Consider the following 57417-nt stretch of genomic DNA (forward strand, 5'->3'; position numbering starts at 1 on the left):
CCGGCTCCATGACGCGCGAGCGGATGATGGCCGCCCCGGCGTCGGCGACCGCGCTCATCCGGCGGGGCGCGCGCCCGCGGCGCCCGTGCCGACGCCGGCACCCGCGGCGCCGGCGTCGCCCGCGGACGGCGCCCCCGCGTGCCGGTCGCGCGGCGGCACGGTCTCGATGAGGATCTGCGACAGCACGCTCGTGGCGGTGACCCCGTCGAACTCGGCCTCGGGATCCAGCAGCAGGCGGTGCGCGAGCACGGGCTCGGCGAGCGCCTTCACGTCGTCGGGCACCACGTAGTGCCGGCCGTCCGCGGCGGCCCAGGTGCGCGCGGCGCGCAGGAGGGCGAGGGCGCCGCGCACGCTCGCGCCGAGCCGCACCTCGGGCGCCTGGCGGGTGGCGTCGACGAGGCGCACCACGTAGTCGGCGATCGCGGGATCCACGTGCACGGTGCCCGCGCGCTCCTGCAGCGCCCGCACCGAGGCGGCCGTGGCGACGGGCGCGAGCGTCACGTCGTGCGCGCTGACGGACGCGCCCTGCAGGATCCTGAGCATCGACTCGTGGTCCGGGTACCCGATGGAGGTGCGCAGCAGGAACCGGTCGAGCTGCGCCTCGGGCAGCGCGTAGGTGCCCGCCTGCTCGATCGGGTTCTGCGTCGCGATCACCAGGAACGGGTCGCCCACGTCGTGGGGCGCGCCGTCGACCGTGACACGGCCCTCCTCCATCACCTCGAGGAGCGCGGACTGGGTCTTCGGGCTCGCGCGGTTGATCTCGTCGGCCAGCACGATGCTCGCGAACACGGGCCCGCGGTGGAACTCGAACCCGCCCGTGCGCTGGTCGTAGACGCTGACGCCCGTGATGTCGCCAGGGAGCAGGTCGGGCGTGAACTGCACGCGGCTGTGCGTGCCGTCGACCGTCTGCGCCATGGCGCGCGCGAGCGAGGTCTTGCCGGTGCCGGGCACGTCCTCGAGCAGGAGGTGCCCTCCCGTCACCATCGCGGTGAACGCGAGCCGCACCACGTGCGACTTCCCGAGCAGCACCTGCTCCACGTTGCGCACGAGCGCGGCGAACTCGTCCTGGAAGGCGCGGGCCTCGTCGGCGGTCATCGTCATGGGGGCGTGCCTCTCGGGTGCGGACGCGGGTGCGGGTGCGGGTCCGGGTGCGGGTGCGGGTGCGGGTGCGGGTGCGGGTGCGGGTGCGGGTGCGGGAGCGTGGGCGTGTCCGGGTCCGGGTCCGGGTCCGGCGGCCGCGGGGTCGGCCGTCATCCGCGGTGGGCGTACGTGTACAGGGTGCCCGAGTCCGCGGCGACGCGCACCTCCAGGATCCGCTCGGCGCCCGCCGGCAGGGCGCAGGATCCGGCCGCTCCGGAGGAGCCGTCCGTCCACGCGCCCTCGCCGCCGCAGCGCCACTCGCTCCGGGCGTAGCCGCCGCCGACCGCGGGCGGGGTGGAGGTCCAGGAGACGATCGTGCCGCCGGCTGCGTCCGCCTCGAACCGCACGTCGCCGGCGCGCGCGTCGACCGCCGTGCCGGCGTCGACCGCGACCGACCAGCCGCTCGAGCGCGGACGTCCGTCGGTCCCCCGGTCGCCGCGCGGCAGCGAGACCGTGACGGCGGGCGCGGAGGGCGCCGCGCGCGGGGTGAGCTGACCGGCCTCGACGACCGTGCAGCCCTGGCTGTTGGCGGCGAGCACCGTGAACGCGACGGGCTGGTCGGCGGCGAGGCCCGCGAACACGTGACTCGTGGCGCCGCCCACGTCGACCGCGGGACCGTGCTCGGCCGACCACGGCGTCACGCCCTCCGTGGCGACCGAGCAGCCGGGCGCGGATCCGGGCGCGTGCGCGGCCACGAGGTAGCGGATCCCGTCGACGCCCGACCCCTGGAACGCCGGCCAGGAGACCGTGACGCGCGTCTCGTCCGCCGGGTCGGCGACGGCGGTGGGCGTGCCGGTCGCGGTCGGGGCGCCGCGTGGCGTGCCCGTGATGGAGGCGGTGAGCCACGCGGATCCGTCCTGCACCTGCGCGCTGTTGCGGGCGGCGACGCTCACGGCGACGGGCACCTCGGCGACGAGCGACGGATCCCGCACCTCGACGCTGGTGGCGTCCGCGGCCACCTGGCGGGTGACGCCGCCGACCGTCACGACGTACTGCGAGACCGGGCTCGACGACGAGGGCACCGCCGACGGCTGCCACGACACGCGCAGCCCGTCCGCGAGCGGCTCGGTGACGAGGCCGGCGGGCGCGGCCGGCAGCACGTCCGACCACAGGCCCGAGATCGAGACGGGCTCCGAGGCGCCCACGCCGTTGACGGCCCGCACCTCGACCTGCACCGCGGACGACGGGCCGTTGCCGGGCGTCGGCACGGTGCACGTGGTGGACGGGCAGGTGGTCGTGGCGGTGACGACACCGCCGCGGAGCACGCGGACCTGGTAGCCCGTGATCGGCGACCCGTTGACGACGCCCGGCTCGAACGCGACCGTGAGCGCGCGGTCGGCGAAGCCCGTGGCGCGGAGGGCCGTGACCGGTCCCGGGCGGTCCTGCACGTGGATCACGACGGTGCCGAACGCGGCCCGGCCCGCGTCGCCCGTGGCGTCGCGCACCTCGTACTGCACGCGCACGTCGCCCGGCACGGCGTCGGCGGACGCGGCGACGGCGAGCGTCGCGCGGTCGGCCGACGGCGTCACCGTCACGCCCGCCGGGAGGCTCGCGCCGTCGGCCCCGCGGATGGACGCGACCGTGAGCGGCGCGCCCGGGAAGGGGTTCCCCGCCTGGTCGTTGGCGAGCACGTCGATCGTGGTGGCGGATCCGCGCGTCACGGTGCCCTCGTCGGTCGCCGGCTGGGCGAGCGGCCGCGTCGACGGCACGACCCGGAGGTCCACCCGTCCGGCGCGTCCGGCCTGCGTGGCATCGCGCACGCTCACGGCGAAGGACGTCGCGACGCCCGTCTCCACGCCCGCGTCGGCCGAGAGGCGCAGCGTGCCGCCCTCGACGGAGGCGCGGAAGCCCTCGCCCACAGCGCCCTCGATCGCGTACGCGAGCTGCCCGCGGTCGTCCTGGTACGGGTAGGCGGTGAGGCGGTCGAGGTCGATGTCCTTGGGCTGGCCGGGCTCCAGGTCGATGACCGCGCCCGTGAACACGGGCGGCTGGTTCTCGGTGGGCGTGACCGTGATGGGGAGCACGAGCGCGGCCGTGCGCCCACCGTCGTCGCCCGCGGAGTCGGTGACCGTGAAGGAGAGCGCGGCGGGGCCGAAGTAGCCGGGCTCGCTGCGGTACGCGACGGTGTCGTCGTCGACGAGCTCCACGGGTCCGTCGGCGTGCGTGGCGGAGAGGGAGTTGGGGTCGGCGATGCGCACGGCCCGGCCGCCCGCGGCCACCACGTGGTCGTCGAGATCGACGACGAGCCGCTCGCCGCTCGCGACGGACGGCCGCGGCTGTCCCACGCGCAGCTGCGGCAGCGTGTCCTCGAAGCCGGGCACCCAGACGAAGGCGGTCGCGGTGACGCCCTGGTCGTCCGGCTGCGCCACCGTGAACGGCACGATGCGGCGCGCGTCGCCGACCTCCACGCGGATGCGGCCGTCGGGCGTCACGCGCGCCACGTCGTCGTAGCCCGCGCCGACGGAGAGCACGAGCGCCGACGCGTCGCCCTCCGCGGAGAACACGTTGCGCATCACGTCGACGTCGACGCTCGTGCGGTCGAGCACGTCGGAGAGCTGGAGCACGGTGTCGCGCGCGATCGGGCGCGTGGGCGGCGCGGCCGGATCCACGACGACCGTGAGGAACGCCTCGTCCGTGCCGCCGCGCGCGTTCCGCACGCCGTAGACGAAGCCGTAGCGCCCGGCCTCCTCGGGCGCGACGACGCGCACGGTGTCGCCGTCGAGCCCCGCGACGGGTCCCGCGGACTGCGGCTGCACCGAGACCAGCGAGAGCGCGCCGCCGTCCGGGTCCGTGTCGTTCGCGAGCACCTGCACGCGGAGCACCCGGCCGGGCCGCACGGTGACGACGTCGGCCGTCGCGACCGGGTTCCTGGCGCCCTCGACCCGCGGGCTGATGCCCACGCGGATCGTGCCGGTCGCGCGCGCCCCGAGCCCGTCGACCACGGCGTACGCGAACGCGTCGGTGCCGGTGGAGTAGTCGCCGGCCCGGTAGTCGATCCAGTCGGGCCCGACCTCCGCGACCTGGCCCTTCTCGGGCCCGGCGTCCTGGCCGAGGAGCCGCACGGAGTCGCCGTCGGGGTCGATGCCCGTGAGCGGCACGGGGATCCGCACGGTCTCCCCCGCGAGCACGCGCGCCGTGAGCGGCCGCGGCACGGGCGCCGTGTTGGTCGCGGCGTCGGCCTCGCGCACCGACACCGTGAGGGTCGCGGTCGCCCACTGGCCGTCGGGCGCGACGGTGCGGTAGACGGCCGTGTGGTCGCCCGTGCGGTCGGGCGCGAGGTAGCGCAGGCGGTCGCCGCTCGCGAAGAGGAGGCCGGCGCCCTCGGGCAGCGGATCCACGAGCACCGGGTCGAGGCGCAGCGCGTCGCCGTCGGGCTGCTCGTCGTTGGCGAGCACGGGGATGTCGACGGCGTCGCCCACGCGCACGGCCACGCGGTCGTCGACGGCGACGGGCGGCTGCCGCACGGCGGGCTCGGGCACCTCGATCACGGTGATGACGCCCGTCGCGTCCGCGACGCCGTTGCTCACGCGGTAGCCCACGTCCACGGGTCCGTCGAGCGGCCGGGTGAGCGTGATCCGCACGAGCCGCTGCCCCACGACCTCCGCGCGCACGCCGGCGGCGTCGCCGGGCGACACCGCGTCGGTGACCACGAGCACGCCGCCCGCGGGATCGAAGTCAGCGGCGAGCACGTCCACGTCCTGCGCCTCGAGCGCCCGCACGAACACGGTGTGCGGCACGGTCACGGGCCGGCCGTCGGACTCGGGGGCGCCGCGCACCTCGACGCGCACGACGCCCGTGGCCGTGGTCCGCCCGTCGGTCACCGTGTACTCGAGCAGGTGCGTGCCGGTCCGGGTGCCCTGCAGGCGGACGGTGCCGGCCTCGAGGTCGGGCGTGACCTGCACGCCGGGTCGCGCGGGCGCCGACGCCAGCCGGATCGCCCCGCTCCCGCCGCGCGCGTGCAGGAGCGCATCGACCGTGATCTCGCGCCCGACCGACGCCTGCACCACGAAGCCCTCGGCCACGAGCGGCACGTCGCCGGCGCGGCGGACGGTCACGACGAGCGCGCCGGATCCCTCCTCGCGCCCGTCGGACACCTGGAGCGCCACCGTGCGCGTGTCGCCGCCGGCCCCCGCGTCCGTGTAGACGACGCGGCCCTCGGGCTTCCAGCTCACGGCGTCGGGCGCCGGGACGCTCGCGCGCGTGAGGTAGGTCGGATCCCCGTCGGGGTCGTACCAGCCGCCCAGCACCTCGGTCTGCAGGCGGGCGCCCTCGGCGACCGTGCCCGTGGCGGGCCGCGACTGCACGGGCGGGGCGTTCTCGTCCGCGTCGCGCACGGCGACGCGCACATCGGCGGTCGCCGTGCCGCCGCGACCGTCGCTCACGACGTAGGAGAGGCGCACGGTGCCCGCCGCCGTGGGCGCGAGCGCGAGCTGGAGGCCCTGGCCCTCGTCGACGATGTCGACCGCGCCGACCTGCGCGTCCACGGGGGTGACGGAGTCGATCACGAGCACGTCGCCGTTCGGGTCGTGGTCGTTGAGGAGCACGGGCAGCGGGCTCGTGCGGCCGGGCCGGGCGCCGAGGTCGTCGGCGACGGCGACGGGCGGCTGCTGCACGCGGTCGGTCTCGGGCGGGATGTCGGCGGTGCTCTGCTCGACGACCGTGTCGGACCGCTCGCGGTCGATGAGGTCCGACCAGTTGTCGATGACCCCCGCCCCGCGCTGCACGGCCCAGGCCGCGCCGCCGCGCACGTCGTTGAGCACGACGCGCGGGCCGTCGACGAGGAACCGGAGCGCGGACTGCGCGGACACCCCGGCGATGTCGGTGAGGGCGCCGGCCGGGGTGCGCCGGGCGTCGCCGGCCTCCGCGCCGCCGACCGCGGCGGAGTCGACCGGTGCGACCGGCGCGGTCGGCGCGGTCGGTGCGGTCAGCGCGGTCAGCGAGGTCGGGGCGGCGTCGAGGCAGCGCTGCCAGGAGGATCCGCCGGTCCAGCCGGCGAACTCGCAGCCGTCCACGCGCACGGGCCGGGCGGGCGCGCCGGACGCGCGGTCGGCGACGACGACCGGGGCGCCGCCCGCGACGGGCACCTGCAGCAGGCCGCCGGTGTGGGCCACGAGCACGGCGTCGCCCGCGGAGGAGGCGCGCTGGAGGGCGACCTGCGCGTCGGCCGCGACGGATCCGCCGAGGTCGACCGCACGCCCGTCCACCCGCAGGGCGCGGGCGTCGGCGTCGTACAGCGCCCAGTGTCCGTCGACGCCCGTGAGCGCGAGGCGGCGGGCGGCCGGGCGGCCCGCCACCCCGGCCTCCACGGTCTCGCCGGGCACGGCGGCGGCGGGATCCGCGCCGGGGTCGACGGCCGCCCCCTCCGCCGGCGCGCCGACGGGCCCCACGTCCACCGTCCCCTCGACGGTGTCGTCCGTGGCGGCGCGGATGCGCGAGAGCGTGCCGGAGGCGGCCGAGTAGACGAGGAGCGTGCCGTCGTCGGCCATGGACGCGACCGCGTCGGCGCCGAGCGACAGGGTCGGTGCGCTCACCGCGTCGAAGGCGGCGAGGCCCGCGACGGGCACGAGCCAGAGCTGGCCGGTGGCGGGCACGAGGATCGCGACGCGCGACCCGGCGAGCATCACCTCCGCGCCCGCGGGCAGCGGCGCCGTGTCGACGACCGCGCTCGTGGCGTCGTCGACCACGTCGAGGCGCGAGGCGCCGCGGTCGGCGAGGAGCACGGTGGATCCGGACTGCAGCACGTCGATGTCCTCGCTGCGGGAGTCGACCACGCTGTCGAGCTCGAGCACCTGGGTGTTGGCGCGGCCGATGGCCTGCTGCGCGGCGTTGACGACCCACACGGATCCGTCGTCGAGGTCGATGCGCTGGGCGTCGTAGCCGTCCGAGACGAGCGCGAAGCCCGTGAGGAGCGCGAGCACGACGGCGCCTCCCGTCACGGTGGTCGCGGCCTGGCGGTGGCGGCGGATCCAGTCGCGGATCATCGCGGGAGCTCGGCGCACTTCTCGGTCGACGCCCGGCCGGCGACGCCGTCGCGCGTGACGGTCACGGTGACGCAGGCCCGGTCGCCCGAGCCCGCCGCGCCCGCGGTCCCCGGGCCACCCGAGGTGACCCGGAACGACGTGTCGCGCTGGGTGCTCGGCAGGCCGCCGTCGCGCACCACCTGGTACGCGTCGTCGGCGCCGAGGCCGGGGTCGTCCCAGGAGAAGAGGATGCCGTCGTCCGTCGCGGAGGCCTCGATGGCGCCGACGACCGGGATGTCGCGCGCCCCGGTGCCGCCGCCGGATCCGCCGAGGAGCACGCCGACCAGCACGCTCGCGACGACCGCGCCGGACGCCGCCGCCACCAGCGCGATGCGGTTCCGCACCAGGAACGGGCGCGGTCCCGGCGCGGGCGGTCGGCCGGAGCCGGAGGCGCCCACGGGCCCGGATCCGGAGCGGCCCAGGGAGGTGGACGCGGGATCCGCGCGCCCCGGCTCCGACGCGGACGGGGTGCCCGTGCCGCGCGCGGACGCGCGCCGGGCGGGATCCGCAGCCGACGGTCGCGCGCCCGCCGCCGCCCCGCCACCCGCCGCCGCGGCACCCGCCACCGCGCGCGCCCGGGGAGCGCCGGCTGTCACCGTCGCCTTCCGCCGCACCCGGCGGACGACGGCACGCGGGCCGGCCGCGCCCGGATCCACCTGCACGATCCCGCGCACGCGCGTCGGGTCGTCGTCCTCCTCGACCCCGGCCGCCACGGCGGACGCCCACTCCTCGCTCGCCACCTCGAGCGGCGTCTGCGCGAGCTGGAGCTCCGCCTCCACCGCCTGCAGCTCGCGCACGAACGCGAGCGCCGAACCCGGCCGCGCCTCCGGCTGCCGCGACATCGACCGGCGCAGCACCAGCTCGAGCCGCTCGGGCACGTCCGCGCGGCCGGTCGGCAGGGGCCTGGCCTTCTGGATGCGGGCGACGAGGTCCGCGGGAGCGTTCCGCCCGCCCGGCACCTCGAAGGGGCTCCGTCCGGCGAGCAGCGAGTGCACGGTGGCCGCGAGCGACCACACCTCGCTCCGCACGGTGCCCGGGCTCTCGCCGGCGAGCACCTCGGGCGCCGACCACGGGATCGACAAGCCCACCGCGTCGGTCGCCGCCGCGTCCTCGAGCGTGGACGCGATGCCGAAGTCGCTGAGGACGGGGTGCCCGAACGCGGTCGTGAGGATGTTCGCCGGCTTGATGTCGCGGTGCAGCACGCCCGCGCGGTGGGCGGTCTCCACGGCGCTCGCGATGCGGATCCCCACGCGCAGCACCTCGGCGACGCCGAGCGGCTCGCGCCGGTACCGGTCGCTGAGGCTCGACGAGCACAGCTCCATCACGAGATAGGGCCGCCCGTCGGCCGCGACGCTCGCCTGGTGCACCGTGAGCACGGACGGGTGCGCGCTCAGCTGCGCCATGAGGTCGGCCTCGGCGCGGAACATGGCGCGCAGCCGGTCGGTCACGATCTCGGCGAGCATGACCTTGACCGCCACCTGCCGCCTGGGCATGTCCTGCTCGTAGAGGAACACGTCGGCGAAGCCGCCGGATCCGAGGACCGTCACGTAGGTGAACCCCGGCAGCACCGGCGGGGACGACGGCAGGCGTCTGGCCATGGCCCCCTCATCGGGTTCGGACCGACGGCAGGGACTGGTGCGGGCGGTGGCGGGTGATCGGCTCCCGTCGAGTCTAGGCTCCGGATCCGCGCGGGCACAGGGATCCGGCGCCCGCGGACGCCCCCTGTTCGGGAGCGTCCGCCGAGCGCTCGAGGCGGGCCGCGGGGTGGGTCGCGCGGTCGGTCGCGGTCAGTCGCGCGGGGGCAGGTCGCGCGCCGGCTGACCCACGTAGAGCTGCTGCGGACGGCCGATCTTGGTGGCCTGGTCCTCGTTCATCTCGCGCCAGTGCGCGATCCAGCCGGGCAGGCGCCCGATGGTGAACAGCGCCGTGAACATGCGCGTGGGGAAGCCCATGGCCTTGTAGATGACGCCCGTGTAGAAGTCGACGTTCGGGTACAGCTTCCGCTCGATGAAGTAGTCGTCCGCGAGCGCGACGGCCTCGAGCTCCTTGGCGATGTCGAGCAGCGGGTCTTGGATGCCGAGGGCCGCGAGCACCTCGTCGGCGCTCTCCTTCACCAGGCGGGCGCGCGGGTCGAAGTTCTTGTAGACGCGGTGCCCGAAGCCCATGAGGCGGACGCCGTCCTCCTTGTTCTTCACGCGCTCCACGTAGCGGTCGACGCCCTCGCCGGAGTCGCGGATGCGACCGAGCATCGCGAGCACGGCCTCGTTCGCGCCGCCGTGCAGCGGGCCGAAGAGCGCGCCGATGCCGGCCGAGACGGAGGAGAACATGTTCGCCTCGGTGGATCCGACGAGCCGCACGGTCGACGTCGACGCGTTCTGCTCGTGGTCCTCGTGCAGGATGAGTAGGCGCTCGAGCGCCCGGCTGACCACCGGGTCGACCTCGTAGGGCTCGGCGTTGTTGCCGAAGTTGAGGCGGAGGAAGTTGTCCACGAACGACAGCGAGTTGTCCGGGTAGAGGAACGCCTGGCCGAGGCTCTTCTTGTGCGCGTACGCCGCGATGACCGGCAGCTTCGCCAGCAGGCGCAGCGTGGAGATCTCGACCTGCTCGGGATCGTGGACGCTCAGCGAGTCCTCGTAGTAAGTGGAGAGGGCCGACACCGCGCTCGACAGCACCGACATGGGGTGCGCGTTCGTGGGGAGGGCGCGGAAGAGGCCCTTGAAGTCCTCGTGCAGGAGCGTGTGGCGGCGGATGTCCTCCTCGAACCCGCCGAGCTGGTCGGCCGTGGGCAGCTCGCCGTGGATGAGGAGCCAGGCCACCTCGAGGTAGCTCGACTGGCGCGCGAGCTGCTCGATGGGGTAGCCGCGGTAGCGGAGGATGCCCTGCTCGCCGTCGATGTACGTGATGGCCGAGCGGGTCGACGCCGTGTTGACGAAGCCGTTGTCGAGCGTCGTGAGGCCCGTCTTCTTCGTGAGCGCCGAGATGTCGATGCTGGACGCGCCGTCGACCGCGGGGAGGATGGGGAACTCCACCCGTCCGCCCGGGTACGTCAGCGTCGCCGTGGGCTTCTCCTGCGCCTGGGGCTCGTCCGCCTTCGGCCGGTCGTCCGCCTGCTGCCCGCCATCGGTCACGGCGCCTCCTCGAGTCTGGGTGGGTGGCCCGGGGGATGCGCGCCGCCGGGCGCTCGTGGCGCCCTCGCGGCGCCGGGGATCCGAGCCGACTACAGCCTAAAGGGCCGACCGGGACGCTGTCGCCTCCGCCAGCATCCGGGCGGATCCGTCGGAGGTCGTGCTACGTGGAGGAGGCGGCGCGGAGCCGCGCCGCCGCCGCCTGGACGCGCTCGTCCGTCGCCGTGAGCGAGAGGCGCACGTGCTCGGGCGACGCGTCGCCGTAGAAGGGGCCGGGGCCCGCGAGGATCCCCAGGTCGGCCAGCTCCGCGATGCCCTCCCAGGCGTCGCGCCCGCGCGTCGCCCAGAGGTAGAGCCCGGCCTCGCTCGCGTCGATGCGCCAGCCGGCGGCCTCGAGCGCGGGCCGGAGCACGTCGCGGCGCATTCGGTAGAGCTCGCGCTGGGCGCGCACGTGGTCGTCGTCGCCGAGCGCCACCGCCATGGCGTGCTGGAGCGGCGCGGGCGGGAGGAGCCCCGCGTGCTTGCGGACCCGGATCAGCCGCGCGATCACGTCCCGGTCGCCTGCCACGAGCGCGGCGCGGTACCCCGCGAGGTTGGACTGCTTGCTCAGCGAGTAGAGCGCGAGGACTCCCGTGTGGTCGTCGCCCACGACGCGCGCGTCGAGGATCGAGGGCGTCGGCCCGTCGGCCCACTCCCCCTCCCAGCCGAGCTCGGCGTAGCACTCGTCGCTCGCGATCACGGCGCCGAGCTCCCGAGCGCGCGCGACGGCGGCCCGGAGCTCCTCGACGTCGAGCACGCGGCCGTCGGGGTTGCCGGGCGAGTTCAGCCAGACGAGGCGCGTGGACGCGGGCCACGCGGCCGGGTCGTCGGCCGGCACGCTCTCCGCGCCCGCGAGCGCCGCCCCGATCGCGTACGTCGGGTACGAGACGCGCGGGTGCACGACCGCGTCGCCCTCGCCGAGGCCCAGCATGAACGGCAGCCAGGCCACCATCTCCTTGGAGCCGATGGTCGGCAGCACCTGCTCGACGTCGAGGTCGGCATTCCGGCGCCGGGCGTGCCAGTCGACCATCGCCCGCCGGAGCTCCGGGGTGCCGACCGTGGTCGGGTACGCGTGCGCGTCGGTCGCCCAGGCGAGCGCGTCGCGGATGAGCGTCGGCGTCGGGTCGACGGGCGATCCGATGCTCAGGTCGACGATGCCGTCCGCATGCCGCCCCGCCCGCTCCGCGTACGGGGCCATGAGGTCCCAGGGGTAGTCGGGCAGCTCGCCGAGGGCCACTCGCGTCAGCCGTTCTGGGGCGGGAGCGCGGCGATGACGGGGTGGTCGGAGTGCGTCACGCCGACCTTGGTGGCGCCGCCGGGCGAGCCCATCTCCGCGAAGAACTCGACGTTCGCGGTGTAGTAGTCGCTCCAGCGCTCGGGCAGGTCGTCCTCGTAGTAGATGGCCTCGACGGGGCACACGGGCTCGCAGGCGCCGCAGTCCACGCACTCGTCGGGGTGGATGTAGAGCGACCGCTCGCCCTCGTAGATGCAGTCCACCGGGCACTCGTCGATGCAGGCGCGGTCCTTCACGTCGACACAGGGCAGGGCGATGACGTAGGTCACTTCGGGCGGGTCCTTCCGGGAGCGGTGCGGCCCGAGAGAGTCTACGCGGCGCCGTGAGCGGCACCCGCCGGGGCGCCGTCCGCGGACGACCCCGGGGCGCCGTCCGGCCGGGCAGCGTCACGCGGCGCGAACCGCGGCCACACGACGACCACGGCCACGAGGATCGCGGGCGCGACCGCCCACACCTGGCTCACCCAGTCGCGCGGGAAGAGGACGGATCCGCCGGGCCCGCTCATCCCGAGCACCGCCACGGCCACGACCGCGCCGAGGCCGAGGCACAGGGCGTGCAGCCGGTCGACCAGCAGCAGCCGGAACGCGACGAGGAGGCAGGCGAGCGTCACGAGCGCGAGCACGAGCCCGACGGGGACGCCGACCCCGCCGACCGCGAGCGGCGCGCGGTGAGCGACCGTGCCGATGGCGCCCACGAGGAGGCCGAGCACGAGGGACGCGGCGGCGGTGCCGATGCGCTGCAGGCCGCGCGGCGCGAGGTCGGCGTCGCCCGCCGCGCCGTCGGCGCCGGCCGGCCGGTGCGACCGGAACAGCTCGACGGCCCCGATGGGCTCGCCGACGCCGTGCGACAGCGCGAACTGGTCGCCGTCCACGACGACCTGCGTGCGGTGCGCGGCGATGGCCCGGGTCTTCGCGTCGAGCACCTCGGTGACGTCGACCGCGAGGTCCACGGCGTCGTCGGGCAGCACGAGCATGCCGGCCGGGCGCGCGTCGGGCGCGGGGAACCGGCCGCGCGCGGCCACGCGCTCGTGCGCCTCCCGCGCCGACGACTCGGTCGTGGTGATGAGGTACGCCGGCACCCCCGCCTCCTCGGCGGCCCAGGTGGCGATGACGTGCACGCGCTTGTGGTCGGGGTGGCCGTAGCCGCCGTGGTCGTCGTAGGTGATGACGGTGGTCGCGTCGACGTCGGCGATGACCGCCAGCACGTCGCGCGCCTCGTCGGCCTCGTCGCCGGCCGACAGCGAGTCGGGGTCGAGCGGCTGGAGGGCCACGGGCACCCCGTCGTCGCCCCACTCCATGCCGGAGTCGACGTAGCGGCGGGGCACGAGCCCCCGCCAGCGCGCGCCGACGTCGCCGAGGAAGCGGTGGTCGACGACCCCGAGCGCGGCCATGGCGTCGGCCAGCTCCGTCTCCCGGTGGTCGGCGAGCGCCTTGAGGTCGCCCTCGAGGTGGCGGAGCTCCTCCGGGATGACGTCGCCCCGCTCGCCGCGCGTGCAGGTGAGCACCGTGACGGGGACGCCGTCGCGCACGAGCTTCGCGATGGTGCCGCCCGTGACGATGCTCTCGTCGTCGGGGTGGGCGTGCACGAAGAGGACGTGCTCGCGCGCGGGACGGGAGGTCGAGCCGGGGATCATCGGGCGATCCTATCCGCGCGCGCGATGCCGCTCGCTGGGCGCGGGGGCCGCGCACCCACGCACTCCGCCGTCCGCGGGGGACGACGGACTGGACGCGTCCCGGCCCCCGCGCTACTGTGCACGAGGTAAGGCAAGCCTCACCTACATTTCCCCACATCAGCAATAGGGCGCGCCCGACGCGCCCGCCGCCCGGAGAGGCGCACGCGTGTTCGCGAACTACCTGATCGGCCTGCGCGAGGGCCTCGAGGCCGCGCTGGTCGTCACCATCCTCATCGCCTACGTGGTGAGGATCGGCCGGCGCGACGTGCTCGGCCGGCTGTGGCTCGGCGTCGGGTTGGCGGTGCTCCTCGCGCTCTCGGTCGGCGCGATCCTCACCTACGGCGCCTACGGGCTCACGTTCGCGGCGCAGGAGGCCATCGGCGGCTCCCTCTCCATCGTCGCCACGGGCCTCGTCACCTGGATGGTGTTCTGGATGCTGCGCACCGCGAAGGACATGCGCTCCGAGCTCCAGGGCGCCGTCGACCGCGCCATCCAGGGCGCCGCCTGGGGCCTCGTCGCCGTCGCGTTCCTCGCGGTCGGCCGCGAGGGCATCGAGACGGCGCTGTTCCTCTGGTCGGCCGTGCAGGCCACCGGCGCCACGACCCTCCCGCTCCTCGGCGCCGGCCTCGGCATCGTCACCGCCGTCGCGCTCGGCTGGCTCGTGTACCGCGGGGTGCTGCGGATCGACCTCGCCCGCTTCTTCACCTGGACGGGCGCGCTCCTCATCGTGGTGGCCGGCGGCGTGCTCGCGTACGGCGTGCACGACCTCCAGGAGGCGGGCATCCTGCCGGGGCTGGACGCGCTCGCGTTCGACGTCTCCGGCGCTGTGCCGCCCGGATCCTGGTACGGCACGCTCCTCAAGGGCACCGTCAACTTCTCCCCCGCCACCACGTGGCTCGAGGCGATCACCTGGGTGCTGTACGTCGTGCCGACGCTCGCCGCCTACCTGACGCTCGCGCGGCGGGGTCGCCGCCCGCGGGCCGAGGCGGGCGCATCCGGCACCGCGTCCGCCGCCGGCGCGTCCGACGCCCGCGCCGCCTCCCCCGTCGCCGCCTCCCCCGGGGCCGCCTCCCCCGTCGCCGCGGACGCGACCACCACCCGCTGACCCCACGCACCCGCGCCTCCCCACACCCCACCATCCCGTCCCATCCCGCCGGCACGCCGGCCCGCTCCCCCCGAGGACCCATGAAGCGCTCCACCCTCCCCGCCGCCGCCCTGCTCGCCGGCGCCGCCCTCGCCCTCTCGGGCTGCGTCGCGAACGCCCCCTCCGGATCCGCGGGGGACGGCGCCGCCGCGGCCTCCGGCATCACGCAGCTGACCGTCGACAGCTCGGCCGACGCCTGCACGGTCTCCGCCGCGACCGCGCCGAGCGGCACGGTCTCGTTCCACGTCACGAACTCCACCGACCAGGTGACGGAGTTCTACCTCCTCGCCGAGGACGGCCTCCGCATCGTCGGCGAGGTCGAGAACGTGAGCCCCGGCATCGAGCGCGACCTCGTGCTCACGGCGCAGCCCGGCAGCTACTACACCGTCTGCAAGCCCGGCATGGTGGGCGACGGCGTGGGCCGCGCGCCCTTCACGGTCACCGGCGACCAGGTCGCCCTCGCCGGCGACGCCGCGCAGCAGGGCCAGGACGCCGCCGCGAACTACCTCGCGTACGTCAAGGACCAGGTGAGCCGGCTCCTCCCCGCCACGCAGGAGTTCGCCGACGCCTACCTCGCGGGCGACGACGAGAGGGCGCGCTCGCTCTACCCCACGGCCCGGTCGTACTACGAGCGCGTGGAGCCGGTCGCGGAGTCCTTCGGCGACCTCGACCCGGCGATCGACTTCCGCGAGGCCGACGTCGATCCCGGCACCGAGTGGACCGGCTGGCACCGCATCGAGAAGGACCTCTGGCGGCCCGCGCCCGACGCGAACGGCGGAGACGTGTACGTGCCGCTCAGCGCCGGGGACCGCGCGCACTTCGCCCAGCAGCTGACCGCCGACACGCAGCGCCTCTCCGACGCCGTGCACGCCGACGGCTTCTCGGTCGACATCTCCACGGTCTCGAACGGCGCCGTCGGGCTGATGGACGAGGTCGCGACCGGCAAGATCACGGGCGAGGAGGAGATCTGGTCGCACACCGACCTCTGGGACTTCCAGGCGAACCTCGAGGGTGCCCGCGTCGCCTACGAGGGCGTCCGCGACATCGTCGCCGCCAAGGACCCGCAGCTCGTCGCCACCCTCGACGCGCAGTTCGCGAAGCTCGAGACCGACCTCGCCGCCTACGGGTCGCTCGAGAAGGGATTCACCGCCTACGACGCGCTGACGACGGACCAGGTCAAGGGCCTCGCGGACGGCGTGAACGCGCTGGCCGAGCCGCTGTCGAAGCTCACCGGGACGCTCGTCGGATGACCGACGGACACGAGGCGGCGGTCGCACCCCACACGGACGACGCATCGGCCGCCGCGGACGCCCCGCGCGGCGTCTCCCGCCGCGGCGTCCTCGGGCTGCTGGGGGCCGGCGCGCTCGGCGGCGGGCTCGTGGGATCCGCCGCCGGCGTCATGGCCGACCGCGCCTTCGCCGGCGCGCGCCAGGCCGCGGGCGGCGCCACCTACGCGTTCCACGGAGCGCACCAGGCCGGCATCACCACGCCCGCGCAGGACCGCCTGCACTTCGCCGCGTTCGACGTGGCGGACATCGACCGCGACGGCCTCGTCTCCCTCCTGCGGGACTGGAGCGCCGCCGCGGCCCGGATGACGGCGGGCGGATCCGCGGGCCCGCTCGGCGCGGTCGACGGCCCCTACGACTCCCCGCCGGACGACACGGGCGAGGCCCTCGACCTCCCGCCGGCCGGCCTCACCATCACCTTCGGCCTCGGTCCGTCGCTGTTCACCACGGCCGACGGCATCGACCGGTTCGGCATCGCCGACCGCCGTCCCGCCGCGCTCGTCGACCTGCCGCGCTTCCCCGGTGAGGCGCTCGTGCCCCAGGCGACGGGCGGCGACCTCTGCATCCAGGCGTGCAGCGATGACCCGCAGGTCGCCGTGCACGCGATCCGCAACCTGTCGCGCATCGCCTTCGGCCGGGCGTCCATCCGCTGGTCGCAGCTCGGCTTCGGCCGCACGTCGTCCACGAGCCGCGCCCAGGTCACGCCGCGCAACCTCTTCGGCTTCAAGGACGGCACGGCGAACGTGAAGTCCGAGGACACCCGCGTGGTCGACGACCACGTCTGGGCCGACTCCGGCTCCGCGCCCGGCGAGGCCTGGATGCGGGGCGGTTCCTACCTCGTCGCGCGCCGCATCCGCATGACCATCGAGACGTGGGACCGCTCGACGCTCCGCGAGCAGGAGCGCGTCGTGGGCCGCACGAAGGACTCGGGGGCGCCGCTCAGCGGCGGCGAGGAGCACACGGCGCCCGACTTCGCCGCGACCGGTCGCGCCGGCGCTCCGCTCATCGACCGGGCGTCGCACGTGCGCCTCGCGCATCCGGACACGAACGGCGGCGCGGTGCTCCTCCGCCGCGGCTACAACTTCGTCGACGGCAACGACGACCTCGGCCGGCTGAACGCGGGGCTGTTCTTCCTGGCGTTCCAGCGGGATCCGCGGGAGCAGTTCATCCCCATCCAGCGCAGCCTCGCGCGCGACGCCATGAACGAGTACCTGCGCCATGTCGGCAGCGGGATCTGGGCGGTGCCGCCGGGCGCGACCCGCGACGGCTACGTGGGCGAGACGCTCTTCGGGTAGCCGGCCCCGCCCTCGCGCACCGCGTCGCGCACGGCGTCGCCGGCGGCGCTGCACCCCGTGAGCGCGAGCCCCGGAACGAGGACGAGCCCGGCCGCCCCCCTCCTGCGGAGGGAACGGGCGGACGGGCTCGTCGCGGTCCTGCTGTCTTACGCGTTCTGCTTCTTCAGCCGCGAGGTCTTGCGCTGCCGCGCGTTGGCGTCCAGCTCGACCTTCCGGATCCGGACGAACTCGGGCGTGACCTCCACGCACTCGTCCTCGCGGGCGAACTCGAGGCACTCCTCGAGCGTCAGCTTCCGCGAGGGCGTCATGCGCTCGAAGGAGTCGGAGGTGGACTGACGCATGTTGGTCAGCTGCTTCTCCTTGGTGATGTTCACGTCCATGTCGTCCGCGCGCGAGTTCTCGCCGACGACCATGCCCTCGTAGACCTCCTGGGTCGGCTCCACGAAGAACGACATGCGCTCCTGCAGGGCCACCATGGCGAACGGCGTGGCGACGCCCGCGCGGTCGGCGACGATCGAGCCGTTGACGCGGGTCGTGATCTCGCCCGCCCACTGCTCGTAGCCGTGCGACACGGCGTTGGCGATGCCCGCGCCGCGCGTGATGGTGAGGAACTCCGTGCGGAAGCCGATGAGGCCGCGCGACGGGACGACGAACTCCATGCGGACCCAGCCGGTGCCGTGGTTGGCCATGCCCTCCATGCGGCCCTTGCGGGCGGCGAGGAGCTGCGTGATCGCGCCGAGGTACTCCTCGGGCGAGTCGATGGTGAGGTGCTCGTACGGCTCGTGGACCTTGCCGTCGACCTGCTTCACGACCACCTGCGGCTTGCCGACGGTGAGCTCGAACCCCTCGCGGCGCATCTGCTCCACGAGGATCGCCAGCGCGAGCTCGCCGCGGCCCTGGATCTCCCACGCGTCCGGGCGGCCGATGTCGACCAGCTTGATGGAGACGTTTCCGATGAGCTCGCGGTCGAGGCGGTCCTTGACCATGCGCGCGGTGAGCTTGTGGCCCTTGACCTTGCCGATGAGCGGGCTCGTGTTGGTGCCGATGGTCATCGAGATGGCCGGGTCGTCGACCGTGATGGTGGGGAGCGGGCGGACGTCGTCCGGGTCGGCGAGCGTCTCGCCGATGGTGATGTCCTCGATGCCGGCGACGGCGACGATGTCGCCGGGGCCCGCGGACTCGGTCGGGAAGCGGTCGAGCGCCTTCGTGATGAGGAGCTCGGTGATCTTCACGTTCTTGACGGTGCCGTCGTGCTTGACCCAGGCGACCTGCTGGCCCTTCTTGATCGTGCCGTTGAAGACGCGGAGGAGGGCGAGGCGGCCGAGGAACGGCGACGCGTCGAGGTTGGTGACGTGCGCCTGCAGGGGGTGCTCGTCGTCGTAGGTGGGCGCCGGGACGTGGTCGAGGATCGCCTTGAAGAGGGGCTCGAGGTCGTCGTTGTCGGGCAGCTCGCCGTTCGCGGGCTTGGTGTCGCTCGCGGCGCCATTGCGGCCGGAGGCGTAGACGACGGGCACGTCGAGGATCGCGTCGAGGTCGAGGTCCGGGTGCTCGTCCGACATGTCGGAGGCGAGGCCGAGGAGGAGGTCCTGGCTCTCGGCGACGACCTCGTCGATGCGCGCATCGGGGCGGTCGGTCTTGTTGACCAGGAGGATGACGGGCAGCTTCGCCTCGAGCGCCTTGCGGAGCACGAAGCGCGTCTGGGGCAGCGGGCCCTCGGACGCGTCCACCAGGAGCACGACGCCGTCGACCATGGACAGGCCGCGCTCGACCTCGCCGCCGAAGTCGGCGTGGCCCGGGGTGTCGATCACGTTGATGACGATCGGCGTGCCGTCGGCGTGCTTCCCGTTGTAGAGCACCGCGGTGTTCTTCGCGAGGATCGTGATGCCCTTCTCGCGCTCGAGGTCGTTCGAGTCCATCATCCGGTCCTCGCCCTCGAAGTGGGCGTCGAACGAGTTCGTCTGCTTGAGCATGGCGTCCACCAGGGTGGTCTTGCCGTGGTCCACGTGGGCCACGATGGCCACATTGCGGAGGTCGTTGCGCGCGACTAGCGCCATAGTGCTGTCCTTCAGTGGAGAGGGTGCCGGCCTTGTCATCAAGGGAGGAGGGCGAAGAGCCGCCGTCTGCTATTCCCAGCGACCCCCAGCCTACCGTGCCGATGCAAGCCGGGCTCAGGGAGCGTCGGAGCGGAGCGTCCAGCGCCAGGCGTCGTCGAGGACGCCGGCCTGGTGCGCCGAGACCTGGACCCCGTCGACGCGGGCGGAGGTGGCGGCGAGCGCCGGGTGCTGGAAGAGCGGGAGGCCGGCGCGGTCGCCGTACATGCGGCGGTCGAGGCGGAGCAGGAGCTCGCCGCGGGCGTCGGCGTCCTCTGTGCGGCTGAGCGAGGTGAAGAGCGCGGCCACGTCGGGGTCGGCGGTGGCCTGGCCGTCGCGCGCGTCGGCGCGGTCGTCGTGCAGCGCGCGGATCCCGGCCACGGACGGGTAGGCGTCCTCGGGGCCCACGAGCGCCGCGTCGTAGGCACCGGGCTGGCCGAGCACGTCCTGCCACTGCGGCGTGAAGCAGTCGGTCACGACGAAGCCCGCCTGCGCGGCCGAGTCGCGGATCGCCTCGTACTCGGCGGCGCGGCGCGCGTCCGCGGGGTCGTACAGCACGCACACCTCCGGCGCCGGCTGCCCGACCGACGCGAGCAGCTGCCGCGCCTCGTCGAGGTCGACGTCGTCGAAGCGGCTGGATCCGTTGGCCCGCACCTGGTCGTCGTAGCCGGCGGCGCCGGGCGCCAGCACGAAGGAGTCGCGCGTGGATCCGCCTCCCCCCGGCCCGCCGAGCTCGCGGGCGATGGCCTCGCGCGGCACGGTGGAGAGGAAGGCGGTGCGCACCGTGGCGTCGGCCATGGCGCTGTTGCGGGCGCCGAGCGTCTGCAGGTCGAGGCGCTCCCAGGAGGCCGACGATCCCATGACGGTGCGGGCGCCGTCGACGTCGTCGAGGGCGCCGAGCACGTCGGCGTCCGCGTCGGGCGCGATCACGTCGACGTCGCCGGCCGCGAGCGCCGCGACGGCGGCCTGCGGGTCCTCGATGGTCGACACGACGATGCGCTCCACCGACGGCCGGTGGGTCCCCGTGTAGAAGCGGTTGGCGTGCAGGGTGATGGAGGTGCCCGGGTCGATGGACTCGATGGCGTAGGGCCCGGATCCGACCGCGCGCTCCGGGTGCGCGGCGACGGCGGCGACGCCGAACCCCCGGTTCCAGGCGTCGGAGATGGGCGACAGGAGCTCGGGCGCGCGGTCCTGCACGGCGTCCACCAGGGTCTGCTTGGCTCGGCCCGGGCTCGACATGTCGAGGGCGAGCTGCGCGACGGCGTGCGCCGGGAGGCCGATCTCGAACGCGAGGCGCCAGTCGGGCCTGTACTGGTCGAACACCATCGTGATGGAGCGCCCGCCGTCGCCGATCACGGGCGTGCGGGTGACCTGGGACAGCGTCTCGTCCTCGGCCGCGTCGAAGTAGACCGCGTCGGCGGGCAGGGCGCCCGTGTAGCCCCCGGTCGACTCGTCGACGTAGCCGGCGGCGTCGAAGCCCGGCGTGTCGAGCGCGCGGGATCCCGCGGCCCAGGAGAGCAGGAGGTCGGCGGCGTCCACGGGCTCGCCGTCGGACCAGCGGACGCCCTCGGCGACCGTGTACTCGACCGTGAACGGGTCGCGCGAGACGATGCGCGCGGATCCGTAGCCCGGGTCGGACGCGACCGTGCCGTCGGCGGCGACCTCCGCGAAGCGCGAGTTCGTGGCGTGCACGATCTCGCGGTTGCCGTCGGTCGCGCCCGTTCGGGACTGCGCGTTGTAGGAGGTGAACGTGCTGGGCAGCGCCGCGCGGATGGCGGAGTCGGCCACCAGGCCGGTGGTCGGCGAGCAGGCGGCGAGGCCGGCGACGAGGGCCAGGGCGACCATCGCGGAGGCGCCGCGGACGACCCGCCGCAGCCCCCGCGGGCGCCGGGCCGGTGCGGCCCCGGGGCCTCGCGTGTCGCTGTCCATCGCCGACGATCCTACGCGAGCGGCACGACGAGGCCCGCCGGCCGCGCGCCCCCGGGAGGGGGTGCGACGGACGGCGGGCCGGGTCGTGCGGGCCGCGGGTCAGGCCGCGGGCGGCTCGTCGCGCAGCGCCTCGCGGAGCTGGCGGCGCTCCTGCTGCTGGTCGGGGTCGGGCAGCGGCACCGCGGCGATGAGCTTCTGCGTGTACGGGTGCTGCGGGTTCCGGAGGATCGACTCGGTCGGGCCCTGCTCCACGATCTTTCCGTGGTTCATCACCACGATGCGGTCGGCCAGGAGGTCGACCACCGCGAGGTCGTGGCTGACGAACAGGCACGCGAACTGGAGCTCCTTCTGGATCTCCTGCAGCAGCTGGAGCACGCGGGCCTGCACCGACACGTCGAGCGCCGAGGTCGGCTCGTCGGCCACGAGCACCTTGGGCCGGAGCGCGAGCGCCCGGGCGATGCCCACGCGCTGGCGCTGGCCGCCGGAGAGCTCGTTCGGGTAGCGGTTGCGGAAGCTGCGCGGCAGCTCCACCTGCTCGAGGAGCTCCTCGACCCGGTCGCTCTGCTGCTTCTTCGAGAACTGCCCCGAGAGCTCGAGCGGCTCGCCGATGCTCTGGCCGATAGGCCAGCGCGGGTTGAGCGACGAGCCCGGGTCCTGGAACACGATGCCGATCTCGCGGCGGACGGCCCGGAGGTCCTTCGCCGAGATGCCGGTCATGCGCCGACCGGCGACCGTGAGCTCGCCGCCCGCGACGGGCAGGAGGCCCACCGCGGCGCGCGCGATGGTGGTCTTGCCGGATCCCGACTCGCCCACGACGCCGACGACCTCGCCGGGGTGGATGTCGAAGGACGCGCCCGTGACCGCCCGGAACGCCGGCACGCGGCCGAGCTTCGGGTAGTCGATGTCCACCTCCCTGAGGGAGATGGCGGGCTCGGTGGTGCGCTCGGCGATCTCGACCTGCGAGGCCTCGCCCGTGCCGAGGTGCGGCACCGACGCGAGCAGCTGCTTCGTGTACGGGTCCTTCGGCGACTGGAAGATCTCGCGCACCGAGCCGCGCTCGACGATGCGGCCGCTCTTCATCACGATGACGTTGGTCGCGAGGTCGGCGACCACGCCCATGTCGTGCGTGATGATGACGATGGCGCTGTTGAGGCGCTGGTGGAGCTTCCGGAGCAGGTCGAGGATCTCGGCCTGGATGGTCACGTCGAGCGCCGTGGTGGGCTCGTCGGCGATGAGCATGTCCGGGTCGCACGACAGCGACTGGGCGATCATGGCGCGCTGGCGCTGCCCGCCCGAGAGCTGGTGCGGGTACGAGTCGAAGGCCTTCTCGGGATCCGGCATCTCGACGAGCTTGAGCAGCTCGAGCGCGCGCACCTTGGCGGCCGACGGGATGATCGAGTTGTGGACGCGCAGGGCCTCCACGATCTGGAAGCCCACCGTGTACACGGGGTTGAGCGCCGTCATCGGCTCCTGGAAGATCACGGCGATGTCGTTGCCGCGGGCCTTGCGCAGGGTGGCCTGGTCGGCGCCGACCATCTCGACGCCCTTGAGCTTGGCGCTCCCCCGGACCCGGCCGTTCTTGGGGAGGAGGCCGAGCAGCGACATGGAGCTGACGCTCTTGCCGGAGCCGGACTCGCCGACGATGGCGAGGACCTCGCCCGGGTTGACCCTGTAGTCGAGGTCGATGGCCGCGGGGATCCACTCGTCGCCGACCCAGAAGTCGACTCCGAGGCCGGAGACCTCGAGGATGGGGACGATCGCGTCCGACCCGTTCGCGTGAGCGCTCATGCTGCGTACTCCTGGCTGCTGGAAGTGGGGGTGTCGAGGGGCGTCGAGGCGGGCCGTGGGACGATGTGGCCATGGATCAGCCCGTCGTCATCCGCCCGTCGTTCGGACGCCTCTTGACCGTGATCGTCGCGGCGATCGTGGTCTTCGTGCTCGCGAGCACCGTGGTGGGAGGTCGTGCCGACCTGCTCCTCACGGCCGTATGGGGCCCGCTGCTGCTGGCCTACGCCGCGTGGCTCGTCTTCTGGGCGCCGCGCGTGCGCATCGCGACCGAGGGCGTCGAGATCCGCAACGTCTTCCGCACGCACGAGATGTCGTGGCCCGCGATCCGCGAGGTCGACACCAAGTGGGCCCTGAACGTCACGACCGCGCACGAGCGCGTCACGGCCTGGGCCGCTCCGGCGCCCGGACGCCACTCGAACGCCTACATCACCACGGAGGAGGAGAAGATCCAGCCCTACCTCAGCGCCATGATGCAGGACGCGCGTCGCGGCGACCTGCCCCGCACCGACTCGGGTGACGCCGCCACGGTGATCCGCACGCGCCTCGCCGACCTCGCCGAGGCGGGCCACCTGGGCGGCCCGATCGAGGAGGAGGGTCGGCGCGTCCGCACGCACTGGGCGGAGATCGCCGTGCTGGCCGCGCTGGTCGTCGCGACGATCGTGACCGCCCTGGTCTGACACCGGGGCGCCCAGCACGACCGACGCGCCGAGGAGGGCCGACCGGGTGAGGGCCGGCCCGTCCGTCGTCGCGACGGTCATCGACCGTCCGCGCTGTCCGACGGGCTGCCGTCGGCCGCCGCGTCCGGTCGGGCCGAGCCGACGGGCGGCGGGACGCGGACGCCCTCGGCGCCGGAGCCGGTCGTCGGGCCCTGCTCGCGGCGGCTGCGGCCGGTGAGCATGGCGAACATCTGCTTGTAGGGCCCCTGTCCGCCCGGCATGCGCCGCTGGCGCGGGTCGAACGCGTCGCGCAGGCCGTCGCCGATGAAGTTGATCGACAGCGCGATGATGATGATGAACAGGCCCGGGAACCAGAACAGCCACGGCCGGGTGGCGAAGGCGCCCTGGTACTCGTTGATGATCTGCCCGAGCGAGACGTCGGGCTTCACGATGCCGAAGCCGAGGAACGACAGCGCCGCCTCGAGCAGGATCGCCGCGCTCATGAGCAGCGTGGTCGACACGATCACGACGCCGATGGCGTTCGGCAGGATGTGCCGGAACACGATGCGGCTGTTGGACGCACCGGCGACCCGGGCCGCGTCCACGAACTCGCGCTCGCGCAGGCTCAGGAACTCCCCGCGCACGAGGCGGGCGAGCGACGGCCAGCCGATGAGACCGAGGACGATGCCGAGCACCACCGCGCCGAGACCGCCGAAGGTGCGGCCGAGGACGGCCGCGATGACGATCACGGGGATCACGATGATGAGGTCGGTGAAGCGCATCAGGAGCGAGTCGATGCGCCCGCGGAAGAAGCCGGACACGGCGCCGATCACGATGCCGATGAAGGCGGCGATGATGCCGTACAGCACCATCACGACGATGGACTGCTGCGTGCCGCGCATGACGCGGGCGAAGATGTCGCGCCCGATCTCGTCCTGGCCGAAGGGGTGCACGCCGAACTGGAACGGCAGGGTCCACGTGGGGTTGCCGCCGTTGACGATGGGCGCGACGTCCTCGTAGTTCCACATCCACCAGCCGGGGATGCGGAAGCCGAAGAACTGGATGCCGACCGACGAGTACACGAGGATCGCCATCAGCAGGAGCACCACGAGCGCGGTCATCGCGCCCTTGTGGCGCAGGAACCGGCGGCGGACGACGGTGCCCTGGCTGAGGCCCTCGACCTCCCGCTGCTCGATCGTCAGCTCGGAGTTGGCGCCCTCGGGGAGGGTCGGGTCGTTGTGGGGGTCGTTGGGGTTCCCCATCAGTGCGTTGGACATGTGTCAGCTCACCCGGATTCGAGGATCGAGGACCGAGTACAGGATGTCGGCCAGCATGTTGAAGATGACGGTCAGGATGCTGGTGATCAGGATGAATCCCATCAGCGGATTGAGGTCGGTGGTGCGGAGCGCGTCCTGGAACACGGATCCCATGCCCTTCCAGGCGAAGATCGTCTCCGTGATCACGGCGCCGCCGATGAGCCCGCCCACGTCGAAGGCGATGACGGTGGCGACGGGGATCATCGCGTTGCGGAACGCGTGGCGCATGATCACGGTGCGCTCGGTGAGGCCCTTGGCCCGCGCGGTGCGCACGTAGTCCTGGTTCATCACCTCGAGGAGGCTCGCCCGCGAGTAGCGCGAGTAGCTCGCCACGGAGATGAGGAGGATGGCGATGGTCGGCAGCAGGAGGTGCGTGTAGCTGTCGAGCATGCCCTGCCAGACCGAGCCGTTGAGGCCCGGGGTGACGGCGCCGACGGTGGCGATGGGGCGGCCGCGCGTGTTGGTCACGTAGTCCGGCCACACCTGCATGACCCGGTCGACGATGATCAGCAGCGCGACGAGGCCGCCGGTGATGCCGGCGCCGCGGGCGACGATGGGCTTGTCGTTCTGACCGACGACGTAGCCGACCACCACGCCGACCACCACGAACGCGACGATGAGCACGATCGTGATCCACCAGGGGGCGGAGACCGTCAGCACGTACTGCAGCGGGTACCAGAGCACGGCGCCGAGGACGGCCATGGCGAGCGCCGAGTAGAACGCGCGCCGGTTGCGGAGCCCCGTGGACAGCGACGTGATGAGCACGGCGATCAGGGCCCCGAGGGCGCCGATGAGCACGATGCCGAGACCCGGTCGCGCGAACCAGTCGGTGACGAGCAGGTAGACGAGCACGGCCGCGGTGATGACCGTCGCGGAGCCGAACACGATGAGGCGCGGCTTCGGGTCGCCGCCGATGATGCTCATCCAGACGAAGCCCGACACGAGCGACAGCACCACGATGAGGACCGGCGGTATCGACGGGTTCACGAGGAAGTCGTTGAAGCCGATGGCGACGTACTGCTTGAGCAGCACGGCGACGAAGAAGATCGGCAGGGAGAAGAAGAGGAACGACGCGAAGGTGACGGTGTAGTCGTAGCCGCTGTACTGGCGGAGCGCGGTCGTCATGCCGATGGAGACGCCGATGAGCACCGCGATGATCGTGGCGATCGTCACTAGCTGGATGGTCTGGCCGGCGGCGTTGGCGATGAGGTCGTTGACCTCGCGGCCGTCGATTGCCCGGCCGAGGTCGACCTGGCCGATGAAGACCTTGAACACGCCCCCCAGCCAGAGGAAGTAGCGCAGCGGCGCCGGCACGTCCAGGTCGAGGAGGTCGACGCGGGCGGCGATGAGAGCGTCGCGGTTGGGCGACGGGTTCTCCCGCAGATCCTGGAGGGGATCACCCGAGTTGGCCGCCAGGTTGTAGATGATGAAGCTGGCGCCCAGGAGGACGAAGAACGACGCGACGAGGCGCCTCAAGACGAAGGTAAGCACAGGGCGACGACGTCCCTTTCTGTGATCGGCCAGGGCTCGTGACCCGACCCGACGAGAGCATACGCGGCCGGATCCGGAGATCACGAATCGGCAACGGACATGGAGAGGGTGCCGAGGCCAGGCGGCCTCGGCACCCTCGCACCCTCCCGTTCAGGGGACGGCGCTCACTGCTTCCGTGCTACTTGGCTGCGGCCTGCGCCGGAGCCCACTCCCAGTAGTTCCAGAAGTAGGTCGGCGAGAGGAACGCCGGCTTGACGCCCGTGACCGACGAGCTCCAGGCGGTGAGGCCCGGGAACTGGAAGATCGGCGTCGTCCAACCCTGCTGCTGGATCAGGGTCTCGGCCTGGATGAGCAGATCGCGCTGCTTGTCCTTGTCGGTCTCCGTGTCCAGCTGCTTGAACAGCGAGTCGATCTCGGGGTTCGACCAGCCGAAGTAGTTGTTGATGCCGCCGGTCTGGTAGTTCGGGCCGGACTCGCCGACCGCGAGGCTCGTCGACTGCCATCCGAAGAGGGCGATGTCGTACGAGGTGGTCTTGCTGGAGAGGTCGGCACCCCACGTGGCGCTGTTCACGTCGATGAGGTTGAAGCCGGCCAGCGCTGCCGACTGGCGCATGAGCTCGAACTCCTGCTGGCGACGCGTGTTGCCCTGTCCATAGATGACGCGGGCGTCGATCGTGCCCGTGACGCCGGCCTTGGCGAGGTCCGCCTTGGCGCCCTCGATGTCGACCGCCTGGTCCTTGTAGCCGTTCTTCTCGACCGAGGCCTCGTAGTTCGGCGTGCCGGGGACGAAGACGTTCGAGTTGCGGAGCTCGGCGTCGGTCTGCAGGGGCTTGATCAGCTTGTCGAGGATCTCCTCGCGCGGCAGCGTCTTGAAGAACGCCTGGCGGACGAGCTTGGCCTTCTCGGCGTCGCCGCCGAACTTCGAGGGGTCGAACGGGCCGCCGTTGGTGACCTGGAGGTCGACGTGCTCGTACGTGCCCTCGGCCTGGCCCTTGTACTCGATGCCACTGAGCCCCTGGACCTGCTGGAGGAGGTCGGCGGTGGGCTGACCGGACGCGATCTGGACCTCGCCGTTGGAGAGGGCCTGGATCTGCGCCTGCGGGTCCTTGATGAAGCGGACCGTGATCTTCTCGTACTTCGGCTTCTTGTCGCCGGTGTACTCCTTGTTGGCCGTCAGGGTGATGTACTGGTCGGCCTTGAGGTCGGTGATCGTGTACGCGCCGTCGCTCAGGGTCTTCTGGGCCTCCGTCGGCATGTCCGAGTAGCGGTAGCCGTCGTTCCAGACCTTGGAGACCGGGGCGAGGACGCTGGCGTCCTTGTCCTGGATCGCCGTGATGAGCTTCTTCTTCGCGTCCTCCGGCGAGAGGTTCTCGTCGGGGAAGGCGAGCTGCGTGGTGCCGTGGGCGGAGACGCCGACGCCGTTGCCGGTCGCGACCTCCCAGTCGACGTACGGCTGGTCGTACGTGTAGGTGAGGCTGCGGCCGTCGTCGCCGATCTCGGGGGTCTTGGTGACCAGGCCGAGGCGCGCGTCCGCGATGGCGCCGGAGTTGAAGAAGACCTGGTCGTCGGCGACCTTGGCCACGCCGTCGTCGTCCTTCTGCACCGCGTCGTCGCCGACCGTGTTGACGTTCGTCGTGTTGGCGGCCCAGTTGAGCAGCATGTCCGCGGCGTCGACCGGGGTGCCGTCGCTCCACTTGACGCCCTCGTTGATCGTGAACTTCACGACCAGGGGGTCGTCGGACACCTTCTCGTACGTGCCGAAGTCGGTGTCCTTCTGCAGCGAGGGGCCGTCGTCGTAGTAGTTGAAGGCCCGGTTCGTCAGGTACACGATGTTCGTGTTGGCGGTGGCGTTGCCGGTCGCCGACAGGTTGTTGTACTCGAGGAACGGGTCGTTCCAGGCCACGGTGATCTCAGTGCCGGCGATGACCTCGGACTGCTGAGCGGGCGCAGAGCAGCCGCTGAGTACGAGGGCACCGGAGACGATGACGGCACCAGCCGCTGCGAGGCGTCTGATTTTCAAGGTTCCTCCTGTGCATGGGAATGGCGCGGACCCACCGTGCGTGCGGTCGACCGCGCAGATAAGAATGACCCTAGGTACGGCTGGGAGTCTTTGCAAAAACTGGGCACAAACGTTACATACCGGTAACTCGGACGCGCGGATCCGCGCGTCGGGGTCCGGATCCGTGCGTCCGGACGGTCGGGATCGCGCGTGATCTCCGGCCTCGACGACGGATCGCGTCGTCCGGGGCACCGTCGGCCACGAGCCCGCCGACAGCCGGGGTGCGGGTGGCCGCGCCTAGGATCGGCCCGTGCCCGACGCCCCCTCCCCCGCCGCGACCCGACCCGCCCGACCCGCGGCGCCGCGGCCCGCGGTCCGCCGGCGGATCCGGATCGAGATCGCCCTCGTGCTCGGGCTCTCGCTCGGGGCGAGCGCCGTGTACTCCGTGCTCCGGATCGTCGACCTCTCCACGCGGCCGGAGGCGCTCGGCTCGCAGAGCGCCACGATCAACCGGAGCCTCAACGACCGGCAGGTGTTCGACCTGCTCTACCAGCTGCTCGACATCGCGACCGCGCTCGTGCCGGTCGCCCTCGTGCTCTTCCTGCTCTGGCAGCCGGGGCGCAGCGCGTTCCGCCGCATCGGCCTCGACGCCTCCCGCCCGGGGCGCGACGCGGCCGCCGGGTTCGGCCTCGCCGCGCTCATCGGCGTGCCGGGGCTCGGCCTCTACTTCGCCGGCCGCGCGCTCGGGATCACGGTGGACGTGGTCCCGACCGCGCTCGACTCGTACTGGTGGACCGTGCCGGTGCTCGTGCTCGTCGCCCTGCGTGCGGCGCTGCAGGAGGAGGTGATCGTGGTCGGCTACCTGTTCACGCGGCTCCGCGAGCTCGGCTGGGGGCACGGCCGGATGGGGACGTGGAGCGTGATCCTCGTGGCCGCCGTGCTGCGCGGGAGCTACCACCTGTACCAGGGCTACGGGCCCTTCCTCGGGAACGTCGTGATGGGCGTCGTCTTCGGCTGGTGCTACGTGCGCTTCGGGCGCACGGCGCCGCTCGTGGTCGCCCACCTGATCCTCGACGTCGTCAGCTTCGTGGGCTACCCGGTCGCGCTGCAGCTGCTGCCGGGACTCTTCGGCTGACGGGTTTCCGGATGCGACCGGGGGCGCGGCCCTGGCGCATCCGGCGCACCTGTGCCTAACCTGGGAACGCCGCACGACGAGGTGCGGCCTCATCTCGAGGAGATCCCATGGGCGACGCCGCTCATCCGACCGGGGACCCCCGGCCGGCCGTCGACTACCTGGAGGTCGAGGACTCGGCCCGGTTCCGGGAGCTGAAGCGGGCGCACCGCAGCTTCGTCTTCCCGCTCGCCGTCGCGTTCCTCGTCTGGTACTTCGCGTTCGTCCTGCTGTCGGACTACGCGCACGAGCTCATGTCCACGCCCGTCATCGGCAACGTGAACCTCGGGATCCTGCTGGGGCTCGCGCAGTTCGTGACGACCTTCGCCATCACCACCTGGTACGTGAGCCGCGCGAACTCGCGCTTCGATCCGATCTCCGCGGAGATCCGGGCGGACCTGGAGGAGCGCGAGCGCATCGCGGTCGAGGCGCCGCGCGGGTCCACCCCGCCGGAGCGCCGGAAGGACGGCCCGCGGTGACCGCCGCGACCGGAGTCGTGATGGCGACGACGCCCACGACCGACACGGGCGACCCCGTCCTCAACATCTCGATCTTCGGGGCGTTCGTGGTCATCACCCTCGTGATCGTGTTCCGCGCGAGCCGCAACAACTCGACCGCGGCCGACTACTACGCGGCCGGCCGCTCCTTCACCGGGCCGCAGAACGGCACCGCCATCGCGGGCGACTACCTCTCGGCGGCGTCGTTCCTCGGCATCGTGGGCGCCATCGCCATCAACGGGTACGACGGGTTCCTCTACTCGATCGGGTTCCTCGTCGCGTGGCTCGTGGCGCTGCTGCTCGTGGCCGAGCTGATGCGCAACACGGGCAAGTTCACGATGGCCGACGTGCTGAGCTTCCGGCTGAAGCAGCGGCCCGTGCGGCTCGCGGCGGCGACCACGACGCTCGCGGTCTGCTTCTTCTACCTGCTCGCGCAGATGGCGGGCGCGGGCGGCCTCGTCTCGCTGCTGCTCGGGATCGACGACCGGCTCGGGCAGTCGCTCGTGATCGCCGTCGTGGGCGCGCTCATGATCGTGTACGTGCTCGTCGGCGGGATGAAGGGCACGACCTGGGTGCAGATCATCAAGGCCTGCCTGCTCATCGCGGGCGCCGCCGTGATGACCGTGTGGGTGCTCGCGATCCACGGGTTCAACGTCTCGGATCTGCTGGGCGCGGCGGCCGCCGCGGCCGACAAGCCCGTGCTCGAGCCCGGCAACCAGTACGGGGCCACGGGCATCACCAAGCTCGACTTCCTGTCGCTCGCGCTCGCGTTGGTGCTCGGCACCGCCGGTCTCCCCCACGTGCTCATGCGCTTCTACACGGTGCCGACCGCGAAGGAGGCGCGTCGCAGCGTCGTCTGGGCGATCTGGCTCATCGGGATCTTCTACCTCTTCACCCTGGTGCTCGGGTACGGCGCGGGCGCGCTGCTCGGGAGCGAGCGGATCCTCGCGGCCCCCGGCGGCGTGAACTCCGCGGCGCCGCTGCTGGCGCTGGAGCTGGGCGGCCCGATCCTGCTCGGGATCATCGCGGCGGTCGCGTTCGCGACGATCCTGGCGGTGGTCGCTGGTCTCACCATCACGGCGGCGGCGTCCTTCGCGCACGACGTGTACGGCAGCGTCATCAAGAAGGGCCAGGTGTCGGCGAACGGCGAGGTGCGGGTCGCGCGGATCACGGTGGTCGTGATCGGCCTGGTGTCGATCGTCGCGGGCATCGGCGCGAACGGGCAGAACGTGGCGTTCCTCGTGGCGCTGGCCTTCGCGGTGGCGGCGAGCGCGAACCTGCCGACCATCCTCTACTCCCTCTACTGGCGGCGGTTCTCCACCCGGGGCGCGGTGCTCAGCATGTACGGCGGGCTCGGGACGGCGCTCGTGCTGATCGCGTTCTCGCCCGTCGTGTCGGGCGCGGAGACGTCGATGATCCCGGGGGCCGACTTCTCGTGGTTCCCGCTGAGCAACCCCGGGATCGTGTCGATCCCGGTCGGGTTCCTGCTCGGCTGGATCGGGACGGTGACCTCCACGCGCAAGGAGGACCCGCTCGTCGCGGCCGAGATGGACGTGCGGTCGCTCACCGGCCACGGCGCCGAGAAGGCGACCGAGCACTAGGCGCGGATGCCCGGGCGCCGGTCGAGGGCGTCCGGGCCCGCGTCGCCGTCAGTCGCTGAGGTTCTCGCTGAGGATGGTGAGGACGGCCGCGCGCGTGTCCGCCGCGGTGGTGCCCAGCCGGTCGGCCACGATCTCGACGAGGGACTCGAGGACGATCACGTGCGGGATGCGCGAGGTGTGCTCGACCTCGTGCCGGAACCCGGCCTTCGCGGGCGCCACCACCAGGGCGACGTCGGCGAGGGCGCCGAGGGGCGACGTCGCGAACGAGGTGACGGCCACGACGGCGGCGCCCGCGGCGCGGGCCGACCGCGCGCCGCGGAGGCTCAGCTCGTTGGCGCCGCTGCCGCTGATGACGACCACCACGTCCTCGGGCGACAGGCGGCTGACCGCGATCTGCTGGCCGACCGGATCCGCGACGAACTCGGCGGGGCGGCCGACCGCGGTGAGGCGCATGGAGAGGTCGAGCGCGAGCGGCGAGGAGAGGCCGCTGGCGACGATCACGAGGCGGCGCGCGGCGACGACACGCGCGACCGCGTCCTCCACCTCCGCCTCGGTGAGCACGCTCCCGACCCGCGGCAGGGCAGCGGCGAGCGCGTCGAGGTCGGAGCGGATCCGGCCGAGCGCGCTGGGGCCGTGCGCGTCCTGCCCCGAGGTCGTCGCGCGGGCCGCGCTCCGCGCGAGCTCGCGGGTGAGGGCGACGCGCAGCTGCGGGTACCCGCGGTAGCCGAGGCTCTGGCAGGAGCGGACGACGGTGGAGCGGGCGACGCCCGCGCGATCGGCGAGCTCCTGCGCGGTGATCTCCACCACGCCCTCGGTGTCGTCGAGGATCAGCTCGACCACCCGGCGCTCGCTCGGCTGCAGGGCGTTGACCACGGTCGCGATGCGCGTGGTGGGCCCCACGTCGTCACTCCACTGCACGGACCCTCGCCCCCTCGGTGATCCGGCGGCGGATCCGGCCGGAGACGGCGTCGATCGACATGGTGACCGCGACGACGACGATGAGGAGGACGCCCACCGTGGGCCACTCCCGGTACTGAGTGTAGGAGGTGAGCATGTCGCCGATCCCGCCGACGCCGATGAGGCCGAGGACCGCCGACGCGCGCACGTTGATCTCGAACCGGTACAGCCAGAAGGAGAGGAAGTCGGCGCTCGCCTGCGGCCACACGCCCCAGCGGATCAGCGCCCAGGAGCCGCCGCCGGCCGCGCGCACGGCCTCGAGCGGGCCGCGGTCGACGCCCTCGACGGACTCGTACCCCCACTTGCCGAGCGTGCCGACGCTCGAGACGCCGAGAGCGAGCGCGCCCGTGAGGGGCGTGAGGCCGGTGACCGAGAGGATCACGATGGCGGTGATGATCTCGGGCACGGCGCGGATCGCGGAGAACAGGATGCGCAGCGGCCAGCGGACGGCCGCGGGCGCGAAGCCGCGGGCGGCGAGGAAGGCCAGCGGCACCGAGACCAGGACGCCGATGACCGTGCCGACCCAGGCCATGAGCACCGAGATCCACGTCTGGCGGAGCGCCTCCGGGAGCTTCGACCAGTCGGGGCTGGAGAACATCAGCCAGAGGTAGCGGACGAGCTCCGCGGGGAGGTCGGGGAGGCGGTCCCAGGCGATGTCGGCCGACCAGCAGGCGACGACCACGACGGCGGTCACGCCCGCGGCGACGACGACGCGACCCGGGCGGCGGGGGCGGACGGGCACGGCGAGGCTCATGCGATCCTCTTCCTGATCTCGTTCGAGACGAGGTCGATCACGATGACGATCACGAGGATCTCGAGCACGATCAGCGCGAGCTGGTCGTAGCGGTAGAAGGTGCGCACGGCGTCGATGAGGAGGCCGATGCCGCCGGCGCCCACGAGCCCGAGCACGGTGGACGCGCGCACGTTGAGCTCGAGCACGTAGAGCGTCTGGCCGATGAAGCCGGGGAGCACGTCGGGCAGGGCGACCGCCCGGTCGACCTGCATCCTGGTGCCGCCCGCCGCGCGCCCCGCCTCGAGCGGTCCGGCGTCGTTCGATTCGATGGCCTCCGAGACGAGCTTCACGATGATGCCCACGTTGAAGAGGACGAGCGCGATGATGCCGGGCAGCGCGCCGACGCCCACCATCGCCACGAGCAGCGCGGCGTAGAGCAGCTCGGGCACGGCGCGCACCACGTTGAGGACCGCGCGGAGGAGGCCGCGGCTGACCGGGTGCGGGTTGGTGAGGCGCGCGGCCCACAGGCTGAGCGGCAGCGCGACCACGGCACCCGCGACGGTCGCGATGGCGGCCATGGCGAGCGTCTCGAGCATCGGCGCGACGGTGCGCGGGAAGAAGGACCAGTCGGGCTCGAACAGGCGCGCCAGCTTGTCGGCGCCGTTCCGCCAGTTGCGCGCGATGGCGTCGAACCCGAACGCGACGCCCACCTGGGGGCTCATGGCGACGGCCGTGATGGCGAGCACGACGGCGAGCGCGGCCCACGGCCTCCAGCGACCCGCCGGGCGCGGCGGCAGCTCCCGGATGCTCATCCGAGGGTGTCCTCGGGGCGGATCGAGCGGCCGTAGATGGCCTCGAACACGTCGTCGCCCGCCGTGGCGGCCGGGCCGTCGTAGACGACCTCGCCGGCGCGGAGGCCGATCATGCGGTCGCCGTAGCCGCGGGCCAGGTCGAGCAGGTGCAGGTTGGTGAGCACGGTGATCCCGAGCTCCCGGTTGATGCGGCGGAGGTCGCTCATGACGCCGTGCGCGGTCGGCGGGTCGAGGCTCGCGACCGGCTCGTCGGCCAGGACCAGCCGGGGGCGCTGCGCGAGCGCGCGGGCGATGGCGACGCGCTGCTGCTGGCCGCCGGACAGGGTGGAGGCGCGGTCCCACACCTTGCCGAGGATCCCGACGCTCTCGAGCGCCTGGAACGCGATCTCGCGGTCGGCCGTGCGCGGCAGCCCGAGGAACGTCCGCCAGCCGGGCGTGTGCGCGAGCCGGCCGACGAGCACGTTGTCGAGCACGCTCGCGCGCTTCGCGAGGTTGAAGCCCTGGAAGACCATGCCGATGTCGCCGCGGAGGGCGCGGAGCCGGCGGCCGGCGAGCCCGTCGACGCGCGTGCCGCCCACCTCGACCTCGCCGGAGGAGACGGGGACGAGGCCGTTGATCGTGCGGATGAGGCTCGACTTGCCGGATCCGGACAGGCCGACCACGGAGACCATCTCGCCGCCGGCGATGTCGAGCGAGACGTCCTTCAGCGCGACGACGCCGTTGGGGTAGCGGACCGTCACGCCGGCGAGGCGGACGGCCCACGGCGCGGAGGCCGGCGCGAGCGCGGCGGCCTCCGACAGGGAGCCGGTGGCGGTCATCCGCTACCGCAGACCGAGCGACTGGGCGGCGCGGGCCACGACGTCGAGCGACGACGGGTCGGCGGGCGCGAGCTTCGTGATGGAGTACACGGCGGTGAGGGCCGCGGATCCCTCGGGCGTGGCCGAGTAGTCGAGGAGCGCCTTCGTGATCCGGTCCTGCAGCTCCGGCGAGAGCGAGCTGGAGACGGCCACGCCGTCGTTGGGGATCTCGTCCGTCATCGCGAACACGACGACCTTCTTCCCGACGTCCGGCTTGTCCTTCGCGACGATCGTGCGGGCGTCCCAGAAGCTGAAGCCGACCTCGGCGTCGCCGTCGTAGACCGCGAGCACGGAGGCGTCGTTGGCCGTGACGGGGATCCGCTGGATGTCGGAGTCGATGTCGAGGCCGGCGTCCTTGAGCGCGAGCATCGGGTAGATGTAGCCGGCGGGCGATCCGGGCCCGAGCACGGCGACCTTGGCGCCCTTCACCTTCGCGATGGAGTCGAGCCCCTGCGGACCCGACATCGCGTCGGCGCCGTTGCAGAACAGCATGCCGTCGCGCTCGACGGGCGCGTCGTCGCAGTACTTGTCCGGGTCGTTCGTCATGAACTGGGCGGGGTACGTGATGTTCCCGTTCCGCTCCGTCTGCAGCACGACCTTGGCCTGGTACATGTCGCTCGCCTGCCACAGCTGCAGCGAGGGCAGGAAGCCGATCTGGGCCTGGTCGGCGCCCATCGCCTCGACGGCGGCCTGGTAGTCCTTCGCCACCACGCCGGTGACCGGGATGCCGAGGGCCTTCGTGAGCATGTCGGTGAGCGGCGCCGCGGTCTGCACGAGGCCGTCCTGGTCCTGCGAGGGGACGAGCGCGAGCGTGAGGGACGTCGGGTCCGCGGCGCCGGACGCACCGGACGCGCCGGCGGCGTCGCCGGCCGACGAGCAGCCGGTGAGGGCGAGGGCGGTCACGGCCCCGATGACGAGGAGCGGGAGGGCGGGCTTGTTCATGCGTGCATCTGCTTTCCGGATTCAGCGGCGAGGGGGGAGGCGGGGGTCGAGGGGTCGCGGTCGAGCCAGGCGCGGATGTCCGCGTACAGCCCGGCGACGGTGGCGGCGCGGTAGGTGGGCCGGTCGTCGGCGGACGCGGCGGGTCCGACGAGCGCGGTGCTGAAGCCGCGGGCGTGCGCGGGCTCCAGGTCGTTGACCCAGAGGTCGCCGACGCTGAGGAGCCGGGCGGCGGCGGGGCCCGCGGCGGGACCGGGATCGAGGCGGTCGAGGACGGCGTCCATCCCCGCGGGCTTGCCGGCGCCCGTGACGACCTCGTCGAAGGCGCCGGCGACGCCCAGCGCGGCGAGCGCCTCGGGGATCCGGACGGCCGGCGAGTTCGTGACGAGGACGCGGGTCGCCCGGCCCTCCAGCCCGCGGAGGAAGCCGCCGAGGCCGGCGGGAGGGACGACGGGGGCGTGCGGGCCGCCGAGCTCCGCGCGGCTCGCCAGGAACGCGGCGGAGAGGAGCCGCTCGGGCACGTCGTGCTGCACCGCGAGCCCTTGCACGAGCGCGTAGCCGTCGATCGCGCCGTGGGGCCGGCCGACCTCGCGGAGGCCTGCGGTCACGGCGGCGGCGAAGCGCGTGCGCGCGTCGTCGCCGGAGAGCGTCTCCGCGACGTGGTGCGCATAGCGGAGCACCGGCCCGTCGCCGAGGGAGACGGTGCCGTCGAAGTCGAACACGAGGGTCCGGCCGGGGGTGCTCACGGGTGGCGCTCGTCTCCGCGCCCGGGTCGGGGATCCGGCTCGGGATCCTGTGGACGCAGCGTCCACCATAGGCAGCCGCTGTCGACGCTTCGACCCTGGGCGGTGAACGGAGGGTGAACGGGAGCGGGCGGGACGACGCGAGGGCGGCGGGACCCGGGGGTCCCGCCGCCCTCGGCGGTGGTGCGATGCGGCGCGCGGGGCGCCGCGGATCAGACGCGGATCAGGCGAACGCCTCCGGCGGCGGGCAGGCGCAGAACAGGTTGCGGTCGCCGTAGGCCTGGTCGATGCGGCGCACCGGCGGCCAGTACTTGTCGCGCACGAGGGTCGACACCGGGTAGACGGCGCGCTCGCGCGTGTACGCGTGCGTCCACTCCCCCGCGATGACCGACTCGGCCGTGTGCGGCGCGTTCCGGAGCGGGTTGTCGTCGGCCGGCCACTCGCCCGCGGCGACCGAGTCGGCCTCCTGCTTGATGCCGATCATCGCCGCGATGAAGCGCTCGACCTCGGCGAGGTCCTCGCTCTCCGTGGGCTCGACCATGAGCGTGCCCGGGACCGGGAAGCTCATGGTGGGCGCGTGGAAGCCGTAGTCGACGAGGCGCTTGGCCACGTCGTCCACCGTCACGCCGGTCGCCGCGGTCAGCGGACGCAGGTCGAGGATGCACTCGTGCGCGACGAGGCCGTCCTCCCCCGCGTAGAGGACGGGGTAGTGGTCGCGGAGGCGCGCGGCGATGTAGTTCGCCGACAGCACCGCGGCGCCCGTCGCCTGCTTGAGGCCCTCGGCGCCCATCATGCGGACGTAGGCCCAGCTGATGGGGAGGATGCTCGGGGATCCGTAGGGCGCCGCCGACACCGGGGCGCCGCCGTGCTCGATCGTGGAGACCACGCCGTCCTGCACGAGCGCGTGCACGTTGCGCTGCGCCTGCGGGTGGCCGGGCAGGAAGGGCGCGAGGTGCGCCTTCGCCGCGACCGGGCCGACGCCCGGGCCGCCGCCGCCGTGCGGGATGCAGAACGTCTTGTGCAGGTTGAGGTGCGAGACGTCGCCGCCGAAGTCGCCGAAGCGGGCGAAGCCGAGGAGCGCGTTGAGGTTCGCGCCGTCGACGTAGACCTGGCCGCCGGCCTCGTGCACGGCCTCGCAGATCGCGCCGACCTCGTGCTCGTAGACGCCGTGGGTGGAGGGGTACGTGATCATCAGCCCGGCGAGCTCGTCGCGGTGCGCGGCGATCTTGGCGCGGAGGTCGGCCACGTCGACGTTGCCGAGCTCGTCGCACGCGACGACCACGACGCGCATGCCGGCGAGCACGGCGCTGGCCGCGTTCGTGCCGTGCGCGCTCTGCGGGATGAGGCAGACCGTGCGCTGGGTGTCGCCGTTGGCGAGGTGGTAGCCGCGGATCGCGAGGAGGCCCGCGAGCTCGCCCTGGCTGCCGGCGTTCGGCTGGAGGCTCACGGTGTCGTAGCCGGTGACGTCGGCGAGCCAGGTCTCCAGCTGGAGCACGAGCTCGAGGTAGCCCTCGACGTCGTCGGTGGGCGCGAAGGGGTGGATGGCCTGGAACTCGGGCCAGGTCACCGCCTCCATCTCGGTGGCCGCGTTGAGCTTCATGGTGCAGGAGCCGAGCGGGATCATGCCGCGGTCGAGCGCGTAGTCCTTGTCGGAGAGGCGCTTGAGGTAGCGCATCATGCCGGTCTCGGAGCGGTGCGTGGAGAAGACGGCGTGCGTGAGGTACTCGCTCGTGCGGATCGAGCCGTGCGGGATCGACGACAGGTCGCCGGTCGCGCCCTCGTCATCCGCGAGCTCGGCGCCGAACGCGCGCGCGACGACGGCGAGGTCCTCGACGCGCGTGGCCTCGTCGACGCTGAAGCCGATCGTGTCGGCGTCGACGCGGAGCAGGTTGACCCCTCCCGCGGCGGCGGCCGCGAGGATCGCGTCGGCGCGGCCGGGCACGGAGACGCGCACGGTGTCGAAGAACGCGGCGTGGATCGGCTCGATGCCGACCGTCGCCAGCGAGCGGACGAGGCGGCGGGCGCCCCGGTTGGCCTGGCGCGCGATCACGCGGAGGCCCTTCGGCCCGTGGTACACCGCGTACATCGAGGCCATCACGGCGAGGAGCACCTGCGCGGTGCAGATGTTGCTGGTGGCCTTCTCGCGGCGGATGTGCTGCTCGCGGGTCTGCAGCGAGAGGCGGTAGGCGGGGTGGCCGGCCGCGTCCTGGCTGACGCCCACGAGGCGGCCGGGCATCTGGCGCTCGAGCCCGGAGCGCACGGCGAGGTAGCCCGCGTGCGGACCGCCGAAGCCCATGGGCACGCCGAAGCGCTGCGAGGTGCCGACCGCGATGTCCGCGCCGAGCTCGCCGGGCGACGTGATGACCGTGAGGGCGAGCAGGTCGGCCGCGACGACCGCGAGGCCGCCCGCCGCGTGCACGCGCGCGATGACGGCGCTGGGGTCGAAGACGCGGCCGGAGGCTCCGGGGTACTGGATGAAGGCGCCGAACGCGTCGGGCAGCTCCGCGGGATCCACCGTGGCGAGGTCGTGCGCGACCAGTTCGATGCCGAGCGCGGCGGCACGGCTGTCGAGGAGGGCGCGCGTCTGCGGCAGGGCGTCGGCGTCGATGAGGAACACGGGCGTCTTGGCCTTGGAGGCGCGACGCGCGAGCAGCATGCCCTCCACGACCGCGGTGGACTCGTCGAGCATGGACGCGTTCGCGGTGGCCAGCCCGGAGAGCTCGGCCACCATCGTCTGGAAGTTGATGAGCGCCTCGAGGCGGCCCTGCGAGATCTCCGGCTGGTACGGCGTGTAGGCCGTGTACCAGCTCGGGTTCTCGAGCACGTTGCGGGTGATGACCGCGGGCGTGATGGTGTCGTGGTAGCCGAGGCCGATCATCGAGGTGCGCACGCGGTTGCGGCCCGCGATGCGGCGGAGCTCCGCGAGGGCGTCGCGCTCGGTGGCCGCCTGGGGCAGCACGGAGTCGCCCTCGGTGCGGAAGCGGTCGACCTGGATCGACTCGGGCACGGCCTTCGCGAGGAGCGACGGGATGGAGTCGTGGCCGAGGACGCCGAGCATGGTGGCGCGGGCCTCGGAGTCGATGCCGATGTGGCGGGCGCCGAACGCGCCGGGCGCGAAGGTCGAGGACTCCTCCGCGATGTCGGGCGCCGGGTCGGGCGCGGGCGTGGCCGGGCGGGTGCCGGCGTCGACGGCGGTCACTCGCCCACCAGCGCGACGTACTCGTCGTGGCTGAGGAGCGTGGGCAGCGCCTCGAAGCGCACTTTCACGAGCCAGCCGGATCCGAACGGGTCGCTGTTCACGAGGTCGGGCGAGGCGACGACCTCCTCGTTGACCTCGGTGACCGTGCCGTCGATGGGCGCGAAGAGCTCGCCGACCGACTTGGTCGACTCGATCTCGCCGACGACCTCGCCGCCCGCGAGCTCGTCGCCCACGGCGGGCAGCTCGACGAAGACGACGTCGCCGAGCTTGTCGGCGGCGTAGGCCGTGATGCCGACGGTCGCGACGTCGCCGTCGACCTGCACCCACTCGTGCTCGGCCGTGTACTGGAGGCTGGTCTGATCGGTCATGCGAGGGCCTTTCGCGAGTAGAAGGGGAGGGTCACGACGGTGGCGGGCACGCGCGTGCCGCGGACGTCGACGGTGAGACGCGTGCCGGGGGCGGCGAGCGCGGGATCCACGTACGCCATGGCGACGGGGTGGCCGAGCGTGGGCGACAGGGCGCCGCTCGTGACGAGGCCGACGGGCGGCACGGCGCCCTCGGTCGCGTCCATCACGGCCTCGAGGGCGTCGGCGGAGTCGCCCGCGACCTCCTCGGCGTAGACGGGGTAGTCGGCGCGGGGCGCGCGGCGGCCCTCGGTGACGAGGCCGACGAGCACGCGGGCCGCGGGGTCCGGGCCCTTCTCGATCGCCGCGCGGCCGAGGAAGTCGTCCTCCTTGGCGAGCGCGACCACCTTGCCGAGGCCGGCCTGCACCGGGAGCGTGTGGAGGCCGAGCTCGTGGCCGTAGAGCGGCATGCCCGCCTCGAGGCGGAGCGTGTCGCGGCAGGCGAGGCCCGTCGGCAGGAGGCCGAGCGGCGCGCCGGCGGCGACGAGCGCCTCCCACAGGGCGACGGCGTCCTCGGTGGCGACGTACAGCTCGTAGCCGTCCTCGCCCGTGTAGCCGGTGCGGGCGACGAGCACGTCCTGGCCGGCGAAGCGCGCGGGCGTCGCGCGGTAGTAGCGGAGCGCCTCGAGCGGCGTCTCGGTCTCGAGCCCGGCGGTGGCCTCCAGGATCGCGCGGGAGACCGGGCCCTGCACGGCGATGAGCGCGACGTCGTCGCTCGCGTCGTCGACCTCCACGTCGTCCCGTCCCCGGGCGGCCTCGGCGAGGACGGCGAGCACGGGATCGTGGTTGCCCGCGTTGGCGACGACGAGGAAGGACTCCTCGCCCGTGCGGTAGACGATGAGGTCGTCGACGATGCCGCCCGAGGGATCCAGCAGCAGCGTGTACTTCGCCTGCCACTCGGCGATGGCGGAGAGCTTGCCCGCGAGCACGGAGTCGAGGAACCGGGCGGCGCCCTCCCCCTCCACGGCGATCTCGGCCATGTGCGAGATGTCGAAGATGCCCGCGGCCTCGCGCACGGCGCGGTGCTCGGCGAGGTCGCTCGTGTAGCGGACGGGCATGAGCCAGCCGGCGAAGTCGGTGAAGGACGCGCCGGCGGCCTCGTGCACGGCGTGCAGCGGGGATCGGCGGGGCGGGGCGCCGGGCGCCTCGGCGGGGGCGGGTGCGTCGGTCATGGAGTCCTCCGGTCGTGACCGGCGCGGACGCCGGATGCGGGACTCCCCCTCTGTCATGTGCCTGAGAGCTTCGCGCCGTCCGAGGAGGGTGCTTTCACCGTGGGCGAGCCGTGCGGGACGACTGCTTTTCAGAGTGGCCAGTGCATCGCGGTACGTGGACCTGAGAGATTGGCGGGGAGGCTTGCTCCTTCGGTGCTCCCGGAGGAGCTCTCCCGCGATGCGTGCGCGGCCGTGTTACCGGCCCAGCATATCGAGCGGGACGTTTCGGGCGTGTGACGATCCCGCCCGCGCCCGGCGCGTCCGCCCGGACGCGACGACGCCGCCGCATCCTCGGGATGCGGCGGCGTCGGACGGTCGGGTCGAGCGGTCCTCTAGATCGCGTCGGGCGACGGCGCGGCGGGGGCCGTCGTGCCGGGCTGGCCGTCCTCGTCCTGGTCGATGACGCGGCGCACGTCGTCGGCGAGCTGCGCGACGCCCTCGGGCATCATCTCGAAGCCGTCCGTGGTGCCGACGTTGATGACGAGGCCGGTGCCCTCGGGGATCGCCTGCACGAGCTCGGCGGCGGGGATGGTGGCGACGTGGTCGGCGACGCTCGTGACCTTCTCGTCGATGCGGTCCTCGTGCGTGAAGGCGGCCAGCATGGGCACGCCGTCGCGGTCGAAGAGGACCGGCTGGAGCTGGTCGGTCTCGGGGGTCAGGGGCGTGGCGGTGGGCACCACGACCACGGTGTTGATGAACTCCGTGAGGACGGCGGTCATGTCGGACTCGCCGGCCTGGCCGCGCGCGATGGCCTGCTCGAGGGGGGTGGGCTCTCGGTCCTGTGAATCGGTCATGCCCCCATCGTGCCCGATCGGGCGGCACGGCGCCTGACCGGGGCGGCCGCCCGGGCGCGCGGCGGAGCTAGGATCGACACTTCCCGCCCACCACCCGACCCGAGGGGAGCCCGCCGTGCCGATCGGACGCCAGCGCCCCCGCGGCGAGCTCGAGGCCGCCATCATGGACGCGCTCTGGGACGCCGACGAGCCGCTCACGGCCAAGGACGTCGTAGCCCGCATCCCGGATCCGCGGCCCGCGCTCACGACGGTGCTCACGGTGCTGGAGCGGCTCGGCCAGAAGGGCCTCGTGACCCGGTCCGACGAGGCGCGCGCGCTCGAGTTCGCGCCCGCGCGGTCCCGCACGGACCACACGGCGTCGCTCATGTCGGGCGCGCTCGCGGCCACGAAGGACCGCGAGGCGGCGCTCCTGCGCTTCGCCGGAACGCTCGACGGGGACGACCTCACGGCGCTCCGCCGCGCGCTCGGCGCGGACGACGAGGCCTGACGCTCCTCGCCGGCGCGGTCGGGCGCGGATGACCCGGCCTAACGCGGGTCGTCGGCGCCGTCCGTCGGCCCGCCGACGCTCCGACCGTCCTCACCCGGGAAGCGCCGCGACGACCGGCGCACGACGCCGAGCACGACGAGCGCGGCGGCCCCGAGGATCACGAGTCCGATGAGCACGAAGACCCACACGGGCGTCGTCTCCGCGGCGTCCGCGAGCGGCACGGACTCCCCGGACCGCGCATCGGTCGTGGGCGCGGGGGCCGCGGATCCGCCGCCCTGGGTGGTCATCGTGCCCTCGGGCTCGGGAGTCGCGGTGGGCGCGCTGCCCGCCCAGGCGTCGCCGCAGGCGGGGGCCTGGAGGATCGCCGGGCCGCCGACCGTGTCGCCCGCGGGCGCGTAGGTGAAGGAGTAGCTGCCGTCGATGGGGTGGCTGTCGCTCGAGACCGCGCGCCAGGCGACCTGGTAGGTGCCGGCCGTTCCGAGCGCGATGCGGCTGGTGGCGGTGGATCCGTCGATCGTCACGCAGCCGTCCTCGTGGAACGAGCCGTCGGAGGCGTTGACGACCTGGATCGCGAAGCCCGTGGCCTGCGCGTCGAGCGCGAGGAGGTCGTCGCTGAAGTCGAGCGCGATGCTGCCGGGCTCGACCGTGACGGTGGCGTCGGCGGCGGGCGTGGATCCGACCAGCCGGTCGTGCGCGGACGCGGCGCCGGCGGGGATCAGCGCGCCCCCGACGACGAGCACGGCGGCGCCCGCGGCGAGCGCGGCGCGACGGAGGGCGGACGGGGTGCGGGGGTGGAGCGGAGACGCCATGCGTCCATCATCCCCCGCGGCGGGCGCGTGGGGGCGGCGGCGGGCGCCGCGGCGGTCGGGCGGTCGGAGGGAGGCCCCTGCGGATCCGATCCCCGTTCGTCGTCGATTCCTTCGTCCGCGATAGGTAGCCTGGCGAGGACGATCGCTGCTGCCGGGGGGTGCTGCGGTGGCCTCGGCCTCGATGCTCCCGGGTGGACGCACCGCTCGCGCGACCCGCTGGACGACGTCCGGCCCGAGCGCTCGGCCGAAGGACCACGGACAGCACCTTGCTCGACTCGCTCACGCTCCGCATCGCCTTCGGCGTCACCTCCCTGGTGCTGCTGCTGCTCTTCGCGCTCGTCACCTACCGGGGCACGCGCTCGTCCTTCAGCTTCTGGTGGTGCGCCGCGATCGCGCTGTTCATGAGCGGATCCCTCGCCTACGTCCTCGACGGCACCGGCGGCCAGGTCTGGGCGAACCCGCTCGGCAACGGGCTCATCGTCGCCGGCTCCGCGTCCATGTGGATGGGGAGCCGCTCCCTCCGCGACCGGCCGACCCCGTGGTGGCTGGTCGTCGCGCCGGCCGTGCTGGTGACGGTCGTCTCCAGCGCCGACTCGCCCGCGACGAACGACTGGTCGGCCGGACCCCTCTTCCTCGCGCTCATGGCGGCGCTGATCGGGCTCTCGAGCCGGGAGTTCGCGCTGCTCGACGCGGCGTACTCGCGGACGCGCTGGCCGCTGCTGCTCGCGTCCGGCGCGCTCTCGGTCTACTACGGCGGGCGCCTCGTGGCGTTCCTCGCGACCGGCCCCCGGGGCGAGGTCTTCACGACGTGGTTCGGCACGCCGTCGACCGCGCTGATCACGCTCGTGCTGCTCGTCGTCGTGTCGTTCAGCATGGCGTCGCTGAGCGGCGAGCAGGCGGCCAAGGCGGCCGCGGCCCGCGCGGCCGTGTCGCGGGAGGAGCTGGTGGAGGGCGGCGGCGTGCAGCGGCGGCTCCTCCCGCGCACCGTGCCCGACCTGCCGGGGTACGAGGTCGCGGGCGCGTGCGTGCCGAGCGGCGCCGTGAGCGGGGACTTCTTCGACTGGCAGCGGACGCCCGAGGGCCTCGTCGTGACCCTGGCCGACGTGATGGGCAAGGGCGTCGGCGCCGCGGTGATCGCGGCGACCGTGCGGGCCTCCCTCCGGATCGCGCTGCCGAGCGAGGATCCGGCCCGCACCATGTCCGTCGTCGACCGGGCCGTCGAGCCCGACCTCGAGGCGAACGACGCGTTCGTCACGCTGCTGCACCTGCGGCTCGAGGCGGCGAGCGGCGGGATCACGGCCGTGGACGCGGGGCACGGCCTCGGCGTCGTCTGCCGGGTGGACGGGTCGCGGGAGACGATCCCGTCCCGGAACCTGCCGCTCGGGGCGCTGGGCACGCAGGAGTGGGCGACGAGCGCCGTGCGCCTCGACCCCGGCGACCTGCTGCTCATCTGCAGCGACGGGGTGCTCGACCTCTTCGACGGGTCGATCGGGTCGCTCGACCTGGCCGTCGACGCGGCCATGTCGGCCGGACCGCGCGCGATCGACGCGGTGACGGGCATCACGGGTCTCGTGGCCGAGCGGTCGCTGCCGGACGACGTGACGGTCGTGGCGATCCGGCGGCTGGGGGTCGACGCAGCGGGTGCCGCGCTCGGGTGAGGCGGTCGCGTCGGCGCCGGCATCAGCGTCGGCATCGGCGCCGGCATCGACCTCGGCCCGTCCGGAGGGGCAGGGTGGAGGGACCGCGGGCGCGCGAGGTCGCCCGCACCGAGCACGAGGAGGATCCGTGGCCCCCGACGACGACATGCCGAGCACCATCCGCCGCTCCCCCGAGCACGCGCAGGCGACCTGGTCGGCGGCGCACGCCGCGGCCGAGGAGCAGTACGGATCCGGCGAGCGCGCCGAGCGCACCGCATACGCCGCGCTCGAGCACGGCTTCGAGAAGGTCGGCGACCACTGGGAGCCGAAGGACGAGGCGGGGCCGTCCGACGACGGCGCCGAGCGGCGCGGCGCGGGCACGGCCGGCGGCGTCGACGCGAACGCCTCGAAGGCGCACCTGTCGGAGGTCGCGCGCCGCCTCGACGTGCCCGGCCGCAGCCGCATGACGAAGGACGAGCTGGTCGAGGGGATCCGGAAGGCGAACGACCGCGAGACGCGGAGGGCGCGCGAGCGGGAGGGCTGACGCGGGCGCCCGCCCTGCGTCAGCGCACCACCTCGACCACCGCGGCGATGCCCATGCCGCCGCCGACGGATGCCGCCGCGACGCCGATCGTGCCGGCCGGCGCGCCGCCGCGCACGAGACGGCTGAACAGCCGCACGACGCCCACCGCCCCGCTCGCGCCCCACGGGTGGCCGAGCGCGAGCGCGCCGCCGTCGGCGCAGACCCGGGGGTCGTCGTCGGCGAGCCCGAGGCGGTCGAGCACGGCGAGCGACTGGGCGGCGAACGCCTCCACGATCTCGAACGCGGCGACGCCGACGATCCCGATGCCCGCGTCGGCGAGGGCGGCGAGCACGGCGGGAGCGGCGCCGATGCCGGGCAGCGCGGGATCGCATCCGACGACCGCATGGCCCCGGACCACGAGGCCGGGGACGCCGGGCGCCCGGTCCCGCGACACGAGCGCGACGGCCGCGGCCCCGTCGCTCACCCGCGTGGCCGTGCCCGCGGTGACCGTGCCGCCGCCCCGGAGCGGAGGGAGGCGCGAGAGGAGGTCGAGGGCGGCGCCGATCGCGTCGTCGGCCGTGATGCCCGAGGATCCGACCGGGACGAGCTCCTCCGCGAGGCGGCCGGCGTCCCGGGCGGCGACGGCACGCCGGTGGCTGCGCCGCGCGTGCTCCTCCTGGCGGGCACGGGAGATGCCGTCGTGGCGGGCGAGGTCGTCGGCCGCGGGCAGCATGTCCGGATCCGGCCAGCCCGCCGGCGCGAACGGCGCCCGCGCGTAGGGGACGCCGCCCGACGAGCGGACCGGGGCGGTGGATGCGCTCTCGGCACCCCCGGCGATGCGCCCTCCCGCGGCGCCCGCGCGGATGGCCGTGGCCGCGTCGACCACGGCCGCGAGCCCGCTGCCGCACTGGCGGTCGACGGTCCCGCCCGGCACCCCGGCTCCGAGGCCCGCGGCGAGCGCGGCGATCCGCGCCGGGTTGCCGCCCGGGCCCATGCAGTTGCCGAGGAGCACGTCGGCCACCGGCAGCGCGGATCCGACGGCCCTCCCCGCGTCGACGACGACGGCGCGGATCACGGCCGCCGCGAGCTCGTCGACGGGCACGGCGGCGAGCGCGCGACCGCGCGTCGCGATGGGCGTTCGCCGGGCGGCGACGATGAGGGGCTCAGCCGGCAAGGCGGTCCGCCTCACCCGACGTCGCGCGCCGGATCGCCTCGGCGCGAGCGGGCTTCCCCGCCGCGGTGCGCGGCACGGGACCCGCGAACCACACGCGCGGCCGGCTCGCGGGTGCGAGCACGGCGGCGGCACCCGACCGTAGCGAGGCCACGTCGAGCCCGGGGCCGGACGCGCGCGGCTCGACGAGCGCGGCCACGAGCGCGCCGATGCCGGGGACGGGAAGGCCGAACACGACCGCGTCCGCCACGCCGGAGAGCGTCCGCAGCGCCGCCTCGACCTCCTCGGGGACGACGGTCGCCGCGGCGGTGAGGATCGCCCCGTCGGCGCGGCCGCGGAGCAGGAGCCGTCCGCCGACGAGCTCCGCCAGGTCGCCCACCGTCGCCCAGCCGCCGTCGCGGCGGAGGGCGCCCGGCCGGCCGAGGTAGCCGATCGCGACCGTGGAGGAGCGCACCCAGAGCCGGCCGTTGCGCACGTCGACGTCGACCCCGGGGAAGGGACGCAGCCCGTCGCCCGCGTCGATCGCGACGAACGAGAGCTCCGCGGCGCCGTAGTACGCGACCACGCGGATCCCCCGGGCCTCGGCCTCCGCCCGGAGCGCGGGGTCGAGGGCCGCGCCGCCGACCAGGGCCGTGCGGAGGGGCGTCGTGCCGCCCGCGGCGAGGAGCCGGGCGAGGCCCTGCGGAGTGCCGTGGAAGCAGACGGCGCCGCGGGCGTCGCCGTCGCGCCCCACGAGGACCGGTCGCGGACCGCCGGCCTCCGCGTGCGCGAGCGAGAACAGGGTGAGCGACGACGCCGGCGGGGCGGGGAGCGCGATCCCGTCCGCCGGGCCGGCATCCAGGAGATCCGAGACCGCAGCGTGGGACGACCGCCACGACGCGTCCGTGCGCACGACGACACGCGGGACGCCGGTGCTGCCCGAGGTCAGCGTCGCCCAGGCCGCGTCGGACGGGACGGCCGCCTCGTCGACCAGCGCCCGGACCGCCGTCAGGTGCGCCTCCGGCATCCGCTCGTCGAGCACGAGCGGCACGTCCCCGTCGGACCGGATGCGGCGGATGCCCGCGACCACCCGGTCGTCGGAGCCGAGCAGCGGGACGATGCGCGGCATCAGGCCGTCCGCCGGATCCGGCCCCCGGGGGCGTCGGCCCGGTCCGCGAGGTCGATGCGGAACAGCGCGCACTCCTTGTCGTAGTAGCCGTGCGTGCGGCCGAGGAGGCGCATGCCGATCCGCCGGCACACCGCCTGCGACGGCGCGTTCGCCGGGTTCGTGACCGCGAGCACGCGCGTCAGCCCGCGCTCGGCGGCGTGGGCGAGCACCCGCCTGGCGGCCTCCGTGGCGACGCCGCGACCCCACGCGTCCGGGTGCAGGTGCCAGCCGATCTCCGTCTCGCCGTCCTCCGGCGCATCGCGCGGGGCGGGGTCGTCGGCGGCGAGGGGCGCGGCCGAGGCGGGCAGGTCCTTGAGCAGCAGCGTGCCGAGGAGCGCGCCGCCGTCGCGGTCCTCGATCGCCCAGATGCCGCGCACCGGGTGGTCGAGGGCGGCGTAGCGGGCGGCGCGGGCGACGGCCTGCGCGGGATCCGCCTGCACGGCCCCCGTGCCGATCCACCGCATCACCTCGGGCCGCGCGTGCAGGTCGAGGAGGAAGGGCGCGTCCGCTTCCGTGAAGCGGCGGAGGAGCAGGCGGTCGGTCGCGAGGTCGGGCATCGCCCCAGGGTAGGCGGCGACGTCGGTGGTCGCCCCTAGCGTGACCGCATGCCCGAACCGGTGGATGCGTGGTGGGCGCGGCGCCGCTGGTCGCGCGGCCTCGACGTGCCGTATCCCGTCGGCACCTACCGGGAGGCGTGGGCGTCGTTCCCCGTGCTCATCCGGCAGTACCACCCCGAGTTCAACCGCGGCATCACGCTCACGCAGGTGCCGCCCGCCGCCGATGTGCTCCTCACCTGGCAGTGCGACGTCGGCCACGTCTTCGTCGCGACGCCCGAGGAGCAGCGGATGCGGCCGGGCCGCGAGCGCCGACGGTCGTCGTGGTGCCCGGACTGCGCCGAGGCCGCGGCCCCGCGCACGCCCGTGCTGCCGATGGCCGACCGGGTGCGCTGGCCGGGGGCGTCGCCACTCGTCGCGGGGCCGGTGGCGGGCGGATCCGAGGTGCCGACCGCAGCGCGCCCGTCCCCCGCCGAGGCCCCGCGTCCCCGCCGCGGATCGCGCGACGGGATGCCGTCCTCCGGCGGCACCGCACGCGACCGACGCGGGAAGGACGGCACGCCGAGCAGCGCCGCGCAGGCCGCCGCCGCGGCTCCCGCCCGCACCCGCCGCTCCCCCGGCGTCTGCGCGAAGACGCCCGACCTCCCGGTCGGTGAGCCGTTCGCGAGCGCCTGCGCGCCGCCGCCCGCGTCCGCGGTGGAGGAGCGCCTCCGCCAGGAGCTCGCCGCGCGCCTCGAGCACACGCCGGGCCTCAACGCCGTGCGGCTCGCGCGTCCGTTCTTCGAGCACCTCGAGGCGTGGCCCGACATCCTGCTGCCGGAGCTGCGCGTCGCGATCGAGTACGACTCCACGGGCCGCCACGGCCTCGAGCACGTCGGCCGTCGCGAGGAGGCCGACCGGCGCAAGGACCGCGCGCTGCGTTCCGCCGGGTGGGAGGTGATCCGCATCCGCACCGGCAGGCTGCCCCCGCTCGGTCCCTACGACCTGTGCGTGTCGGGCCTCACGCGCGGCACGGTGGACGCACTGCTCGACCGGCTGCGCGAGATCCGTGGGGCGCTGTTCGTGAACGCGTACCTGCGCGAGGAGCCGCCGTCCGAACCGCCCGCGACCGCGCCCAGAGCCGGCCGGCCCGCGCGCGTCAGCTGATCCGCAGCGCCAGCGCCTCGCTGCGCCAGCGCGCGAGCAGCTCCCACGGATCCGGCTGGCCGGCCGCGAGCGCCGCCACGTGCGCGCGCAGCTCGGCGTCGAGCGCGAACCACTCCGTGCGGTCGTACCGCTGTCGCGCGAACCGCTCGTGCCGCGCCCGCTCCACCGCCCGGCCGCCGCGCTCGAACGCGAGCAGCTCGTCGTGCCGGAGCGTGCCGAGCCTCTGCCTGGGGTTCGCGCTCGTGCCGATCTTCATCCGGTCGCCGAAGCGGATGTAGTAGACGACGTCCACCCGGGGTGCCGCCAGCTCCCCGTCCGGGTGCTCGCCGTGCCGCCACTCGCACACCGCGCACAGCCACGCGGAGGGGAAGCGCACGCCGAGGCGCGATCCGCAGGCCGGGCACGGCGACGGCAGCGCGTCCTCGATGCCCCGCTCGCGCTCCGCCCACTCGGCCGCGGCGACGAGGTGCGCCGCGCACAGCGGGACGGGGGCGCCGGGCTCGGCCGCATCCGCGCAGGCGTCCGCGCGGCAGAGGGCGGCACCGGAGGCGGGGGCGGCACCGGAGGCCGGGGCGGCACCGGACGATGCGGCGGCACCGCCGTGCACGGCATCGCGGCGCCCCGCGGATCGTCTCGACGTCATGCCCCGACGCTAGGCGCGGGGTCCGACACCGTCCCGGCCCGGCTCGCTCCACGCCGCCCGGCGCCCCGCCGTCACCGCCGCGCCCGCACCACCACCGGCGCCGCGTCGTCGAAGCCGCGGCGCAGCTCCACTGAGGTCCAGGCGACGGGCGCGTCCTGGAAGATCGGCTCCAGCACCTCCCACATGAGGCGGCGGTCGGATCCCGCGTAGTGCACGTCGTAGGAGTCGTCGCCGAACGCGTTGCCGTGGATCGCACCCGCCTCGAGCAGCTGCAGGGCGTCGTCGCCCGCGGCCTCGGTCGCCGCCAGCGACGCGAACGCCTCGTACGCGGAGCCGCCCTCGCCCGCGGCGAAGCGCAGCACGACCCAGTCGTCGGGCTCGGGCGGTCGGGTCCACGGACGCGCGGCGGCGACGATCGCGGCTGTCAGCCCCGCGATGATGCCGCTGAGGAGCAGCGCGCGGATCCGCGGCGTCATGCCCGCCACCCGGCGTCCGATCCCGCCGCGTCGACGTGAGCGCTCATGGCATCTCCCCGTCCGTCCGGGCTCCCGCGGCGAGCGCGGGCAGCCTTCCCATCATCCCGGAAAGGTCCGGCGCCTGTGCATGTCGGCCTCTTCGACACCGGGCACGTTCCCGGAGCGTACGTTCCGGAGTACGAGCAGTCGCCCCATCCCGGGGCGCCGTGACACGCTCCACCAGAGGAGCATCATGCCGGAACCCCGCACCCACGAACGTCTGGTCATCTCGATGTCCACGGTCTTCGACCTCATGGACGCCGCCACCCTCGAGGCGTGGGTGGGCCTCACCGGCCTGCAGATCCAGCTGGTGCGCGTGGTCGCGACCGACGTGCGCGTGGACCGCACGTCGCTCGCCCACTGGACGCGCACGTCGCGCGCGGCGCTCGTCCCCAGCCTGAGCGGCCTGCTGCAGCGCCGGATCCTCGCGGAGGAGTCCGACGACGACGGCTCCCGCCTGCTCGTCGCACCCGCGGGCCGACGCCTGCTCGAGGAGGTTCTCGACGCGCGCGTGGCGTGGATCCGCGACACCGCGACCGCCGCACGGCCGCCGATCGGCGACGACGAGGTCCGCGAGGCGATCGCCGTGATGGAGCGGCTCGCGGACCGCGTCTGAGGCCCGGCGCACGGCGCATCCGCCCGCCGCCGACGTCGCTCCGCCGCACGATGCCCGGGTCGGCCCGAGCACCCGCCCCTTCACCCCGGGACACGTCCCCCCTAGGGTGGGGAAATGGCGAACCCCATCGAGGCCGAGGCACCCCCGCGCAGCGAGCTGAAGCGCTCCATCACGGTCAAGCAGCTGTACTTCTACGTGGTCGGCGACGTGCTCGGCTCCGGCATCTACGTGCTCGTGGGCCTCGTGGCCGCGGCCGTGGGCGGCGCGTTCTGGATGGCGTTCCTCGTGGGCGTCTCCATCGCGACCATCACCGGCCTCGCCTACGCGGAGCTCGTGACGAAGTACCCGCAGGCCGCCGGCGCCTCGCTCTACATCAACAAGGCGTTCCGGAGCCCGGTGCTCACCTTCTTCATCACCATCTGCATGCTGAGCGCCAACATGGCCGCGGTCGGCTCCCTCGCCGCCGGCTTCGTGCGCTACCTCAGCGATCTCATCGGGCTGCCGGAGTCGGCGATCTGGGCGACCACCGGGATCGCGGTCGCGTTCGTGGCGGTCATCACGCTCATCAACCTCATCGGCATCAGCGAGTCCGTCATCGCGAACGTGGTGATGACGTTCGTGGAGATCAGCGGGCTCATCGTGGTGGTCGCGATCGGCGTGATCGCGCTCGTCGAGGGCGTGGGCGACCCGTCCGTGCTCCTGCAGTTCCAGGTCGAGGGCGGCGCCGGATCCGCGGTGCTGGCCGTGCTCGCCGGCGTCTCGCTCGCCTTCTTCGCCATGACCGGCTTCGAGAACGCGGCGAACGTGGCCGAGGAGACCATCGATCCGTCGCGCGCATTCCCCCGCGCCCTCATCGGCGGCATGATGACCGCCGGCGTCGTCTACGTGCTCGTCTCGATGGCCGCGGCCCTCGCCGTCCCGATCGGCGACCTCGCGGGCAACACGCTCCTCGAGGTGATCCGCGCCGACCTCTTCTTCATCCCCGCCGCGGTGATGCTCGTGATCTTCGCCGTCATCGCGATGGTCGCCATCAGCAACACGGCGCTCGTGACCGTGGTGGCCCAGTCGCGGATCCTGTTCGGCATGGCCCGCGAGAACGTCGTGCCCGCGATCTTCGCCAAGGTGCACCCCGCCCGCCGCAGCCCCTACGTGGCGCTCATCTTCGGCGGCGCCGTGGTCGCGTCGCTGCTGATCATCGGCGCGGCCATCCGCTCCAGCCAGGCCGGCATCCCCGAGGACGAGCGGCTCGACATCGTCGACCGCCTGGCGACCATCACCGTCGTGTTCCTCCTCTTCATCTACGCGCTCGTGATCGTCGCGTGCCTGAAGCTCCGCGGCCACGACGAGACGAAGGACACCTACCGCGCGAACACGCCGCTGCTCATCGTCGGGATCGTCGGCAACGTCGCCGTGCTGATCTACACGCTCGTCGACGACCCGGACGCCCTGTGGTGGGTCGGCGGGCTGCTCGCGCTCGGCCTCGTGCTGTACCTGTTCCAGCGGGCGTTCGGCCAGAAGAAGCCGGATCTCGAGGACGCCGCCGGCGTCGCCGCGGCCGGCCCGACCGACCGGGAGGTCTGAGAAGTGCACGTCATCGTCGCCACGGACGGATCCCGCGCCTCGCTCGAGGCCGCCCGCCAGTTCCAGGTGATCGCGGACTCCCGCGAGATCACCGAGGTCACCGTGCTCGCCGTCGTGAGCCCCTACGCCGCGGCACCCTTCGCCAACGAGCTCGGCCCGCGCCGCGCGACCGGCCAGACCGAGCTCAGCTACCGCCGCGACGCCGAGGCCGCCGTCGACACGGTCGCCGCGGTCTTCGACGGCTGGGGCCCCACGATCCACCGCGACGTCCGCAGCGGCTCGCCGGCCACCGAGATCATCCGCGCGGCCGAGGAGCTCTCCGCGGGCCTGATCTCCATGGCCGCCGGCAGCCGCGGCCTCACCGCGACGATCCTGCTGGGCAGCACCGCGTCGCGCGTGCAGCACTCGGCGCCGTGCCCGGTGCTGATCTGCCGGCCGACGGTGCGGGGGGCTGTGTAGCGGCCCAGCCGGGCGATGCGGTCAGTCGATCGCTTCGAAAACCATCGTCGCCTGGATCCGGTCGCCACCACCCAGGCCCTTGCTCCCCGAGACCGCCGTCGAGATGGTGTGCAGCCGGTAGCCGCGGGCCGCCTGCGCGTTGATCGCGTTCTCCAGCTCGGTGAGGTTGCCGGACCCTGTGCCCCACACCTTCTCCTTGAGGATGGTCTGGAGGACGACGTACGTCTTGTCCCGCTTGTGCGAGCCGACTGATGCCGTCGCGACGGACGCAGGTACCGCCGCCTCCGCGTATCCCGGCGGAGGCGGCGGCTGCACCGTCTCCGTCCACCGCGTGCCGTCCCACCAGCGCGTGGTGCCCGAGCCGTCGTCGTACCAACCGGCCTGCGTCTCAGCTGCCATCGTCTCGCCTCTCGTCGTGTGCTCCTCCGGCCATCGTGCTCCGTCGGCCGGCGGACGGTGGCCTCCGGTCGTCGGCTGCGCCCGAACACCGCCCGAATGTAAAGCCCATGTGAACACTTCTCGCCCCGGCCGCTCTCGTGCGTATCGTGCTCAGCACCTCCCGGCCCGACGCGTCGCCAGCTGGACGGGAGGATCCCCCACCCGAGAACGCCGACCCCCACGGAGGCTTTCATGGCACCCGCACCGCAGCTGCACCAGGGCCTCACGCAGAGGCAGCTCAGCATGATCGCGATCGGCGGGGTGATCGGCGCCGGCCTCTTCGTCGGCTCCGGCGTCGTCATCAACGGCGCCGGTCCCGGCGCGTTCCTCACCTACGCGATCTCGGGCGTGCTGATCATCCTGGTGATGCGGATGCTCGGCGAGATGGCCACCGCGAACCCCAGCACCGGGTCGTTCGCAGACTACGCCCGGCACGCGCTCGGCGGCTGGGCCGGCTTCTCGATGGGCTGGCTCTACTGGTACTTCTGGGTCATCGTCGTCGGCTTCGAGGCGGTCGCCGGCGCGAAGGCGCTCACCTACTGGTTCGACGCGCCGCTCTGGCTGCTGTCGCTCGGGCTCATGGCGCTGATGACCGCCACGAACCTCGTCTCCGTCGGCGCGTTCGGCGCGTTCGAGTACTGGTTCGCGGGGATCAAGGTGGCCGCCATCATCCTGTTCCTCGGCCTCGGCGGGCTGTACGTGCTCGGCATCTGGCCGGGCCGCTCGCCCGACTTCTCGAACCTCGTCGCGCACGGCGGCTTCTTCCCGAACGGCGTCGGCGCGATCTTCTCCTCGGTCGTCGTCGTGATCTTCTCCATGGTCGGGGCGGAGATCGCCACCATCGCCGCGGCCGAGTCGAAGGACCCGGCGACCGCGATCCGGAAGTCCACCAACTCGGTGATCCTCCGCATCTCCCTCTTCTTCGTCGGCTCCCTGTTCCTCCTCGCCGTGATCCTCCCGTGGGACTCCACGGAGCTCGGCGCCTCGCCCTTCGTGAGCGCCTTCGACCGCATGGGCATCCCGTTCGCCGGCGACGTGATGAACGCGGTCGTCCTCACGGCAGTGCTCTCCTGCCTGAACTCCGGGCTGTACACGGCGTCGCGGATGCTCTTCGTGCTCGCCGGCCGGCGGGAGGCGCCCGCGCGGCTGATGCAGGTCACGAACCGGGGCGTGCCGCGCGCGGCGATCCTCCTGTCGTCGGTCGTCGGCTTCCTCTGCGTGATCGCCGCGGCCGTCTCCCCCGAGACCGTCTTCCTGTTCCTGCTCAATTCCTCCGGCGCGATCATCCTGTTCGTCTACCTGCTCATCGCGATCTCGCAGATCGTCCTCCGCCGCCGGAACGGATCCTCGGGGCTCGTCGTGCGGATGTGGCTGTTCCCGGGGCTGTCGATCCTCACCGTCGCGGGGATCGTCGCGGTGCTGGTGCAGATGGCGCTGGATCCCGAGATCCGTCCGCAGCTCGTGCTGAGCCTCGTCGCGTGGGCGGTCGTGCTCGGGCTGTACGTCGTGACGAAGGCGCGGGGCGGGTCGGTGGATCCGAGTGGGGCGGCTGGACCGGATGCGGCCTCCGAGCCGCGAGCGACTGCCGATGAGGTGGCCTAGCATCCGTCACCCCCACAGCTCTGGTTCGCGATCATGCGCGAGGAATGCACCCCTCGGAGCTCTTGTCAACAGCCTCGTGCGAACGGTCGCCGCGCTGTAACGTCCGGGCTCTACACGACGGGAATCGAACATGTCGCGACACACACGAAACTGCGCCACTGCAATGCGACCCGGCTGCGAATGTCCGTGCTTGGGGGCGCGTCACGGCCTCGACGGCCGACTCATGTGGGCAGAATCTCTCAGTGCAGATATCCGCCTGAACCGAGCTCCGTCGGGTGTCAGCATCAATGCGCGAGCAAGGCAGGCCACGGCAAAGAAACGTCTTACGGTCCGGACGACACAAGCAAAGAAGTCCACGCGGTCGCAAGGGAATTCCAAGTCGAACACCACGGCAGCCTTGGAATACGCCCGCACCGTTGTAATGGTCCATTGGCTCATTGAGCATCCCACCGAGTTGAGCGAGCTCAGGTCCATCGTCGATCAGCTGATCACAGCATCCGAGAAGTTGTTGACCGGCACTCCGGAACAGAAGAAGGTACGTGCCGCGCGGATGCTCGACCATCTGTGGTGCGATCTCCTCGCCAGCATCGCATGCGGCCTCGAGCAGGTCGCCGAAGTCGAGTCCCGTACGAAGAAGAGGCTTGCCGAGGCGGTATCGCAGGCTGCCATGCGAGTCCTCGAGGACGCTCAGGGGGAGGCGCTGGCTGCGCCGACCGGCACGACTGTTACCGACATCCGCGGATCACGACGAGAAGATGACGAGGAAGCCGACACGGGATTGGAGCGCGCCGTCCTGGAGGGCTGCATCCAAGCGGTCGTCAAGGGAGCTCTCGACAGCGCGACCAGCGGCTTCGACGCCGGGCTCACCGCCATGCTCACCAAGATCCGCATCGCCGCGCTCATGCTGTGCCCCGATGTGGATGCACACGATCTGGTGTGGGACCACTGCTGGATCCCTCTCTGGCACGACGCGATTCTCGACATCACCCTCGAAAAGTTCGCAGAGGTGGTCCCCTCGCTGAAGCAGGAGACATCGACCGCCACGGACGCGTAGATCGCCTCCTCTCGCAAACCTCGCCCGCTGGCACGGGTCCGTAGGCTGGCTCGCATGGCGACAGTGATCCTCGTGCGGCACGGACGCACCACAGCGAACGCGACCGGGATCCTGGCGGGGCGCACCCCCGGCGTCGACCTCGACGACACCGGACGCGAGCAGGCCGACCGCACCGCTGAACGGCTCGCCGCCGTGCCGCTCGCAGCCGTCGTCTCCAGTCCGCTGCAGCGCTGCTGGGAGACCGCGCAGCGGATCCTCGATCGGCAGACGGGGAAGCCCGCCCAGCCCGTCGATCCCGACCTCACCGAGTGCGACTACGGCGACTGGCAGGGCCGCGCGCTCGGCGACCTCGCGAAGGAGGACCTCTGGTCGCGCGTGCAGTCGCACCCGTCGTCGGTCGTCTTCCCCGGCGGCGAGTCGATGGCCGGGATGCAGGCGCGCGCGGTCGCCGCGATCCGCCGTCACGACGCCGCCATCGAGGCCGAGCACGGACCGGGTGCCGTGTGGGTCGCGGTCAGCCACGGCGACGTGATCAAGTCGATCCTCGCCGACGCGCTCGGCACGCACCTCGACCTCTTCCAGCGCATCGACGTGGGCCCGGCGTCCGTCTCGATCGTGCGGTACGGCGCGAGCCGGCCCACCGTGCACGCGACCAACAGCGACGCGGGTGACCTCTCCTGGCTGGCCGCTGCCGGCGGATCCGGTGACGCTCCCGTGGGCGGCGGCGCCGGGCACGCGACGCCGTGATCTACCGCGCCTAGAGTGGAGGCATGCCCACACGAGCCCTCGAATTCGACTGGCCCGACCGGGCCGTGGTCGGCACCATCGGCCTC

Annotated in this window: 48 protein-coding genes and 2 riboswitches (1 of these 50 only partly in view); of the genes, 18 read left to right on the top strand and 30 right to left on the bottom strand. The window is 73.5% G+C overall.

Annotation, left to right across the window (positions count from 1 at the left end; translation table 11 throughout):
- Window positions 1–54: 54 nt before the first annotated feature.
- The 7 genes from PED38_RS02235 to PED38_RS02265 form a co-directional block, all read right to left on the bottom strand.
- The gene (locus PED38_RS02235) at window positions 55–1101 is read right to left on the bottom strand and encodes an AAA family ATPase (protein WP_270979449.1); all 1047 of its coding nucleotides are present in this window, start codon (window positions 1099–1101) and stop codon (window positions 55–57) included.
- A gap of 149 nt (window positions 1102–1250) precedes the next feature.
- Window positions 1251–7121: an Ig-like domain-containing protein gene (locus PED38_RS02240; RefSeq protein WP_270979451.1), complete on the bottom strand. Its 5871-nt coding sequence runs from the start codon at window positions 7119–7121 to the stop codon at window positions 1251–1253.
- Window positions 7118–8758, bottom strand: coding sequence for a serine/threonine-protein kinase (locus tag PED38_RS02245; protein WP_270979453.1), 1641 nt, complete (start codon window positions 8756–8758; stop codon window positions 7118–7120). The genes PED38_RS02240 and PED38_RS02245 overlap by 4 nt, the downstream gene beginning before the upstream one ends.
- 189 nt (window positions 8759–8947) lie before the next feature.
- The gene (locus PED38_RS02250) at window positions 8948–10288 is read right to left on the bottom strand and encodes a citrate synthase (protein WP_081235137.1); all 1341 of its coding nucleotides are present in this window, start codon (window positions 10286–10288) and stop codon (window positions 8948–8950) included.
- A 160-nt stretch (window positions 10289–10448) separates the two neighbouring features.
- Window positions 10449–11561, bottom strand: a complete 1113-nt coding sequence (gene dapC / locus PED38_RS02255) for a succinyldiaminopimelate transaminase (protein ID WP_270979455.1) — start codon at window positions 11559–11561, stop codon at window positions 10449–10451.
- A gap of 5 nt (window positions 11562–11566) precedes the next feature.
- Window positions 11567–11887 carry a ferredoxin gene (gene fdxA / locus PED38_RS02260; protein WP_043674720.1) on the bottom strand — a complete coding sequence of 107 codons (321 nt, stop codon included), beginning with the start codon at window positions 11885–11887 and terminating at the stop codon, window positions 11567–11569.
- A gap of 41 nt (window positions 11888–11928) precedes the next feature.
- On the bottom strand, window positions 11929–13251 hold the full coding sequence (locus PED38_RS02265; protein WP_270979458.1) for a PIG-L family deacetylase: 1323 nt from the start codon (window positions 13249–13251) through the stop codon (window positions 11929–11931).
- 205 nt (window positions 13252–13456) lie between these two features.
- On the opposite strand from PED38_RS02265, the gene efeU reads away from it, so the two are divergent.
- The 3 genes from efeU to efeB all read left to right on the top strand — a co-directional run bounded on the left by efeU (window position 13457) and on the right by efeB (window position 17015).
- Window positions 13457–14395, top strand: a complete 939-nt coding sequence (efeU, locus tag PED38_RS02270) for an iron uptake transporter permease EfeU (RefSeq protein ID WP_270979459.1) — start codon at window positions 13457–13459, stop codon at window positions 14393–14395.
- An 80-nt stretch (window positions 14396–14475) separates the two neighbouring features.
- The gene (gene efeO, locus PED38_RS02275) at window positions 14476–15684 is read left to right on the top strand and encodes an iron uptake system protein EfeO (RefSeq protein ID WP_063072636.1); all 1209 of its coding nucleotides are present in this window, start codon (window positions 14476–14478) and stop codon (window positions 15682–15684) included.
- The gene (efeB, locus tag PED38_RS02280; protein ID WP_270979461.1) at window positions 15681–17015 is read left to right on the top strand and encodes an iron uptake transporter deferrochelatase/peroxidase subunit; all 1335 of its coding nucleotides are present in this window, start codon (window positions 15681–15683) and stop codon (window positions 17013–17015) included. The genes efeO and efeB overlap by 4 nt, the downstream gene beginning before the upstream one ends.
- Window positions 17016–17161: 146 nt before the next feature.
- Here efeB and typA read toward each other — a convergent pair whose 3' ends face one another.
- The 3 genes from typA to PED38_RS02295 all read right to left on the bottom strand — a co-directional run bounded on the left by typA (window position 17162) and on the right by PED38_RS02295 (window position 22822).
- Window positions 17162–19069 carry a translational GTPase TypA gene (gene typA, locus PED38_RS02285; protein ID WP_063072634.1) on the bottom strand — a complete coding sequence of 636 codons (1908 nt, stop codon included), beginning with the start codon at window positions 19067–19069 and terminating at the stop codon, window positions 17162–17164.
- A 114-nt stretch (window positions 19070–19183) separates the two neighbouring features.
- The gene (locus PED38_RS02290; protein ID WP_270979463.1) at window positions 19184–21034 is read right to left on the bottom strand and encodes an ABC transporter substrate-binding protein; all 1851 of its coding nucleotides are present in this window, start codon (window positions 21032–21034) and stop codon (window positions 19184–19186) included.
- A 99-nt stretch (window positions 21035–21133) separates the two neighbouring features.
- Window positions 21134–22822 (bottom strand): ABC transporter ATP-binding protein, encoded by a 1689-nt coding sequence (locus PED38_RS02295; protein WP_270979464.1) that lies wholly within the window; start codon window positions 22820–22822, stop codon window positions 21134–21136.
- 71 nt (window positions 22823–22893) lie between these two features.
- Between PED38_RS02295 and PED38_RS02300 the strand changes: the two genes are divergently transcribed.
- Window positions 22894–23499 (top strand): PH domain-containing protein, encoded by a 606-nt coding sequence (locus PED38_RS02300; RefSeq protein WP_270979465.1) that lies wholly within the window; start codon window positions 22894–22896, stop codon window positions 23497–23499.
- 77 nt (window positions 23500–23576) lie between these two features.
- Here PED38_RS02300 and PED38_RS02305 read toward each other — a convergent pair whose 3' ends face one another.
- The 3 genes from PED38_RS02305 to PED38_RS02315 all read right to left on the bottom strand — a co-directional run bounded on the left by PED38_RS02305 (window position 23577) and on the right by PED38_RS02315 (window position 28305).
- Window positions 23577–24755, bottom strand: coding sequence for an ABC transporter permease (locus PED38_RS02305; protein ID WP_063072630.1), 1179 nt, complete (start codon window positions 24753–24755; stop codon window positions 23577–23579).
- Window positions 24756–24758: 3 nt separating this feature from the next.
- Window positions 24759–26285, bottom strand: a complete 1527-nt coding sequence (locus PED38_RS02310; protein ID WP_063072629.1) for an ABC transporter permease — start codon at window positions 26283–26285, stop codon at window positions 24759–24761.
- A gap of 178 nt (window positions 26286–26463) precedes the next feature.
- On the bottom strand, window positions 26464–28305 hold the full coding sequence (locus PED38_RS02315; RefSeq protein ID WP_063072628.1) for an ABC transporter family substrate-binding protein: 1842 nt from the start codon (window positions 28303–28305) through the stop codon (window positions 26464–26466).
- Between the two features lie 289 nt (window positions 28306–28594).
- Between PED38_RS02315 and PED38_RS02320 the strand changes: the two genes are divergently transcribed.
- The 3 genes from PED38_RS02320 (at window position 28595) to PED38_RS02330 (ending at window position 31553) form a co-directional block, all read left to right on the top strand.
- On the top strand, window positions 28595–29419 hold the full coding sequence (locus tag PED38_RS02320; protein ID WP_063072627.1) for a CPBP family intramembrane glutamic endopeptidase: 825 nt from the start codon (window positions 28595–28597) through the stop codon (window positions 29417–29419).
- Between the two features lie 107 nt (window positions 29420–29526).
- Window positions 29527–29934 (top strand): DUF485 domain-containing protein, encoded by a 408-nt coding sequence (locus tag PED38_RS02325; RefSeq protein ID WP_270979466.1) that lies wholly within the window; start codon window positions 29527–29529, stop codon window positions 29932–29934.
- Window positions 29935–29954: 20 nt separating this feature from the next.
- The gene (locus PED38_RS02330; RefSeq protein WP_063072647.1) at window positions 29955–31553 is read left to right on the top strand and encodes a solute symporter family protein; all 1599 of its coding nucleotides are present in this window, start codon (window positions 29955–29957) and stop codon (window positions 31551–31553) included.
- A gap of 48 nt (window positions 31554–31601) precedes the next feature.
- On the opposite strand, the gene PED38_RS02335 is transcribed toward PED38_RS02330, so the two are convergent.
- From PED38_RS02335 to PED38_RS02380, 10 genes are all read right to left on the bottom strand, one after another.
- On the bottom strand, window positions 31602–32471 hold the full coding sequence (locus PED38_RS02335) for a MurR/RpiR family transcriptional regulator (RefSeq protein ID WP_063072625.1): 870 nt from the start codon (window positions 32469–32471) through the stop codon (window positions 31602–31604).
- On the bottom strand, window positions 32458–33264 hold the full coding sequence (phnE, locus tag PED38_RS02340) for a phosphonate ABC transporter, permease protein PhnE (protein WP_270979468.1): 807 nt from the start codon (window positions 33262–33264) through the stop codon (window positions 32458–32460). Before phnE (PED38_RS02340) ends, PED38_RS02335 begins: the two co-directional genes overlap by 14 nt.
- Window positions 33261–34055, bottom strand: coding sequence for a phosphonate ABC transporter, permease protein PhnE (gene phnE / locus PED38_RS02345; RefSeq protein WP_270979471.1), 795 nt, complete (start codon window positions 34053–34055; stop codon window positions 33261–33263). Before phnE (PED38_RS02345) ends, phnE (PED38_RS02340) begins: the two co-directional genes overlap by 4 nt.
- The gene (gene phnC, locus PED38_RS02350) at window positions 34052–34873 is read right to left on the bottom strand and encodes a phosphonate ABC transporter ATP-binding protein (RefSeq protein WP_063072622.1); all 822 of its coding nucleotides are present in this window, start codon (window positions 34871–34873) and stop codon (window positions 34052–34054) included. Before phnC ends, phnE (PED38_RS02345) begins: the two co-directional genes overlap by 4 nt.
- A 3-nt stretch (window positions 34874–34876) precedes the next feature.
- Complete coding sequence (gene phnD / locus PED38_RS02355) at window positions 34877–35854, bottom strand: phosphate/phosphite/phosphonate ABC transporter substrate-binding protein (protein ID WP_270979475.1); 978 nt, start codon at window positions 35852–35854, stop codon at window positions 34877–34879.
- Window positions 35851–36597 carry an HAD family hydrolase gene (locus tag PED38_RS02360; protein ID WP_270979477.1) on the bottom strand — a complete coding sequence of 249 codons (747 nt, stop codon included), beginning with the start codon at window positions 36595–36597 and terminating at the stop codon, window positions 35851–35853. Before PED38_RS02360 ends, phnD begins: the two co-directional genes overlap by 4 nt.
- Window positions 36598–36817: 220 nt before the next feature.
- Entirely contained in the window at window positions 36818–39793 is a 2976-nt protein-coding gene (gcvP, locus tag PED38_RS02365; RefSeq protein WP_270979479.1) for an aminomethyl-transferring glycine dehydrogenase, read from the bottom strand.
- The gene (gene gcvH, locus PED38_RS02370) at window positions 39790–40161 is read right to left on the bottom strand and encodes a glycine cleavage system protein GcvH (RefSeq protein ID WP_063072618.1); all 372 of its coding nucleotides are present in this window, start codon (window positions 40159–40161) and stop codon (window positions 39790–39792) included. The genes gcvP and gcvH overlap by 4 nt, the downstream gene beginning before the upstream one ends.
- The gene (gene gcvT / locus PED38_RS02375) at window positions 40158–41369 is read right to left on the bottom strand and encodes a glycine cleavage system aminomethyltransferase GcvT (RefSeq protein ID WP_270979480.1); all 1212 of its coding nucleotides are present in this window, start codon (window positions 41367–41369) and stop codon (window positions 40158–40160) included. Before gcvT ends, gcvH begins: the two co-directional genes overlap by 4 nt.
- A 43-nt stretch (window positions 41370–41412) precedes the next feature.
- Window positions 41413–41506, bottom strand: a riboswitch (glycine riboswitch).
- Between the two features lies 1 nt (window position 41507).
- A riboswitch (glycine riboswitch) is annotated at window positions 41508–41594 on the bottom strand.
- A gap of 146 nt (window positions 41595–41740) precedes the next feature.
- The gene (locus PED38_RS02380) at window positions 41741–42202 is read right to left on the bottom strand and encodes an SseB family protein (protein WP_063072616.1); all 462 of its coding nucleotides are present in this window, start codon (window positions 42200–42202) and stop codon (window positions 41741–41743) included.
- A 115-nt stretch (window positions 42203–42317) separates the two neighbouring features.
- Here PED38_RS02380 and PED38_RS02385 point away from each other — a divergent pair, with 115 nt between their 5' ends.
- The gene (locus PED38_RS02385) at window positions 42318–42689 is read left to right on the top strand and encodes a BlaI/MecI/CopY family transcriptional regulator (RefSeq protein WP_270979483.1); all 372 of its coding nucleotides are present in this window, start codon (window positions 42318–42320) and stop codon (window positions 42687–42689) included.
- A gap of 38 nt (window positions 42690–42727) precedes the next feature.
- Here PED38_RS02385 and PED38_RS02390 read toward each other — a convergent pair whose 3' ends face one another.
- Window positions 42728–43498, bottom strand: coding sequence for a copper resistance CopC family protein (locus tag PED38_RS02390; RefSeq protein ID WP_063072614.1), 771 nt, complete (start codon window positions 43496–43498; stop codon window positions 42728–42730).
- Between the two features lie 266 nt (window positions 43499–43764).
- On the opposite strand from PED38_RS02390, the gene PED38_RS02395 reads away from it, so the two are divergent.
- Window positions 43765–45156, top strand: coding sequence for a PP2C family protein-serine/threonine phosphatase (locus tag PED38_RS02395; protein ID WP_063072613.1), 1392 nt, complete (start codon window positions 43765–43767; stop codon window positions 45154–45156).
- Window positions 45157–45283: 127 nt separating this feature from the next.
- On the top strand, window positions 45284–45679 hold the full coding sequence (locus tag PED38_RS02400) for a ChaB family protein (RefSeq protein WP_081235136.1): 396 nt from the start codon (window positions 45284–45286) through the stop codon (window positions 45677–45679).
- A gap of 19 nt (window positions 45680–45698) precedes the next feature.
- On the opposite strand, the gene PED38_RS02405 is transcribed toward PED38_RS02400, so the two are convergent.
- From PED38_RS02405 to PED38_RS02415, 3 genes are read right to left on the bottom strand one after another with little or no spacing between them, the layout of a single operon-like run.
- The gene (locus PED38_RS02405) at window positions 45699–46832 is read right to left on the bottom strand and encodes a thiolase family protein (RefSeq protein ID WP_270979489.1); all 1134 of its coding nucleotides are present in this window, start codon (window positions 46830–46832) and stop codon (window positions 45699–45701) included.
- Window positions 46822–47937 carry a class I adenylate-forming enzyme family protein gene (locus tag PED38_RS02410; RefSeq protein WP_270979491.1) on the bottom strand — a complete coding sequence of 372 codons (1116 nt, stop codon included), beginning with the start codon at window positions 47935–47937 and terminating at the stop codon, window positions 46822–46824. The genes PED38_RS02405 and PED38_RS02410 overlap by 11 nt, the downstream gene beginning before the upstream one ends.
- Entirely contained in the window at window positions 47937–48533 is a 597-nt protein-coding gene (locus tag PED38_RS02415; RefSeq protein ID WP_063072610.1) for a GNAT family N-acetyltransferase, read from the bottom strand. Before PED38_RS02415 ends, PED38_RS02410 begins: the two co-directional genes overlap by 1 nt.
- Window positions 48534–48581: 48 nt before the next feature.
- Here PED38_RS02415 and PED38_RS02420 point away from each other — a divergent pair, with 48 nt between their 5' ends.
- Window positions 48582–49676: a zinc-ribbon domain-containing protein gene (locus PED38_RS02420; protein WP_270979493.1), complete on the top strand. Its 1095-nt coding sequence runs from the start codon at window positions 48582–48584 to the stop codon at window positions 49674–49676.
- Here PED38_RS02420 and PED38_RS02425 read toward each other — a convergent pair.
- Window positions 49669–50319, bottom strand: coding sequence for a GIY-YIG nuclease family protein (locus PED38_RS02425; RefSeq protein ID WP_270979495.1), 651 nt, complete (start codon window positions 50317–50319; stop codon window positions 49669–49671). The two genes, PED38_RS02420 and PED38_RS02425, sit on opposite strands and share 8 nt — an antisense overlap.
- A gap of 71 nt (window positions 50320–50390) precedes the next feature.
- A complete protein-coding gene (locus PED38_RS02430) occupies window positions 50391–50795 on the bottom strand; it encodes a hypothetical protein (protein WP_270979496.1) in 405 nt (134 codons plus the stop codon).
- A gap of 232 nt (window positions 50796–51027) precedes the next feature.
- Between PED38_RS02430 and PED38_RS02435 the strand changes: the two genes are divergently transcribed.
- The 3 genes from PED38_RS02435 (at window position 51028) to PED38_RS02445 (ending at window position 53490) form a co-directional block, all read left to right on the top strand.
- Entirely contained in the window at window positions 51028–51450 is a 423-nt protein-coding gene (locus PED38_RS02435; protein ID WP_270979498.1) for a MarR family transcriptional regulator, read from the top strand.
- A 114-nt stretch (window positions 51451–51564) separates the two neighbouring features.
- Complete coding sequence (locus PED38_RS02440) at window positions 51565–53031, top strand: APC family permease (RefSeq protein ID WP_063072605.1); 1467 nt, start codon at window positions 51565–51567, stop codon at window positions 53029–53031.
- A gap of 3 nt (window positions 53032–53034) precedes the next feature.
- The gene (locus PED38_RS02445; RefSeq protein WP_063072604.1) at window positions 53035–53490 is read left to right on the top strand and encodes a universal stress protein; all 456 of its coding nucleotides are present in this window, start codon (window positions 53035–53037) and stop codon (window positions 53488–53490) included.
- 21 nt (window positions 53491–53511) lie between these two features.
- On the opposite strand, the gene PED38_RS02450 is transcribed toward PED38_RS02445, so the two are convergent.
- Window positions 53512–53889, bottom strand: coding sequence for a DUF2510 domain-containing protein (locus PED38_RS02450; protein WP_270979501.1), 378 nt, complete (start codon window positions 53887–53889; stop codon window positions 53512–53514).
- Window positions 53890–54120: 231 nt separating this feature from the next.
- On the opposite strand from PED38_RS02450, the gene PED38_RS02455 reads away from it, so the two are divergent.
- From PED38_RS02455 to PED38_RS02470, 4 genes are all read left to right on the top strand, one after another.
- Entirely contained in the window at window positions 54121–55530 is a 1410-nt protein-coding gene (locus tag PED38_RS02455; RefSeq protein WP_270979503.1) for an amino acid permease, read from the top strand.
- Window positions 55531–55753: 223 nt separating this feature from the next.
- Window positions 55754–56584, top strand: coding sequence for a hypothetical protein (locus PED38_RS02460; protein WP_270979505.1), 831 nt, complete (start codon window positions 55754–55756; stop codon window positions 56582–56584).
- Between the two features lie 54 nt (window positions 56585–56638).
- The gene (locus PED38_RS02465; RefSeq protein WP_270979507.1) at window positions 56639–57331 is read left to right on the top strand and encodes a histidine phosphatase family protein; all 693 of its coding nucleotides are present in this window, start codon (window positions 56639–56641) and stop codon (window positions 57329–57331) included.
- A gap of 23 nt (window positions 57332–57354) precedes the next feature.
- Window positions 57355–57417: the 5' end (the start) of a DUF3090 domain-containing protein gene (locus PED38_RS02470; protein WP_270979508.1), read on the top strand. 495 nt of this gene lie beyond the right edge of the window; only the first 63 of its 558 coding nucleotides appear in the window; it begins with the start codon at window positions 57355–57357; its stop codon lies off the right edge, out of view.

Origin of the sequence: Clavibacter sp. CT19 (genome assembly GCF_027858075.1) — a bacterium.
Classification (GTDB): Bacteria; Actinomycetota; Actinomycetes; order Actinomycetales; family Microbacteriaceae; genus Clavibacter; species Clavibacter tessellarius_A.

Excerpts from the sequence above, each read along its gene's own strand:
- typA (WP_063072634.1), bottom strand. The coding sequence starts at position 19,069 with ATGGCGCTAGTCGCGCGCAACGACCTCCGCAATGTGGCCATCGTGGCC.
- PED38_RS02325 (WP_270979466.1), top strand. The coding sequence starts at position 29,527 with ATGGGCGACGCCGCTCATCCGACCGGGGACCCCCGGCCGGCCGTCGAC.
- PED38_RS02245 (WP_270979453.1), bottom strand. The coding sequence starts at position 8,758 with ATGGCCAGACGCCTGCCGTCGTCCCCGCCGGTGCTGCCGGGGTTCACC.
- PED38_RS02240 (WP_270979451.1), bottom strand. The coding sequence starts at position 7,121 with ATGATCCGCGACTGGATCCGCCGCCACCGCCAGGCCGCGACCACCGTG.
- PED38_RS02455 (WP_270979503.1), top strand. The coding sequence starts at position 54,121 with ATGGCACCCGCACCGCAGCTGCACCAGGGCCTCACGCAGAGGCAGCTC.
- phnC (WP_063072622.1), bottom strand. The coding sequence starts at position 34,873 with ATGACCGCCACCGGCTCCCTGTCGGAGGCCGCCGCGCTCGCGCCGGCC.
- efeB (WP_270979461.1), top strand. The coding sequence starts at position 15,681 with ATGACCGACGGACACGAGGCGGCGGTCGCACCCCACACGGACGACGCA.
- PED38_RS02415 (WP_063072610.1), bottom strand. The coding sequence starts at position 48,533 with ATGCCCGACCTCGCGACCGACCGCCTGCTCCTCCGCCGCTTCACGGAA.
- PED38_RS02380 (WP_063072616.1), bottom strand. The coding sequence starts at position 42,202 with ATGACCGATTCACAGGACCGAGAGCCCACCCCCCTCGAGCAGGCCATC.
- phnE (WP_270979471.1), bottom strand. The coding sequence starts at position 34,055 with ATGAGCATCCGGGAGCTGCCGCCGCGCCCGGCGGGTCGCTGGAGGCCG.
- PED38_RS02290 (WP_270979463.1), bottom strand. The coding sequence starts at position 21,034 with ATGGACAGCGACACGCGAGGCCCCGGGGCCGCACCGGCCCGGCGCCCG.
- PED38_RS02435 (WP_270979498.1), top strand. The coding sequence starts at position 51,028 with ATGCCGGAACCCCGCACCCACGAACGTCTGGTCATCTCGATGTCCACG.
- PED38_RS02295 (WP_270979464.1), bottom strand. The coding sequence starts at position 22,822 with ATGAGCGCTCACGCGAACGGGTCGGACGCGATCGTCCCCATCCTCGAG.
- PED38_RS02465 (WP_270979507.1), top strand. The coding sequence starts at position 56,639 with ATGGCGACAGTGATCCTCGTGCGGCACGGACGCACCACAGCGAACGCG.
- PED38_RS02390 (WP_063072614.1), bottom strand. The coding sequence starts at position 43,498 with ATGGCGTCTCCGCTCCACCCCCGCACCCCGTCCGCCCTCCGTCGCGCC.
- phnD (WP_270979475.1), bottom strand. The coding sequence starts at position 35,854 with ATGAACAAGCCCGCCCTCCCGCTCCTCGTCATCGGGGCCGTGACCGCC.
- PED38_RS02440 (WP_063072605.1), top strand. The coding sequence starts at position 51,565 with ATGGCGAACCCCATCGAGGCCGAGGCACCCCCGCGCAGCGAGCTGAAG.
- PED38_RS02235 (WP_270979449.1), bottom strand. The coding sequence starts at position 1,101 with ATGACGATGACCGCCGACGAGGCCCGCGCCTTCCAGGACGAGTTCGCC.
- PED38_RS02300 (WP_270979465.1), top strand. The coding sequence starts at position 22,894 with ATGGATCAGCCCGTCGTCATCCGCCCGTCGTTCGGACGCCTCTTGACC.
- PED38_RS02420 (WP_270979493.1), top strand. The coding sequence starts at position 48,582 with ATGCCCGAACCGGTGGATGCGTGGTGGGCGCGGCGCCGCTGGTCGCGC.
- efeO (WP_063072636.1), top strand. The coding sequence starts at position 14,476 with ATGAAGCGCTCCACCCTCCCCGCCGCCGCCCTGCTCGCCGGCGCCGCC.
- PED38_RS02305 (WP_063072630.1), bottom strand. The coding sequence starts at position 24,755 with ATGTCCAACGCACTGATGGGGAACCCCAACGACCCCCACAACGACCCG.
- PED38_RS02460 (WP_270979505.1), top strand. The coding sequence starts at position 55,754 with ATGTGGGCAGAATCTCTCAGTGCAGATATCCGCCTGAACCGAGCTCCG.
- PED38_RS02410 (WP_270979491.1), bottom strand. The coding sequence starts at position 47,937 with ATGCCGCGCATCGTCCCGCTGCTCGGCTCCGACGACCGGGTGGTCGCG.
- PED38_RS02450 (WP_270979501.1), bottom strand. The coding sequence starts at position 53,889 with ATGGCAGCTGAGACGCAGGCCGGTTGGTACGACGACGGCTCGGGCACC.
- PED38_RS02430 (WP_270979496.1), bottom strand. The coding sequence starts at position 50,795 with ATGACGCCGCGGATCCGCGCGCTGCTCCTCAGCGGCATCATCGCGGGG.
- PED38_RS02265 (WP_270979458.1), bottom strand. The coding sequence starts at position 13,251 with ATGATCCCCGGCTCGACCTCCCGTCCCGCGCGCGAGCACGTCCTCTTC.
- PED38_RS02425 (WP_270979495.1), bottom strand. The coding sequence starts at position 50,319 with ATGACGTCGAGACGATCCGCGGGGCGCCGCGATGCCGTGCACGGCGGT.
- PED38_RS02330 (WP_063072647.1), top strand. The coding sequence starts at position 29,955 with ATGGCGACGACGCCCACGACCGACACGGGCGACCCCGTCCTCAACATC.
- phnE (WP_270979468.1), bottom strand. The coding sequence starts at position 33,264 with ATGAGCCTCGCCGTGCCCGTCCGCCCCCGCCGCCCGGGTCGCGTCGTC.
- gcvH (WP_063072618.1), bottom strand. The coding sequence starts at position 40,161 with ATGACCGATCAGACCAGCCTCCAGTACACGGCCGAGCACGAGTGGGTG.
- gcvT (WP_270979480.1), bottom strand. The coding sequence starts at position 41,369 with ATGACCGACGCACCCGCCCCCGCCGAGGCGCCCGGCGCCCCGCCCCGC.